The 50905-nt window shown below is 72.2% G+C and carries 45 protein-coding genes; 15 read left to right on the plus strand and 30 right to left on the minus strand.

The features are described from left to right. Positions 1 to 185: 185 nt before the first annotated feature. Together purU and ACWCPM_RS21965 are read right to left on the minus strand one after the other, a co-directional pair. Complete coding sequence (purU, locus tag ACWCPM_RS21960; RefSeq protein WP_450977919.1) at positions 186 to 1070, minus strand: formyltetrahydrofolate deformylase; 885 nt, start codon at positions 1068 to 1070, stop codon at positions 186 to 188. 107 nt (positions 1071 to 1177) lie between these two features. Continuing rightward, positions 1178 to 1624 carry an SCO4402 family protein gene (locus ACWCPM_RS21965; RefSeq protein ID WP_450978029.1) on the minus strand — a complete coding sequence of 149 codons (447 nt, stop codon included), beginning with the start codon at positions 1622 to 1624 and terminating at the stop codon, positions 1178 to 1180. A 189-nt stretch (positions 1625 to 1813) separates the two neighbouring features. Here ACWCPM_RS21965 and ACWCPM_RS21970 point away from each other — a divergent pair, with 189 nt between their 5' ends. Next, complete coding sequence (locus ACWCPM_RS21970) at positions 1814 to 3121, plus strand: ABC transporter substrate-binding protein (RefSeq protein ID WP_450977920.1); 1308 nt, start codon at positions 1814 to 1816, stop codon at positions 3119 to 3121. 25 nt (positions 3122 to 3146) lie between these two features. Here ACWCPM_RS21970 and ACWCPM_RS21975 read toward each other — a convergent pair whose 3' ends face one another. Together ACWCPM_RS21975 and ACWCPM_RS21980 are read right to left on the minus strand one after the other, a co-directional pair. Then, positions 3147 to 4808, minus strand: a complete 1662-nt coding sequence (locus ACWCPM_RS21975) for a hypothetical protein (RefSeq protein ID WP_450977921.1) — start codon at positions 4806 to 4808, stop codon at positions 3147 to 3149. A gap of 200 nt (positions 4809 to 5008) precedes the next feature. After that, entirely contained in the window at positions 5009 to 6394 is a 1386-nt protein-coding gene (locus ACWCPM_RS21980; RefSeq protein ID WP_450977922.1) for a transcriptional regulator, read from the minus strand. Positions 6395 to 6704: 310 nt separating this feature from the next. Here ACWCPM_RS21980 and ACWCPM_RS21985 point away from each other — a divergent pair, with 310 nt between their 5' ends. Continuing rightward, positions 6705 to 7367 (plus strand): bifunctional DNA primase/polymerase, encoded by a 663-nt coding sequence (locus tag ACWCPM_RS21985; protein ID WP_450977923.1) that lies wholly within the window; start codon positions 6705 to 6707, stop codon positions 7365 to 7367. A 209-nt stretch (positions 7368 to 7576) separates the two neighbouring features. Here ACWCPM_RS21985 and ACWCPM_RS21990 read toward each other — a convergent pair whose 3' ends face one another. Together ACWCPM_RS21990 and ACWCPM_RS21995 are read right to left on the minus strand one after the other, a co-directional pair. Continuing rightward, complete coding sequence (locus ACWCPM_RS21990) at positions 7577 to 8527, minus strand: alpha/beta fold hydrolase (protein WP_450977924.1); 951 nt, start codon at positions 8525 to 8527, stop codon at positions 7577 to 7579. Between the two features lie 576 nt (positions 8528 to 9103). Then, positions 9104 to 9796: a metal-dependent transcriptional regulator gene (locus ACWCPM_RS21995; protein WP_053760862.1), complete on the minus strand. Its 693-nt coding sequence runs from the start codon at positions 9794 to 9796 to the stop codon at positions 9104 to 9106. A gap of 254 nt (positions 9797 to 10050) precedes the next feature. Between ACWCPM_RS21995 and ACWCPM_RS22000 the strand changes: the two genes are divergently transcribed. Next, positions 10051 to 10806 carry an SIS domain-containing protein gene (locus ACWCPM_RS22000; protein ID WP_450977925.1) on the plus strand — a complete coding sequence of 252 codons (756 nt, stop codon included), beginning with the start codon at positions 10051 to 10053 and terminating at the stop codon, positions 10804 to 10806. 122 nt (positions 10807 to 10928) lie between these two features. Here the strand turns inward: ACWCPM_RS22000 and ACWCPM_RS22005 are convergent, their stop codons facing one another. The 3 genes from ACWCPM_RS22005 to ACWCPM_RS22015 all read right to left on the minus strand — a co-directional run bounded on the left by ACWCPM_RS22005 (position 10929) and on the right by ACWCPM_RS22015 (position 14848). Then, the gene (locus tag ACWCPM_RS22005) at positions 10929 to 12413 is read right to left on the minus strand and encodes a PAS domain-containing protein (RefSeq protein WP_450977926.1); all 1485 of its coding nucleotides are present in this window, start codon (positions 12411 to 12413) and stop codon (positions 10929 to 10931) included. Between the two features lie 158 nt (positions 12414 to 12571). Next, positions 12572 to 13408, minus strand: a complete 837-nt coding sequence (locus ACWCPM_RS22010; RefSeq protein ID WP_450977927.1) for a GNAT family N-acetyltransferase — start codon at positions 13406 to 13408, stop codon at positions 12572 to 12574. A gap of 339 nt (positions 13409 to 13747) precedes the next feature. Further along, a complete protein-coding gene (locus ACWCPM_RS22015) occupies positions 13748 to 14848 on the minus strand; it encodes a citrate synthase 2 (RefSeq protein ID WP_450977928.1) in 1101 nt (366 codons plus the stop codon). A 380-nt stretch (positions 14849 to 15228) separates the two neighbouring features. On the opposite strand from ACWCPM_RS22015, the gene pdxH reads away from it, so the two are divergent. Then, positions 15229 to 15894 (plus strand): pyridoxamine 5'-phosphate oxidase, encoded by a 666-nt coding sequence (gene pdxH / locus ACWCPM_RS22020; RefSeq protein ID WP_450977929.1) that lies wholly within the window; start codon positions 15229 to 15231, stop codon positions 15892 to 15894. Positions 15895 to 15927: 33 nt separating this feature from the next. On the opposite strand, the gene ACWCPM_RS22025 is transcribed toward pdxH, so the two are convergent. The 8 genes from ACWCPM_RS22025 to ACWCPM_RS22060 form a co-directional block, all read right to left on the minus strand. Beyond that, a complete protein-coding gene (locus tag ACWCPM_RS22025) occupies positions 15928 to 16584 on the minus strand; it encodes a TetR/AcrR family transcriptional regulator (RefSeq protein WP_450977930.1) in 657 nt (218 codons plus the stop codon). Next, positions 16572 to 17306, minus strand: coding sequence for an enoyl-CoA hydratase family protein (locus tag ACWCPM_RS22030; protein ID WP_450977931.1), 735 nt, complete (start codon positions 17304 to 17306; stop codon positions 16572 to 16574). The genes ACWCPM_RS22025 and ACWCPM_RS22030 overlap by 13 nt, the downstream gene beginning before the upstream one ends. Further along, positions 17303 to 18871, minus strand: a complete 1569-nt coding sequence (locus ACWCPM_RS22035; RefSeq protein WP_450977932.1) for a 4-coumarate--CoA ligase family protein — start codon at positions 18869 to 18871, stop codon at positions 17303 to 17305. The genes ACWCPM_RS22030 and ACWCPM_RS22035 overlap by 4 nt, the downstream gene beginning before the upstream one ends. A gap of 51 nt (positions 18872 to 18922) precedes the next feature. Continuing rightward, positions 18923 to 20083 carry an acyl-CoA dehydrogenase family protein gene (locus ACWCPM_RS22040; protein ID WP_450977933.1) on the minus strand — a complete coding sequence of 387 codons (1161 nt, stop codon included), beginning with the start codon at positions 20081 to 20083 and terminating at the stop codon, positions 18923 to 18925. Positions 20084 to 20163: 80 nt separating this feature from the next. Beyond that, entirely contained in the window at positions 20164 to 22008 is a 1845-nt protein-coding gene (locus ACWCPM_RS22045; RefSeq protein WP_450977934.1) for an acetyl/propionyl/methylcrotonyl-CoA carboxylase subunit alpha, read from the minus strand. A gap of 6 nt (positions 22009 to 22014) precedes the next feature. Further along, entirely contained in the window at positions 22015 to 23613 is a 1599-nt protein-coding gene (locus ACWCPM_RS22050; protein WP_450977935.1) for an acyl-CoA carboxylase subunit beta, read from the minus strand. After that, positions 23610 to 25289 (minus strand): acyclic terpene utilization AtuA family protein, encoded by a 1680-nt coding sequence (locus tag ACWCPM_RS22055; protein ID WP_450977936.1) that lies wholly within the window; start codon positions 25287 to 25289, stop codon positions 23610 to 23612. The genes ACWCPM_RS22050 and ACWCPM_RS22055 overlap by 4 nt, the downstream gene beginning before the upstream one ends. Next, positions 25286 to 26080, minus strand: a complete 795-nt coding sequence (locus ACWCPM_RS22060; RefSeq protein ID WP_450977937.1) for a TIGR03084 family metal-binding protein — start codon at positions 26078 to 26080, stop codon at positions 25286 to 25288. Before ACWCPM_RS22060 ends, ACWCPM_RS22055 begins: the two co-directional genes overlap by 4 nt. A gap of 156 nt (positions 26081 to 26236) precedes the next feature. Between ACWCPM_RS22060 and ACWCPM_RS22065 the strand changes: the two genes are divergently transcribed. Both ACWCPM_RS22065 and ACWCPM_RS22070 read left to right on the plus strand, forming a co-directional pair. Beyond that, positions 26237 to 27046 carry a helix-turn-helix domain-containing protein gene (locus ACWCPM_RS22065; RefSeq protein WP_450977938.1) on the plus strand — a complete coding sequence of 270 codons (810 nt, stop codon included), beginning with the start codon at positions 26237 to 26239 and terminating at the stop codon, positions 27044 to 27046. Then, on the plus strand, positions 27024 to 27224 hold the full coding sequence (locus ACWCPM_RS22070; RefSeq protein WP_450977939.1) for a DUF397 domain-containing protein: 201 nt from the start codon (positions 27024 to 27026) through the stop codon (positions 27222 to 27224). Before ACWCPM_RS22065 ends, ACWCPM_RS22070 begins: the two co-directional genes overlap by 23 nt. Here the strand turns inward: ACWCPM_RS22070 and ACWCPM_RS22075 are convergent. The 3 genes from ACWCPM_RS22075 to ACWCPM_RS22085 all read right to left on the minus strand — a co-directional run bounded on the left by ACWCPM_RS22075 (position 27205) and on the right by ACWCPM_RS22085 (position 28889). Then, positions 27205 to 27459 (minus strand): hypothetical protein, encoded by a 255-nt coding sequence (locus ACWCPM_RS22075; RefSeq protein WP_450977940.1) that lies wholly within the window; start codon positions 27457 to 27459, stop codon positions 27205 to 27207. The two genes, ACWCPM_RS22070 and ACWCPM_RS22075, sit on opposite strands and share 20 nt — an antisense overlap. After that, the gene (locus ACWCPM_RS22080; RefSeq protein WP_450977941.1) at positions 27456 to 27818 is read right to left on the minus strand and encodes a DUF6247 family protein; all 363 of its coding nucleotides are present in this window, start codon (positions 27816 to 27818) and stop codon (positions 27456 to 27458) included. Before ACWCPM_RS22080 ends, ACWCPM_RS22075 begins: the two co-directional genes overlap by 4 nt. Positions 27819 to 27902: 84 nt before the next feature. Beyond that, the gene (locus tag ACWCPM_RS22085) at positions 27903 to 28889 is read right to left on the minus strand and encodes an EamA family transporter (protein ID WP_450977942.1); all 987 of its coding nucleotides are present in this window, start codon (positions 28887 to 28889) and stop codon (positions 27903 to 27905) included. A gap of 197 nt (positions 28890 to 29086) precedes the next feature. On the opposite strand from ACWCPM_RS22085, the gene serC reads away from it, so the two are divergent. Beyond that, on the plus strand, positions 29087 to 30205 hold the full coding sequence (gene serC / locus ACWCPM_RS22090) for a phosphoserine transaminase (RefSeq protein ID WP_450977943.1): 1119 nt from the start codon (positions 29087 to 29089) through the stop codon (positions 30203 to 30205). Between the two features lie 72 nt (positions 30206 to 30277). Here the strand turns inward: serC and ACWCPM_RS22095 are convergent, their stop codons facing one another. Then, positions 30278 to 31099, minus strand: a complete 822-nt coding sequence (locus ACWCPM_RS22095) for an ABC transporter permease (RefSeq protein ID WP_450977944.1) — start codon at positions 31097 to 31099, stop codon at positions 30278 to 30280. Beyond that, positions 31096 to 32061, minus strand: coding sequence for an ATP-binding cassette domain-containing protein (locus ACWCPM_RS22100; RefSeq protein WP_450977945.1), 966 nt, complete (start codon positions 32059 to 32061; stop codon positions 31096 to 31098). Before ACWCPM_RS22100 ends, ACWCPM_RS22095 begins: the two co-directional genes overlap by 4 nt. Positions 32062 to 32151: 90 nt before the next feature. Here ACWCPM_RS22100 and ACWCPM_RS22105 point away from each other — a divergent pair, with 90 nt between their 5' ends. Beyond that, positions 32152 to 33024, plus strand: a complete 873-nt coding sequence (locus ACWCPM_RS22105; protein WP_450977946.1) for a TetR/AcrR family transcriptional regulator — start codon at positions 32152 to 32154, stop codon at positions 33022 to 33024. Here ACWCPM_RS22105 and ACWCPM_RS22110 read toward each other — a convergent pair. Then, on the minus strand, positions 33021 to 34004 hold the full coding sequence (locus ACWCPM_RS22110; protein WP_450977947.1) for a WD40 repeat domain-containing protein: 984 nt from the start codon (positions 34002 to 34004) through the stop codon (positions 33021 to 33023). The two genes, ACWCPM_RS22105 and ACWCPM_RS22110, sit on opposite strands and share 4 nt — an antisense overlap. An 87-nt stretch (positions 34005 to 34091) precedes the next feature. Here ACWCPM_RS22110 and ACWCPM_RS22115 point away from each other — a divergent pair, with 87 nt between their 5' ends. The 3 genes from ACWCPM_RS22115 to ACWCPM_RS22125 all read left to right on the plus strand — a co-directional run bounded on the left by ACWCPM_RS22115 (position 34092) and on the right by ACWCPM_RS22125 (position 36349). Further along, entirely contained in the window at positions 34092 to 34766 is a 675-nt protein-coding gene (locus ACWCPM_RS22115) for an SGNH/GDSL hydrolase family protein (RefSeq protein ID WP_450977948.1), read from the plus strand. 231 nt (positions 34767 to 34997) lie between these two features. Further along, positions 34998 to 35315, plus strand: a complete 318-nt coding sequence (locus ACWCPM_RS22120; RefSeq protein ID WP_450977949.1) for a hypothetical protein — start codon at positions 34998 to 35000, stop codon at positions 35313 to 35315. A 44-nt stretch (positions 35316 to 35359) separates the two neighbouring features. Beyond that, complete coding sequence (locus tag ACWCPM_RS22125) at positions 35360 to 36349, plus strand: aldo/keto reductase (RefSeq protein WP_450977950.1); 990 nt, start codon at positions 35360 to 35362, stop codon at positions 36347 to 36349. A 479-nt stretch (positions 36350 to 36828) separates the two neighbouring features. On the opposite strand, the gene thpR is transcribed toward ACWCPM_RS22125, so the two are convergent. The 3 genes from thpR to ACWCPM_RS22140 all read right to left on the minus strand — a co-directional run bounded on the left by thpR (position 36829) and on the right by ACWCPM_RS22140 (position 39451). After that, positions 36829 to 37401 (minus strand): RNA 2',3'-cyclic phosphodiesterase, encoded by a 573-nt coding sequence (gene thpR, locus ACWCPM_RS22130; RefSeq protein WP_450977951.1) that lies wholly within the window; start codon positions 37399 to 37401, stop codon positions 36829 to 36831. Positions 37402 to 37601: 200 nt separating this feature from the next. After that, the gene (locus ACWCPM_RS22135; protein WP_450977952.1) at positions 37602 to 38987 is read right to left on the minus strand and encodes an MFS transporter; all 1386 of its coding nucleotides are present in this window, start codon (positions 38985 to 38987) and stop codon (positions 37602 to 37604) included. 26 nt (positions 38988 to 39013) lie between these two features. Beyond that, positions 39014 to 39451: a MarR family winged helix-turn-helix transcriptional regulator gene (locus ACWCPM_RS22140; RefSeq protein WP_450977953.1), complete on the minus strand. Its 438-nt coding sequence runs from the start codon at positions 39449 to 39451 to the stop codon at positions 39014 to 39016. 148 nt (positions 39452 to 39599) lie between these two features. On the opposite strand from ACWCPM_RS22140, the gene ACWCPM_RS22145 reads away from it, so the two are divergent. Continuing rightward, positions 39600 to 39788 carry a ribbon-helix-helix protein, CopG family gene (locus ACWCPM_RS22145; protein WP_450978030.1) on the plus strand — a complete coding sequence of 63 codons (189 nt, stop codon included), beginning with the start codon at positions 39600 to 39602 and terminating at the stop codon, positions 39786 to 39788. Here the strand turns inward: ACWCPM_RS22145 and ACWCPM_RS22150 are convergent. Continuing rightward, entirely contained in the window at positions 39781 to 41232 is a 1452-nt protein-coding gene (locus ACWCPM_RS22150) for an NCS2 family permease (RefSeq protein WP_450977954.1), read from the minus strand. The genes ACWCPM_RS22145 and ACWCPM_RS22150 overlap by 8 nt on opposite strands. Positions 41233 to 41395: 163 nt before the next feature. On the opposite strand from ACWCPM_RS22150, the gene ACWCPM_RS22155 reads away from it, so the two are divergent. The 3 genes from ACWCPM_RS22155 (at position 41396) to ACWCPM_RS22165 (ending at position 45414) form a co-directional block, all read left to right on the plus strand. Beyond that, positions 41396 to 41686, plus strand: coding sequence for a DUF2530 domain-containing protein (locus ACWCPM_RS22155; RefSeq protein ID WP_450977955.1), 291 nt, complete (start codon positions 41396 to 41398; stop codon positions 41684 to 41686). A gap of 355 nt (positions 41687 to 42041) precedes the next feature. Continuing rightward, positions 42042 to 42899, plus strand: a complete 858-nt coding sequence (locus ACWCPM_RS22160) for a class I SAM-dependent methyltransferase (protein ID WP_450977956.1) — start codon at positions 42042 to 42044, stop codon at positions 42897 to 42899. A gap of 121 nt (positions 42900 to 43020) precedes the next feature. Beyond that, entirely contained in the window at positions 43021 to 45414 is a 2394-nt protein-coding gene (locus ACWCPM_RS22165; protein ID WP_450977957.1) for an HAD-IC family P-type ATPase, read from the plus strand. Between the two features lie 2 nt (positions 45415 to 45416). On the opposite strand, the gene ACWCPM_RS22170 is transcribed toward ACWCPM_RS22165, so the two are convergent. The 3 genes from ACWCPM_RS22170 to ACWCPM_RS22180 all read right to left on the minus strand — a co-directional run bounded on the left by ACWCPM_RS22170 (position 45417) and on the right by ACWCPM_RS22180 (position 50656). Then, positions 45417 to 46319 carry a hypothetical protein gene (locus ACWCPM_RS22170; protein WP_450977958.1) on the minus strand — a complete coding sequence of 301 codons (903 nt, stop codon included), beginning with the start codon at positions 46317 to 46319 and terminating at the stop codon, positions 45417 to 45419. A gap of 165 nt (positions 46320 to 46484) precedes the next feature. Further along, positions 46485 to 47357, minus strand: a complete 873-nt coding sequence (locus tag ACWCPM_RS22175) for a calcium-binding protein (protein WP_450977959.1) — start codon at positions 47355 to 47357, stop codon at positions 46485 to 46487. Positions 47358 to 47530: 173 nt separating this feature from the next. Further along, the gene (locus ACWCPM_RS22180; RefSeq protein ID WP_450977960.1) at positions 47531 to 50656 is read right to left on the minus strand and encodes a sacsin N-terminal ATP-binding-like domain-containing protein; all 3126 of its coding nucleotides are present in this window, start codon (positions 50654 to 50656) and stop codon (positions 47531 to 47533) included. Positions 50657 to 50905 lie beyond the last annotated feature (249 nt).

The raw sequence follows: 50905 nt of genomic DNA on the forward strand, positions 1-50905 counted from the left end.
GGGGGTGTCCGCCCGCAGCGGTTGGCGCGTCAACCCGGGTAAGTCGGTGAGAGACCGATTCCGCGCCGTTCCGAGGACGGACACCCCCCGGCCCGGCCCCGACGCACCCACCACCCGAGGCGCGACAGCAACCCCCCACCGGACAACCACAGGCGCCGCAGGCAACACCCGGCACCCGCCCGCGCCTAGGCGAACACGACGGTCCGACGCCCGTTCAGCAGGATGCGCCGCTCCGCGTGCCACTTCACGGCCCGCGCCAGCGCCTGGCACTCCACGTCACGCCCGATCCCGACCAGCTGATCCGGAGTGACGTCGTGCCGCACCCGCTCGACCTCCTGCTCGATGATCGGCCCCTCGTCCAGATCCGCCGTGACATAGTGCGCCGTCGCGCCGATCAGCTTCACACCCCGCGCATGCGCCTGGTGGTACGGCTTGGCACCCTTGAAGCTGGGCAGGAACGAGTGGTGGATGTTGATGATCCGCCCGCTCAGCTGCTTGCACAGGTCGTCGGAGAGCACCTGCATGTAGCGGGCCAGGACGACCAGCTCCACGCCCTCCTCCCGCACGATCTCCAACAGCCGGGCCTCCGCCTGGGACTTGTTGTCCTTCGTGACCGGGATGTGGTGGAACGGAATCCCGTAAGTACCCACCAGCTCGGCGAACTCGGTGTGGTTGGACACCACCCCGGCGATCTCCACGGGCAGCGCACCCGTCCGCGCCCGGAACAGCAGATCGTTCAGGCAGTGCCCGAACCTGCTCACCATCAACAGAACGCGCATCTTGTCGTCGGCCCGGTTGATCTGCCACTCCATCTGGAACGAGTCACCGATCGCCGCGAAGCTGGCCCGCAGTTTCTCCACCGTCACCGGCGCCTCCGCCGAGAAGTGGACCCGCATGAAGAACAGCCCCGTGTCGTGGTCGCCGAACTGCTGGCTGTCCTCGATGTTGCAGCCGGTCATGAACAGATAGCTCGACACGGCGTGCACGATGCCCTTTTTGTCCGGGCACGACAGGGTGATGACGTACTGGTCGGCCGCCTCGGCCGGGGCTCGGTTGGGCTGCTCGTTCATGCACCACAGGGTCCCACACGGACCTGAGCGAGCAGAAACGAAACCGGCGACCCCGACCGCGTACGGCCCCGGCCACCTACGACCCCGGCCGCTACGGCCCTGGCCGCCTACGCCGACCGCGTCACGATCCGCAGCACCTCGAGCGTCCGCGGCGCCCCCTCGGGGTCGTCGCCGTCACTCACCGCCATCCGCACATGCGCGTCCCGAGCCGCCCGCACCGCTTCCGGCCAGGCCGGATGCTCCATGTACGAGGAGACCGGCGCGTCCGGGCCGACCTGGTGCATGATCCGCAGCACCCGCAGTACCGCGGTGTCGACCAGCGCGGCCTCCTGCGAGTCGCGGAATATCGTCCCGACGTATTTCTCTGCGGACCAGTGATCGAGCCAGGTGTCCTCGACCAGGCGGTACACGGCGTCGGTGACGTCCCCGTACCCCTCGACGCCCGCGAGCCAGACGTCCCGCTGGAACACCGGATCGGAAAGCATGTGCAGCGCGGAGCGCACATTGCTGCGCCAGCGCCACCACGGCATGTCGTTCAGTGGCATGCCACCCATCGTGGATGAGCGATGCCCGCGACGGGAAGGGTTCACCGAACCTTGCACTCCTTGCACACCTTGCACGGTCATCGATCGTACGTTCCTCGAAACGCGCTGTTCACAGGACCCCGCAATTCACCTGGATGTCACCTCTCATTGAACAAGGGTCACTCAGAGGTTAGTGATGTGGCGGAATCGTGTGGGTCCATGACCGGCAGGCGACACATCCGCAGCACGCTCCTCCCCGCACTCACCGGGCCCGCCAGAACCCTGCGCGCGGTGGGTGCCCTCGTGGCGTGCGCCTCACTCACCGTCGGATGCGGGGTCGTCCCGGGCCTGCCCGGCGGGGCCGGGGACGACCCGATCACGGTCATGACCTGGGCGCCGCAGGAGACCAACACCACGAACAAGCCCGGCATGCCGGCCCTGGCGCTCGCCTACGCCCGCCACGTCAACGCCAACGGCGGGATCGACGGGCGCAAGCTCAAGGTCGTGATGTGCAACGACCGCAACGACAGCGTGCACGCCGCGAAGTGCGCACGCCGCGCGGTCGAGGAGAAGGTCGCCGCGGTCGTCGGCTCCTACAGCCAGTTCGCCGACACGTTCTTCCCGATCCTGGAGGGAGCGGGCATACCGTACATAGGTGGCTACGGCATCACGAACGCCGAGTTCACCAGCCCGCTGTCCTACCCGGTCAACGGCGGCCAGCCCGCCCTCCTGGCCGGTCTCGGCACGCAGCTCGCGAGCGACTGCGGCCCCGTCACACTGGTCAGGCCCGACACCATCGCGGGTGACGAACTTCCCAATCTGCTCAACTCGGGCCTGGAGGCGGGCGGTCACACGGACGTGACGGACCTCCGGGCGGCCGAGGACGCCACCGAGTTCTCCACGCAGTCCCAGCAGTCCCTGGCCCGGGCCACCGAGGACCCGGGGAAGCGGGGCTGTGTGGTGCCGGCGCTCGGCGACCGCACCAACACCTTCATGGACTCCTTCCGGCGCGACCGCGAGGAATACCCCGACGTGCGCACGGGCACCGTCCTCGGCAGCGTCGACCAGACGGTCATCGACGCCACCGGTGGCGCGTCGAGCCCGTACGAGGGGGCGTACATCACCGGCTGGTACCCGGTGGAGACCGACAAGCGCTGGAACGGCATGAAGAGGGTCATCCGCGAACAGGCCTTCACCGACACCCGGATCGACCCCGCGGACGCGGGCGTGCAGACCACCTGGATCGCGTACACCGTCCTGGAGGCCGTCGTGAAGTCGCTCGGCGAGAGCGAGGTCACCGCCGACACGCTACGGCGCACCCTCGACGACGGCTTCAAGGTCACCACGGGCGGGCTCACGCCGACCCTGCGCTGGCAGTTCCAGGACGTGCTGGCCTCCGTGGGCCTGCCGCGCCTGGTCAACACCGACGTGACCCTCCAGAAGGTCAAGGAGGGCCAGCTGGTGGCGGACCGCCAGGGCTCCATCGACGTGACGGAGACCCTTCAGGGCACCGGGAACCAGGACTGACCTCCCGGCGCCCCGGCCCGTCACCTCACAGCTGGGTCGGCTGGCGCTCGGTCAGACCGTAGGTCCGGGCGATCGTGTTCCACAGCCTCGCCGCCTCGGCCTTCTGCGCCGTGGCGATGCCGCTCTCCCGGTTGCCGGCGGCGGTCTGGCCGGTGCTGCGGGCCTGCCCCTTCTTGCAGAGCTTGCCCTTCTGCCCGGCGACCTGGTCGGCCCACGCCGCGTAGTGGTTGTCGGCCGACTCGGAGGCCTTCCACGCCTTGTTGAGCGCGTCTGTCAGCGTGGCGTGGTCGGGCAGCTTGTCGACGGAGAGCCCGGCCAGGCTGGTGACCAGGCCCTTGCGCTGCTCGGCGGCTCCACGCAGGTCCTTGGCGGCCTGGGCGAGGTTGTCGCAGGACTTCACTTGAGCGACGGCGCTGATCACCGTGGCCCTGCTGTCACCGCTGTCGGCGAGCAGCTTGTCCAGGGCGACGGCCTGCTCCTTCGCCGGGTCGGCGGCGGGCGGGCCGGAGGTCTGCGGCGTCGTGGCCGGGGCCGAGGCGGCGACGGGCTTGGGATCGTCGCCGTCCTGCTCACCGCCGCCCCCCGCGAGCAACGCGCCGGCCCCGATGCCGACCACGGCGATGGCGACGCCGCAGGCCGCGATGAGCGGCACCTTGGAGCCGGTGCGGCCGCCGCCGCGGGAGTCCCGCGAAGCCCGCCGCCCCTGCGACGGACCGGGAGTGTCGTAGGACGGCTGCGGGGCGGCGCGGCCGGTGCTCGGCGGCCCCTGGTAGCGGGGCATGTGCTGGGTGGCGCCGGCCTGGCCGCCGTCGGGCCCGCCGCGGAAGAGGTTGTCGAACTCGGCGGGCGGCTGACGCTCCCCGTACATCCCCTGCCCGGGCACCGGCGGGATGTACTGCGTGGCGTCGGCGTCGGATCCGGACGGCACGGGTCCGGCCGCTCCGACGCCCTCCTGGGACCGGCCGAGGTAGGCCGTCGTCCCGGCGGGCCGGTCCGTCCGTCCGACGGACGGCATCTCGGGCGGCAGGGCTCCGGGCCCGACCGGCGGTATGTACTGCGTGGCGCCCTCGTCCACGGGGGCCGGGCCGGAGGCCATGGGCGGCAGGTAGTGGCCGGCGTCGGCCGGGACGGGCGGGATGTACTGGGTGGCACCGTCGTCGCCGGGCCCGCCCGGGACGGGGTACTGACCGCCGACCGGCGGGATGTACTGCGTTGCCCCCTCATCGGCGGGCATGGCCGGGACCGGCGGTATGTACTGGGTCGCCCCGTCGTCGGCCGGCGGCAGCGGCATCCCGTAGGCCCCGTAGGACGCCTGCGCGGCGTCGCCGTACGACGGACCGGGCACCCCCTCCTGCGGGAGCGCGCCCGGCTGGTCCTGCGCCGCCCACGGGGCCGGCTGCTGCGCCTGCCACGCGTCGGCGGGCGGGCTCTGCCAGTCCTGGCCCTGCGGCGGCGCCGGGGCCTGGTGCTGCTCGGGACCCCACGGCTGGCCCCATGCCTGGCCGCCGGGCGGCGCCGAGGCCGGGGCGGGACCACCCTGAGCGGCCCCGTGCCGCGGCCCGGCGGGCCCGTCGGCGAGACCGCCCGTCATACCCGGCAGCAGCGGTTCGCCACCGTCGGAGGGCAGCACGATGCCTTCGCGCGCGGGCCGCGCCGAGGGCTCCTCGCCCTGTCCACTCTGCGTCACCGGGACTCCTACGAAAGGGGGACCATCGGAATCGTCGGCTCACGCTACCGGGTCCCCCGAGCGGGTTGCCACGCAGCACGGGACCTGACCTCCCGCCCTGTGACCGCTGTAACAGAACCGGCCCGCGCCACGCTGCTTATGTCACCCCCGGCTCCCGGGCTCCTCGTTCTGCGCGCGGTCACGCCCGCGCGAGGCATTCTTCACGCGGCCGCCTGGAGATCCAGCCGGGCCCCGAACTCCCTTACCACGGACTCCTCCTGGAACGGCTCCAGCCGCTGCTGGAAGTCCTCCAGGTACTCGGCGCCCCGGTTGGAGCGGAGGGTCTCCAGCAGTTCGACCGCCTTCAGCCCCGTGTGGCAGGCCTGCTCGATCTCGCGCTGCTGCACCTGTGCCGTGGCGAGCAGCACATAGCCGATCGCCCGTCTGCGCGCCCGGGACTCGGGGTGGCCGTCGAGGGACTCCTGCGCGCAGCGGGCCGCCGCCTCGGCCTGGCCGAGGTCGCGGTGGCAGTGGGCCAGTTCGTCGGCGAGGTACGCCTCGTCGAAGTGCGCGATCCAGACGGGGTCGTCGCCGGAGGTGCCGTCCGCCTGGTCCATGGCGGTCACCGCCCGCCCGGCGGCCGCCTGGGCGGCGCGCGCGTCGCCGAGCAGGGCGTGGCCGCGTGCCTCGGCGGCGAGGAACATGGCCTCCGCACGCGGGGTCACGCGCCCTCGCGCCCCCTCCTGCGCCGCTCTCGCCAACTGGGCGATCTCCCGCGGGTTTCCGAGCTGCGCGGCCAGGTGGCTCATGGACGCGGCGAGCACATAGCCGCCGTAACCGCGGTCACCGGCGGCCTGCGCGAGCCGCAGCGCCTGGATGTAGTACCGCTGGGCCAGGCCCGGCTGCCCTGTGTCGACCGCCATGTACCCGGCGAGCTCGGTCAACCGGGCGACGGCGGCGAAGAGTTCGCGTCCGACGGTCTCCCGGTAGGAGCCGGCGAGCAGCCCGGAGACGACGCTGTTGAGGTAGTGCACGACGACGGGGCGCACATGCCCGCTGCCGTACTGGTGGTCCAGGTCGACCAGCGCCTGCGTCATCGCCCGCACGGCCGCGACGTCCGACTCGCCCACGCGCGGGCCGGCCGAGCGCGCCACCTGCGCGTCGGGCGCGGAGATCAGCCAGTCGCGGCTCGGCTCGACCAGCGCGGAGGCGGCGACGGACGAACCGGACAGGAAGTCCCGGCGCCCGACGTCGCTGCGCCACAGCTCGCAGACCTGCTCGATGGCTCCCAGTACCGTCGGCGAGAACTGGAGGCCGACCCCCGAGGCGAGGTTCTTGCCGTTGGCCATGCCGATCTCGTCGATCGTGACCGTACGGCCGAGTTTGCGGCCGAGTGCCTCGGCGATGATCGCCGGCGCACGGCCCCGCGGCTGCTGTCCACGCAGCCAGCGGGCCACGGACGTCTTGTCGTAGCGCAGGTCGAGACCGTGCTCGGCGCCGCACATGTTGACCCGCCGGGCGAGTCCGGCGTTCGAGCAACCCGCTTCCTGGATGAGCGCTTGCAGCCGTTCGTTCGGCTGCCGTGCGACGAGAGGCCTTGCGGCCATGGCGTACCCCCTGAGGCTGCGGTGCCTGCCCGCACACCGAGTTGTCGTGTCTTCCACGACCCGAGCCCTCCGCCCTGCGGGAGCGGGGAGTTCCGGCCGTGAAGATCAATGCCCCGCGGACATAACGAAAATGCGAGGCATGCGAGGATTGCCGGGGTACAGGCGGTTGCCGACCCCACACCTGGCTACCCAGCTCCCGCCGCCGTTCCTCCTGCGCGCCCCCGGACATGCACCCATGCGCCCCGAATGCCGAATCGATGCTCCTCCCCCGCGCGCGGTCCGGCCGTAACCCGGGGTGGGGCTGGGAGTTGTGTTCAGCGTGGAAGAGACGATCCCGGCCACCGAAGCCGCACAGATTCCGAAGCAGCGCGGGGAATCGCTGCTGGAGACCGCCGTTCGCTACGCCGAGGAGCGCCACTGGGACGTGTGCCCCGGCACCTGGCTGGAGAACGTCGGTGGAGTGCAGCGCTGCTCCTGCGGCGACGCCGCGTGCGGTGCGCCGGGGGCGCACCCCGCACGGCCGGACTGGGAGACGCAGGCCACCGGCAGCGCGACGGTCGCGCGGCGGATGTGGCAGAAGCAGCCGAACGCGTCGATCCTGCTGCCCACGGGCCGGACCTTCGACGCGATCTCCGTGCCGGAGACCGCCGGGTTCCTGGCCCTCGCCCGCATGGAGCGGATGGAGCTGACGCTGGGACCGGTGACGCTGGCGCCGGACCGGCGGATGCAGTTCTTCGTGCTGCCGGGCGCGTCGGTGAAGGTTCCCGATCTGGTCCGGAAGCTGGGCTGGTCGATCGGTTCGCTCGACCTGACCGCCCTCGGCGAGGGCGGGTTCGTGGCCGCGCCGCCGACCCGTTACGGCTCCCGCGGCGCCGTCCAGTGGGCCTGCCGCCCCACGCCCGCCAACCGCTGGCTGCCGGACGCCGAGGAGTTGGTCTCCCCGCTCTCGTACGCCTGCGGACGGGACCGCTGACCGGGTCCACGGAACGGGGCTCCGCTCAGGGTTCTCCGCTCAGGGCCCGGCCAGGGGACGCCCCTCGTGCACGGGCGAGCCGCGCGGTCTGCCCGGCTCCGAGGCGGACGAGCGGGCCACCGGGCTGTGGCGTCCTCGACCTGGCCGACGCGCGGCACTGAACGGGCGCGGGGAGGCGCCCCCGGGGGGCGCGTGGGCCGGGGCGCCGGTCAGGCGTCGAACGCCGACTCCAGGAACGGCTCGATCGCGGCGCGCCACGCCTCCGGCTGGTCGTAGTGGACGAGATGGCCGGCGTCGGCGACCTCGGCGTACTCCCCGCGGGGCAGGACGCGGACCATCTCCTGGGCCTCGGCCCGGCCCAGCTCGCCGTCGAGGCCACGGACGACCAGGGCGGGGCAGCGCACCTGCGCCAGCTCGTCCCAGTGGGCGTCGTACACCCAGGTCTCGCGGGATCGCAGCATCTGCCCGATGTCGAAGACCGGACGCCAGCCGTCCGGCGACTCGTGCATCACCTCGGCGTAGAACGTGCCACGGGCGGGATTCGGCCGCTCCACCCAGGGGTCGTCCTCGCCGAACCACTTGCGGACGTCGGCCAGGGTGGTGAAGGGGACGGGCCAGGAGGCGAACCAGTCGGCCCACTCGCGCTGCGAGGCCGCGCCGAGCGCTGAGGCCCGCATGTCGCAGATGATCACTCCACCGACCAGGTCGGGGCGTTTGGCGGCGAGCTGCCAGGCGGTGAGCGCGCCCATGGCATGGCCGATCAGGACGGCGGGGGCGAGGCCGAGCTGTTCGAGGGCGGCCTCGGCGTCGTCGACGTACGCCTCGCGGGTGTACTCGGCCTGCGGGGGCTTCTCGCTCTGGCCGTGACCGCGCTGGTCGAGCGCCACGGCGCGGTGACGTCCGGACAGCCAGCGGGCGGTGGAGGCCCAGTGCGAGGCGCGGCCCATCAGGCCGTGCAGTAACAGCACGCCGGGCGACGGGTGGGGACCGGCCGGCGCGGGGGCGGTGCCGGGGCCGGACTCCGCCGGAACGGGGTCGGGGAGCGCTTCCCGGCCGGGGCCGGACTCCACCGGGTCGGGGCCGGATTTGGGCGGGTCGCCGAACTCCCAGGCCGCGAGTCGTACCCCGCCCGCCCCGGTCACGTCGATGCGTCGCGCCATTGGTGCCGGCACCCCCCAAGCTCCGCTCGGACCCGCTCGTACCTGCGCTGGTCGTGGTCGTGCTGTTCGCCCTACGGCTGTACTACCCCTGCCGGCGCCACCGGCTCCACTTGTCGTACTGGTCGTACCGCGCACCCCTCGCGACCGGTTCTGTCACGGCAGACTATCGAATGGGCATTCGAGAATGGGCTTTCTGCGGCCAACACCCCTCGTTTGAGTGACGCCGCTCCAGGAATGATCCCGGCGCCCCAGGGGAGATCTTCAGCGGGAGGCGGACCGCTCGGGGAAAAACGGTCCGAAGGGGCCGACCCTGGGAGCTCGGGGCTCCGGGTCGGAACAGGGGAGGACAGGCCCCGGCGCCGCACGGCGCCGGGGCCCTCCACACGACTCGGCACATCCCCACCCCGCCCCCTCAGGCCCTCCGCTCAGGCGACAGCCTGGCACGCCCGACGGCCCGGCGCTGCGATTCGGCATACCGAGTCCAGGATTCGACGAGATCGACCAGAGGCCGCGGCCCACCCCCGCGGAGGTCGACCGGGACACACAACTGCCCTTCGCCTCCGGCGAGTTGAGAGCTCAGCGCTTGGCGACGAAGACGTGGGACGCCACGTCCGACTCCAGTTCGGCCGCCTCGCCGCCGCTGCCGACCAGGACGCCACCCGCCGACTCCGTCACGCTCACCACCGAACCGGGCTGCACACCCGCCCGGCGCAGCGTGTACATCAGCTGCGCGTCCGTCTGGATCGGCTCACCGATACGGCGTACGACCACGGTCTTGCCCTCCAGTCCCGGGTCGAGGTCGGCCAGCGAGACCATGCCCTCGTCCAGGAACGGATCGGCACCGTCCTTCTCGCCCAGCTCCTCCAGACCCGGGATCGGGTTGCCGTACGGCGACTCGGTGGGGTGACGCAGCAGCTCCAGGACCCGGCGCTCCACCGCCTCGCTCATCACGTGCTCCCAGCGGCAGGCCTCGGCGTGCACCTGCTCCCACTCCAGGCCGATCACGTCGACCAGCAGGCACTCCGCGAGGCGGTGCTTGCGCATCACCCGTGTGGCCAGCCGGCGGCCCTCGTCCGTGAACTCCAGGTGCCGGTCGCTGGCCACGGACACCAGGCCGTCGCGCTCCATGCGCGCCACCGTCTGGCTCACCGTCGGCCCGCTCTGGTCCAGCCGCTCGGCGATGCGGGCACGCATGGGGACCACACCTTCCTCCTCCAGCTCGAGGATGGTGCGGAGATACATCTCCGTGGTGTCGATCAGTCCGGACATACGTGCCCCTCGATTAGCTCTTCCGGAGGCTCGACCGCTCTCCGGCGCGTGCGCTGGCCCTGGCATCAATTCTGCCGGATAGCACCGACAACCGTGCCGCGCCGCCGAAACCCGGGGGCTTCATGCTGGTGCACGACCCCCACTGCGCACGCACGAGCGCCGCCCCCACTCCCGTATTGACATCTCACTGGTCCAGACCGCACGGTGATCCGCGACACAGTGCGACAGCGCGAAAGCGGAGCGAAGGAGCTCATATGGGCGACAGCACGCCGGCCGACCGGTACCTCGACGCCGCGATCGGTCTGCTGCAGCGCGTCCGCGCGGAGGAGACCGAGACGGTCGCCGCCGCCGGGGCGCTCCTGGCCGACACCGTCGCCTCCGGCGGCCGGCTCTTCGCCTTCGGCGCCGGGCACTCCTCGCTCGCCGCCCAGGACGTCGTCTACCGCGCCGGCGGGCTCGCGCTGATGAACCTGCTCGTCGTACCCGGCGTCGTCGGCGTGGACGTCATGCCCGCCACGCTCGGCTCCGCCCTGGAGCGCGTGGACGGCCTCGCCACCGCCGTCCTGGACTCCTCGCCTCTGCGCGCGGGCGACGCCCTCGTGATCATCTCGCTGTCCGGCCGCAACGCCCTCCCCGTGGAGATGGCGCTCGGCGCCCGCGCGCTCGGCGTCCGGGTGATCGGCGTGACCTCCGTCGCCTACGCCGGCGAGACCTCGTCGCGGCACTCCTCCGGCACGTACCTCAGGGACCACTGCGACATCGTCCTCGACTCGAAGATCGCGGTCGGCGACGCGGAGCTCACCCACGACGCCGTCCCCGCCCCCTTCGCCCCCGCCTCCACCGTGGTGACCTCCGCCCTCCTCCAGGCCGTCATGGCCACGGCGGCCGTCGACCTCGCCGAACGCGGCATCGAGCCCCCGCTGCTGCGCTCGGGCAACGTCGACGGAGGCCACGAGTGGAACCGGCGGGTGCTGGAGGAGTACGGGGACCGGATCTTCTACCGCCACTGAGCCCCTCGGGGCGCTGATCGAAACGGCCTCGACCGAACCTGCCCGGGACCGGACCGGCCTGATCGAACCTGCCCGGGACCAGGACCGGCCTGATCGAACCTGCCCGACCGGGACCGGGCCCCTCAGTCCCGGCGCTCCTCCAGGAGTCCCGCCAGGTCCAGCGCCGCCCCGATACGCACGGCGACATCCTCGGCGTACACCGTGTCCGAACGCTCGAACGCGCTCCGCCCGCTGCCCCGCAGGAACGTCACGACACCGAGCGTCCGACCCCTGCTGCGCAGCACCGCGCACAACGCGTGCACGGAGTCCGCCGGCCACTGCCGGGACACCGCCCACGCCCGCGCCTGCTCGGCCGACACACTGCCGACACTCGCCCGGACGGTGCCGGCCCGCTCCACGCACTGCACCGCCGGATGCCCCCCGCCGTACCGCGCGGGCAGCCCCGCGCGGCCCGAGAGCAGAGCCGGCCCCGGCGCGCCCGAGGGCGTACCCGCCACCCGGACCAGCCGCACCGGACCGACCGGCTCCGCCTCCGACCACGCACCGCCGGCCACCCGGTCGATCAGCGCGTGGTCCGCGAAACCGGCCAGCGCGAAGTCCAGATGGACCGTCGCCGCCTCCGCCGGGTCCTCGCAGTCGGCGGCCGTACGCGCCGCACGGTGCAGCTGATTGCTCCGGAACCGCAGCAGCGCCGCCTCCTGCTCGCCCTGCTTCGCCTCCGTCACGTCCTGGAACAGCCAGCCCACCCCGAGCGGAACCGGCTCCTCGGCCAGCGGCGAGGCCAGCCGCAGAAAGCCGCTCCGCCAGCATCGCCGCTTCTCGCCCTCCGGCGTGCGCACACTCACCCAGATCTCGGCCGGGGCAGGCGGCGCGCCCTCGCCCAGCACATGCGTCAGCGCGCCCTCCAGCTCCTCCACACCCTGCGCCAGCAGCTCACCCAGCGGCCGGCCCAGCGCGGACGTGCGCCCGATGCCCAGCGCGCGGGCCGCGTGCGCGTTCACCACGGCGGGCCGCAGATCCGCGTCGACCAGGACGACACCCCAGCCCGCGTCCTCGAACAACGCCTCGCTCAGCGCGATGGACCGCTCCAGATCGATCTGCGCGTGCACCTCGCTGAACGCGCAGTACAACCCCGCGGGCTTGCCCTCCGGCCCCCGCACCGCCGCCGACTGCGTCCGCACGAGCACCCGCCCGCCGTCCTTCGTCAGCAACGCGAACTCGTGCACCTGACGGCCCGGCGCGTTCATGGCGGACAGCAGCCGCCCCTCGACCTCCTCGGCGTCGGCGCTGCGCACCGCCCATCCGGCGAAGCCGTGCCGGCCCACCGCCTCCTGCGCCGTCCAGCCGAGAATGCGCTCCGCCTCGCGGTTCCAGTGCGTCACGACGCCGTCGGCGTCGAAGGCGCACAGCGCCGCGTCCATGCCGTCCAGCAGGGCGGTGAGCAGCTCCGAACCGCCCGAACTCCCCGGACCGTCCGGACCGCCCGCGCCCTCAGGCCCGTCCGGACCCTCAGGCCCCTCGGGACCCTCCGGGCCGTCCGGACCTCCGGGACCGGGCTCGTCCGGTCCCAGTTCGTCCGTGGTCCCACTACGCCGGGAAGCACTCACCTGGACCCCCTGCAGGCTGCGTCAGCACGAGCGGCGCGTCGGTTCGTGCACTTGCCATCATTCAACTCGAACGTGACGCAGCCCACACATGGTTCCCACAAGATTGCGGGAATCGTTGCGCGGCGAAAACCGCACACCAACCGAGGGACAACCGCCCACTAACTCTCGATGACCGAAAGCCGCAGGTCAACCCACTCGTGCCGGTCCCCCGGGAGCACATACCGGTCAACCTCGACGAACCCACGCGACTCGGCGAACCGCAGCCCGTCCCGGTTGGCCGCCGACACACAGGTCTCCACCACCTCGGCGCCCAGCACGCGCGCGTGCCCGAGCCCGTTGTCGTAGAGCAGGCGCCCGGCCCCCCGCCCCCGCCACTCCGGGAGCACCCGGGCGATCACGGTCACCGCCCCGCCCTCCTGCCCCGCCGGCCGCACGGTCGAGCACCCCACGAGCACGTCCCCGACGTACGCGTTCTCCAGCCGGTACCGCCCGCCCCGCTCCCGCACCTCGTCCAGGGACAGCGCGCCCGGCGGCACCACGGTGTTGTGCACATGCCGCCACTCCTGAAGCATCCGCTCCCCGTCGACGACCTCGATCCGCAGCCCGTCGACGGGCCCGCGCCGCGCGTCGACCTCGATCTCGATCCTCATCCGCGCGTCCGCCAGCCCGCACACCATCATCGTCGCGGCCGGCCGCACCTCCCCGAACACCCGGCGCAGCGCCGGCCAGCACGGCTCGAAGTCCGCGCGCTCCGGCAGGAGGTACCGCACCCGCACGACATCCGCGAACGTACAGCCGGCCGCCGCCAGTGCCGCGCCCACGTTCCGCAGGCACTGCTCGGCCTGCTCCACGACGTCGTCCGAGATCTCCATGGTCGCGTAGTCGAACCCCGTCGTCCCCGACACATGGACCCGGTCCCCGTCGACGACGGCCCGCGCGTACCCGATCGACTCCTCGAACCCCGACCCACCCAGCACAGCCCACCTCTTCGCCATGCCCAGAAAGCTAGCGCGGAGCCCGGAGACCAGCGGGAACCGGAGTCCGTCAGCTTCTCGGAAAAAACGGTTGAAGGCCGCCGGATCGCTTCTTAAAGTGGCGCGTACACGGAAGGGAGGTGGTTCGGCGAATGTATGAATACCGGACGCGTGAGGTGGCTGCGGGCTAGCGGCCCGTCACCACGCTCTGTGCGGTGCCGGACCCGCACGTGAAAGGCGCGTGCAGCCGGCCCAATCCCAGCAGTCACCCGACCCGCGAGTCGCCGGTACGTCCGGCCGGCCCCTCCTCGGAGGAACCGGACTCGCGGGTCGTCTGCGTTCGAAGGGCCTTCCGCGGGGTCAGCGGGCGATGTCGTCGAAGCCCTCGATGGAACGGGGGTCGCGGGGGCCCGGGCCGATGTAGCGGGCCGAGGGGCGGACCAGGCGGCCCGTGCGCTTCTGTTCGAGGATGTGGGCGGACCACCCGGCCGTGCGGGCGCAGGTGAACATGGACGTGAACATGTGGGCGGGGACCTCGGCGAAGTCGAGCATGATGGCCGCCCAGAACTCGACGTTGGTGGCCAGGACCCGGTCCGGGCGGCGGTTGTGGAGCTCCTCCAGGGCCGCCTTCTCCAGGGCCTCGGCGACCTCGAAGCGGGGTGCGCCGAGTTCGCGGGCGGTGCGGCGCAGGACGCGGGCGCGGGGGTCCTCGGCGCGGTAGACGCGGTGGCCGAAGCCCATGAGGCGCTCGCCCCTGTCGAGGGCCTGCTTGACGTAGGCCTCGGCGTCGCCGGTGCGTTCGATCTCCTCGATCATGCCGAGGACGCGGGAGGGGGCGCCGCCGTGGAGGGGGCCGCTCATGGCTCCCACCGCGCCGGAGAGGGCCGCCGCGACGTCGGCGCCGGTGGAGGCGATGACCCTGGCGGTGAAGGTGGAGGCGTTCATGCCGTGTTCGGCGGCGCTGGTCCAGTAGGCGTCGACGGCGGCGACGTGCTTGGGGTCGGGCTCGCCGCGCCAGCGGATCATGAAGCGCTCGACGACGGTCCCGGCCTTGTCGATCTCGCTCTGGGGAACCATCGGGCGGCCCTGGCCGCGGGCGGACTGGGCGACGTAGGACAGGGCCATGACGGCGGCACGGGCGAGGTCCTCGCGGGCCTGTTCGGCATCGATGTCGAGGAGGGGTTTGAGGCCCCAGACCGGGGCGAGCATGGCGAGGGCGGACTGGACGTCGACGCGGATGTCCCCGGAGTGGACGGGGATGGGGAAGGGCTCGGCGGGCGGCAGTCCGGGGTTGAAGGCGCCGTCGACGAGCAGCCCCCAGACGTTCCCGAACGAGACGTGACCGACCAGGTCCTCGACGTCGACACCCCGGTACCGGAGGGCGCCGCCCTCCTTGTCCGGTTCGGCGATCTCCGTCTCGAACGCGACGACTCCCTCGAGTCCGGGTACGAAGTCGGACATCAGGCGGCTCCTCGGATGTGTACGACAGATGGTTGCGGGCCACGGGAGTGGTGCGGCACCCCGTGTACGTGTGCGTGCGGTTGGGGACCGGAGGGGCGGTGGGGGCCGGTGAGGTGGTGGGGACCGGTTGTGCGGTAGTGGTGACCGTGTTTCGGGCGGGAAAACGGGTGATCGCCCAAAGGATCCACGGTCGGCTACGGACTCGCGGTCCCGGGCGGTCATGAGGGTGATGCCCCGTGAGGCGGGCGGTCACCCAACCGGATCGGCATCTGCACGATATCCCCGGGTGACATCCTTGGGGAGCTGTGGCGGCACTCGGTGCCGCCACGTGAGGAACGCCCCGTACCGACGGTCCGCCGTGTATACGGCAGGATGACCGGGTGACCGACGAACACGGTGTGCCCGATCCCGCCGCGATGCGCAAGCACTACCGGGAGGCGGGGCTGTCGGAGCCCGACCTGGCCGCGACGCCGTGGGAGCAGTTCGCGCGCTGGTTCAAGCAGGCCGCGACGGAGGGCCGGCTGTTCGAGCCGAACGCCATGGTGGTCTCGACGGCGGACGCGCAGGGCCGGCCGAGTTCGCGCACGGTGCTGCTGAAGCACTTCGACGAGGCGGGCTTCGTCTTCTACACGAACTACGACTCCCGCAAGGCGGGCGACCTCGCCGAGAATCCGCATGTCTCGCTGCTGTTCCCGTGGTACACGATGGCCCGTCAGGTGATCGTGAACGGTGTGGCGCGGCGCACCGGCCGGGACGAGACGGCCGCGTACTTCCGCACCCGCCCGCACGGTTCGCAGCTCGGCGCGTGGGCGAGCGCCCAGTCGTCGGTGATCGGCTCGCGCGCGGAGCTGGAGGCCTCGTACGCGGAGCTCGCGGCCCGTCATCCGGAGGGGGAGCGGGTGCCGGTGCCCGCGCACTGGGGTGGTTTCCGGGTGGCGCCGCGGACGGTGGAGTTCTGGCAGGGCCGTGAGAACCGGCTCCACGACCGTCTCCGGTACACCTCGGAGCCGGACGGCGGCTGGCGGGTGGAGCGGCTCAGTCCGTGAGGTGGCCGGGGCCGTCGCGGCCCGGGCCCGGGTTCAGTCCAGCGCCTCGTCCAGCAGCGCGGCCCACTGCGCCACCACCCGTTCACGGCGTCCGGCGTCGTCGGTGAGGAGGTTGGCGAGGCCGAGGCCGCGGGCCATGTCGAGGAGTCCCTGGACGGTCTCGCGGACGCCGGGGCGGGTCTCGTCGGCGGCGAGGAGGTCGACGGCGATGCGGTGGGACTCGCGGCCGACGCGGGCTTCGAGTTCGGTGACGCGGGGCCGGAGCTGTTCCTCGTCGGAGGCGGCGACCCACAGGTGGAGGGCGGCGCGGAAGAGCGGGCCGGTGTAGAGGCCGACGAGTGCGGAGACCACCGCGTGGCGGTCGCCGGTCGCGCCCTGCGGGAAGAGCGCGCGCAGGGCTCCGGAGCGTTCCTCGGCGACGTATTCGACGGCGGCGGTGAAGAGGTCCTCGCGGGTGGGGAAGTGGTGCTGGGCGGCGCCGCGGGAGACGCCGGCGCGTTCGGCGACGACGGTGACGGTGGAGCCCGCCCAGCCGTGTTCGGCGAGGCAGGCCACGGCGGCTTCGAGGAGCCGTTGCCGGGTGGCGCGGCTGCGGTCCTGCTTGGGCACGCGGTCGGCCCGGTCGGCGCGGTCCCCGGCGGTCGCCGTCGTGACCGTGCCGGCAGGGCCGGCCGGGTTCACAGCACCCATGGGGGATCCCGTCGTTCGAGGAAGGCTGTCATGCCCTCGCGGGCGTCGGCGGAGGCGAACATCCGGGCCGAGAGGGCGGTCAGCCGGGCGGCGTCCCGGTCGAATGCCTGGAGCACCTTAGCCGTGAGCAGCCGTTTCGTCTCGGCCAGGGCCTGTGGTGAGGATCGCCGCAGGCCGTCGAGGATCGGTTCGAGTACGGCGTCGGCGTCCTCGCCCGCCGCGGTGAGCAGGCCGACACGGGCGGCCTCGGCGGCGTCGAAGCGTTCGCCGGTGAGGTAGTAGCGGGAGAGTGCGCGCGGGTCGGTGCGGGGCAGCAGCGGGAGCGAGATGACGGCGGGGGCGACGCCGATGCGTACCTCGGTGAAGGCGAAGGTGGCGGTGGTGGACGCGACGGCGATGTCGCAGGCGCCGAGCAGGCCGAGGCCGCCGGCGCGGACGTGGCCGGTGACGCGGGCGACGACGGGCCGGGGCAGTTCGGTGATCTGCCGGAGCAGGTTCACGAGGGCGTCCGGGTCGGGTGGGTCGCGCAGGTCGGCGCCGGCGCAGAAGGTGTTGCCGGTGTGGGTCAGCAGGACGGCGCGGACGTCGCCGTCCTTCGCGCAGTCGGTGAGGGCGTCGGCGAGTTCGCCGACGAGCGCGGCGGAGAGGGCGTTGCGGTTGGCCGGGGAGTCGAGGGTGAGGGTCTCGACTCCCCGGGTGCGGGTGCGGCCGATCAGGGTCACGCGTTCTCCCGTAGTTGGCGGCGCAGTATCTTGCCGGAGGCGGCGCGGGGGACGCCGACGATGAAGCTGACCTGGCGGACGCGCTTGTAGGGGGCGACGCGTTCGGCGACGTGCAGCATGACCTCGTTCTCGGTGAGGTCGGGGGCGGTGGGCTGGCGGACGACGTAGGCGCGCGGTATCTCGTTGCCGTCGTCGTCGTACACGCCGATGACGGCGGCGTCGGCGATGCCGGGGTGGGTGAGGAGCAGGGCCTCCAGTTCGGCGGGGGCCACCTGGAAGCCCTTGTACTTGATCAGTTCCTTGACGCGGTCGACGACGAAGAGCCAGCCGTCGGCGTCGACGTGTCCGACGTCGCCGGTGTGCAGCCAGCCGTCTGTGTCGATCATCGCGGCGGTGTCGTCGGGGCGGCCGAGGTAGCCCTTCATGACCTGGGGGCCGCGGATGAGGATCTCGCCGGGGTCGCCGGGGTCGAGGTCCTTGCCGGGGTCGTCGAGGGAGACGATGCGCATCTCGGTGCCGGCGATGAGCCGGCCGACGGTGCCGGGCGGGGCGTCGGCCATGGCGTCGAGGGGGACGACGTGGGTGCCCGGGGAGAGTTCGGTCATGCCGTAGGCCTGGCCGACCGGGGGCAGTCCGAGCCGCTGGGAACAGGCGGCGGCGAGCCGCGCGTCGAGGGGGGCGGCGGCGCTGATGACGTACTTGAGGGACGAGAGGTCGTACTGCGCGACCGCGGGGTGCTTGGCGAGGGCGAGGACGATGGGCGGGGCGACGTAGAGGCCGGTGATGCGGTGGTTCTGGATGGCGGCGAGGAACTGCTCCAGGTCGAAGCGTGGCAGTACCACGACGGTGGCGCCGACTCTCAGGGGCGCGTTCATGAGGGCGGTGAGGCCGTAGATGTGGAAGAAGGGCAGGACGGCGAGGATGCGGTCGCCGGGGCCCGCGGAGATCGCCGGGTGGAGCTGGGCGAGGTTGGTGGCGATCTGGCGGTGGGTGAGCATCACGCCTTTGGGGACGCCGGTGGTGCCGGAGGAGTAGGGGAGGGCCGCCACGTCCTCGGTGGGGTCGATGGCGACGCCCGGCTCGGGGGCCGTGGAGGCGAGCATGTCGATCAGGGAGCGGTGGCCGGGGGCGCTGTCGCAGACGAAGATCTCGCGGACGCCGCCCGCGAGTTCGGCGGCCCGGCGGGCGGTCTCCAGCAGCGGTGAGACGGTGACGATCCAGCGGGCGGCCGAGTCGCGCAGCTGTTTGGCGAACTCGTCGGCGGTGGCGAGCGGGTGCACGGTGGTGACGGCGGCACCCGCGCGCGTGGCGGCGTAGAACGCGGTGGGGAAGGCGATCGTGTTCGGGCTGTGCAGGGCGAGGACGTCGCCCTTGCGGACGCCGGCCTCGGCGAGCGCGGCGGCGATCCGCCGGTGGAAGCGGTCCACCTGTTCGTAGGTGAGGGTGGTGCCGTCGGTGCCGTCGACGAGGGCGGGCAGGTCGCCGAAGCCGGCGGCGTGGCCCAGGACGGCGTCGTGGATGGGGAGTTCTACGGGTGGGACGTCGGCGTACGCGCTGCGGAACACGGTTCCTCCAAGCGGTGCGGCTCAGTGCGGTGCGGCTCGATGCGGTGCGGCTCAGTACGACTTGGGCAGACCGAGGGTCTGGTGGGACACGTAGTTGAGAATCATCTCGCGGCTCACCGGTGCGATACGAGCCACGCGCGCGGCCGTTATCAGTGAGGCGAGGCCGAACTCGCGGGTGAGGCCGTTGCCACCGAGAGTGTGCACTGACTGGTCGACGGCTTTCACGCAGGCCTCGCCGGCGGCGTACTTGGCCATGTTGGCGGCCTCGCCGGCGCCGATGTCGTCGCCCGCGTCGTAGAGGTGGGCCGCCTTCTGCGTCATCAGGCGGGCGAGTTCGAGGTCGATGTGGGCCTGCGCCAGGGGGTGGGCGATGGCCTGGTGGGCGCCGATGGGCGTCTTCCAGACGGTGCGTTCGCGGGCGTAGTCGAGGGCCTTGGCGAGCGCGTAGCGGCCCATGCCGATGGCGAAGGCGGCGGTCATGATGCGTTCGGGGTTGAGGCCGGCGAAGAGCTGGAGCAGGCCCGCGTCCTCGTCGCCGACGAGGGCGTCGGCGGGCAGGCGCACGTCGTCCAGGGTGAGCTCGAACTGCTTCTCGGCGGCGTTGAGCTCCATGTCGATGGGGCGCTTGTGGAAGCCCTCGGCGTCGGTGGGGACGATGAACAGGCAGGGCTTGAGGTTGCCGGTGCGGGCGTCCTCGGTGCGGCCGACGATCAGGACGGCGTCGGCGATGTCGACGCCGGAGATGAACACCTTGCGGCCGGTCAGGAGCCAGTCGGCGCCGTCCCGGCGGGCGGTGGTGGTGATGCGGTGGCTGTTGGAGCCGGCGTCGGGTTCGGTGATGCCGAAGGCCATGATGCGGGTGCCGTCGGCGAGTCCCGGGAGCCAGTCGCGCTTCTGTTCCTCGGTGCCGAAACGGGCGATCACGGTGCCGCAGATCGCCGGGGAGACGACGAGCATCAGCAGGGGGCTGCCGGCCGCGCCGAGTTCCTCGAGGACGATCGCGAGTTCGGATATGCCGCCGCCCCCGCCGCCGTACTCCTCGGGGAGGTTGACGCCGAGGTAGCCGAGCTTTCCGGCGTCTGCCCAGAGTTCGGCGAGGGGTTTGCCCTCGGCGACGGTGCGGGTGAGGTAGTCGCGGCCGTAGCGCTTGCCGAGGGCGGCGACGGCGGCGCGCAGGGCCTTGTGCTCCGCGGGTTCGATGAGGGTGGTCATGGGGTTCCTCCGGGTGCGGGTGGTGGGTGGTTGCTCGCGCTCACGCGGCGGAGCCGCATGTTCTGTGCAGTCCCGCGCCCCTAGTGCGTTTCCGTCACGACCGCCAGCAAGGTGCCGACCTGCACCTGCTGGCCCGGGGCGGCGTTCAGGTCCGTCAGGGTGCCCGTGGCCGGTGCCGAGATCTGGTGCTGCATCTTCATCGCCTCCAGCCAGATCAGGGGCTGTCCGGCCGTCACGGCGGCGCCCTCGGTGAGTCCCTCGGCGACGCGTACTACGGTTCCCGGCATGGGGGCGAGGAGGGAGCCCGGGGCGTGCTGGGCGGTGGGGTCCGGGAAACGGGGCAGGGCGGTGAGGCGGACGGCGTCGACGTGGACCTCGTCGCCGTAGCGTGCGACGGCGAACTTCCGCCGCACCCCGTCCACTTCGAGGACGACCTCGTCGGCGGCGGCGCGGACGACGTGGACGCCGTCCGCGGTGAGGCCCTCGCGGGTGTGCCGGTAGCGGGCCTCGTGCTCCTCGCCGGCCATGGTGTAGCGCTTGGTCTGGGGCTGGGAGGGGACGTTGCGCCAGGCGCCGGGGCGGCCGCGACCGGCTGCGTCGGCCAGGGCGGCGGCGAGCGGGGCGAGGGGGTCGGGAGCGGGTTCGGTGAGTTCCTGGAGGTGGCGGGCGTAGAAGCCCGTGTCCATGCGTCCGGTCGTGAACTCCTTGTGCCGCAGGGAGCGGACCAGGAGGTCGCGGTTGGTGGCCGGGCCGTGGATCGTGGCGCGTTCCAGGGCGCCGGCGAGCTTGCGGAGGGCCTCCTCGCGCGTGGGGGCGTGGGCGACGGCCTTGGCGAGCATGGGGTCGTAGTGGACGCCGATCTCGTCGCCGCCCGTGTACCCGGTGTCCAGGCGGATGCCGTCGGGGACGTCCAGGCGGTGCAGGGTGCCGGTCTGCGGGGCCCAGTCCCGCGCCGGGTCCTCGGCGTAGAGGCGGGCCTCGACGGCGTGGCCGCTGGGCTGCGGGGGTTCGGCCTCCAGGGGGTGCCCCTCCACGATCCGGAGCTGGAGGGCCACCAGGTCGATGCCGAAGACGGCCTCGGTGACGGGGTGTTCGACCTGGAGGCGGGTGTTCATCTCCAGGAAGTGCGCGGTGTCGTCGGCGACCAGGAACTCGACCGTCCCGGCGCCCGTGTAGCCGACGGAGCGGGCGGCGCGTACGGCCGTCTCGTGGAGGGACTCGGTGAGTTCGCGGGTCAGGCCGGGGGCGGGTGCCTCCTCGACGACCTTCTGGTGGCGGCGCTGGAGGGAGCAGTCGCGGGTGCCCAGCGCCCACACCGTGCCGTGGGTGTCGGCGAGGATCTGCACCTCGACGTGCCGGCCGTCCTCGACGTACGGCTCGACGAAGACCTCGTCGTCACCGAAGGCTCCGAGGGCCTCCGCGCGGGCGGCGGTCAGCTCCGCGTCCAGGTCCGCCAGGCGCCGTACGACGCGCATCCCGCGTCCGCCGCCGCCCGCGGCCGCCTTGACGAGCACGGGGAGGTCGGCCTCGGTGACCTTCTCCAGGGGTGCGAGCCCGAGCAGTTCCTTGGCGCGGGTCTTGGACGCCATCGCCTCGATGGCGGCCGGGGGCGGTCCGATCCACAGCAGCCCCGCGTCGAGCACGGCGCGCGCGAAGCCGGCGTTCTCGGAGAGGAAGCCGTAGCCGGGGTGCACGGCGTCGGCGCCGGACGCGAGGGCGGCCCTGACGATCAGGTCGCCCCGCAGATACGTCTCGGCGGGGGTCGCCCCGGGCAGCCGTACGGCGGCGTCGGCCTCGCGTGTGTGCAGGGCGTCCGCGTCCGCGTCCGAGTGCACGGCGACGGTGCGGATGCCCAGCTCACGGCAGGTGCGGAAGATCCGGCAGGCGATCTCGCCCCGGTTGGCGACAAGAACGGTGGTGATCACTTTGCCTCACATCCGGAAGACGCCGAAGCCGCCGCGCACGCCCTCGTAGGGGGCGGTGTGGATCGCGGACAGGCACAGGCCGAGGACGGTTCGGGTGTCGCGCGGGTCGATGACGCCGTCGTCGTACAGGCGCCCGGAGAGGAACTTCGGCAGGGACTCGGACTCGATCTGCTGCTCGACCATCGCGCGCAGGGCGGCGTCCGCCTCGTCGTCGTAGGGCTGCCCCTTCGCGGCGGCGGACTGGCGGGCGACGATGGACAGCACGCCCGCGAGCTGCTGCGGGCCCATGACGGCGGACTTGGCGCTGGGCCAGGCGAACAGGAAGCGCGGGTCGTAGGCGCGGCCGCACATGCCGTAGTGCCCGGCGCCGTAGGAGGCGCCCATCAGGACGGAGAGGTGCGGCACCTTGGAGTTGCTCACCGCGTTGATCATCATCGCGCCGTGCTTGATGATGCCGCCCTGCTCGTACTCCCTGCCGACCATGTAGCCGGTGGTGTTGTGCAGGAAGAGCAGGGGGATGTCGCGCTGGTTGGCGAGCTGGATGAACTGGGCGGCCTTCTGCGACTCCTCGCTGAACAGCACGCCCTGCGCGTTGGCGAGGATGCCGACCGGGTAGCCGTGCAGGGTCGCCCAGCCGGTGGCCAGACTGGTCCCGTACAGCGGCTTGAACTCGTCGAAGTCGGAGGCGTCGACGATCCGGGCGACGACCTCGCGCGGGTCGAAGGGCACCTTCAGGTCGCCGGGGACGATGCCGAGCAGTTCGTCCTGGTCGTACTTGGGCGGCTCGGCCGGGCCCGGAGTCCCGTACGCCTTGCGGTGGTTGAGGCGGGCGACGACGCGCCGTGCCTGCCGGAGCGCGTCGGGTTCGTCCACGGCGAAGTAGTCGGCGAGGCCCGACACGCGCGCGTGCATGTCCGCGCCGCCCAGGGACTCGTCGTCGCTCTCCTCGCCGGTGGCCATCTTCACCAGGGGCGGGCCGCCGAGGAACACCTTGGCGCGCTCCTTGACCATGATCACGTGGTCGGACATGCCGGGGATGTACGCGCCGCCCGCCGTGGAGTTGCCGAACACGACGGCGACGGTGGGGATACCGGCCGCCGACAGCCGCGTCAGGTCCCGGAAGATCGCCCCGCCGGGGATGAAGATCTCCTTCTGGGAGGGCAGGTCCGCGCCGCCGGACTCCACGAGGCTGATGCAGGGCAGCCGGTTGGCGAGGGCGATGTCGTTGGCGCGCAGCGCCTTCCTCAGGCTCCACGGGTTGCTCGCGCCGCCCCGGACGGTCGGGTCGTTGGCGGTGATCAGGCACTCGACGCCCTCGACGACCCCGATGCCGGTGACCAGGGAGGCGCCGACGGTGTGGTCGCTGCCCCAGGCCGCGAGCGGGGACAGCTCCAGGAACGGCGTGTCGGGGTCGAGGAGCAGCTCGATGCGCTCGCGGGCGAGGAGCTTGCCGCGCGCCCGGTGCCGGGCGACGTACTTCTCGCCGCCGCCCGCGAGGGCCTTGGCGTGCTCGGCGTCCAGGTCGGCGAGCTTGGCGAGCATCGCCTCGCGGTTCGCCCCGTACTCGGGGCTCGTGGTGTCGAGGGCGGAGGACAGGACGGTCACAGCAGGGCCTCCGGGATGTCCAGGTGGCGGGAGCGGAGCCATTCGCCGAGGGCCTTGGCCTGCGGGTCGAAGCGGGCCTGGGCCGCGACGCCCTCGCCGAGGATGCCCTCGACGACGAAGTTGAGGGCGCGCAGGTGCGGCAGGACGTGGCGGGTGACGGGCAGCGGACGGGTCTCGGGGAGCAGTTCCTGGAAACGCCCGGCGGTCAGCTCATGGGCCAGCCACCGCCAGGCCTCGTCGGTACGGGCCCATACGCCGACGTTGGCGTTCCCGCCCTTGTCGCCGCTGCGGGCGCCGGCGACGAGACCGAAGGGGGCGCGACGGGTGGGGCCGGCCGGGAGGGGCACGGGCAGCGGAGGGTCCTCGACCGGTCCCGGTGCGAGGGTGTCCTGCGGTGGGTCCACGGGGACACGGCGTCCGTCGTGCAGGACCGCGGTGTGCGGGACGTCGCCCTGCGGGACGTACCTGTCCTCGAAGACCCCGTAGGGCGCGCCCTTCCCGGGAGGTGCGAGCACATGGAAGCCGGGGTAGCTGGCGAGGGCCAGTTCGACGGCGGCGGCACCGAGGGCCCGGCCGACGGCGGTCTGGTCCTGGTCGCGCACGACGAGCCGGAGCAGGGCGCTGGCGGTCTCCTCGGTGCCGGCGTCGGGCCGGTCGGTCCGCACGAGGTCCCAACGGATCTCTGCCGGCGGTGACTTGGTGAGGGCGTCCGTCATCTGCTGCCGCACGAGGGCGGCCTTGGCCTCGATGTCGAGGCCGGTCAGCACAAAGGTGACCTCGTTGCGGAAGCCGCCGAGGCTGTTGAGGCCGACCTTGAGGGTGGGCGGCGGGGCCTCACCGCGGACGCCCTCGATCCGGACGCGGTCGGGGGCCTCCTGGGTCACACGGACGGTGTCGAGGCGGGCGGTGACGTCGGGGCCGGCGTAGCGGGCGGCGCCGGTCTCGTAGAGGAGCTGGGCGGTGACCGTGCCGACGTCGACGAAGCCGCCGGTGCCGGGGTGCTTGGTGATGACGGAGCTGCCGTCGGCGTGCACCTCGGCGAGAGGGAAGCCGGGCCGGCGCAGGTCGCCCTGCCGTTCACCGAAAAAGGCGTAGTTGCCGCCGGTGGCCTGGGTGCCGCACTCCAGGACGTGACCGGCGACGACGGCGCCCGCGAGCCGGTCGTGGTCGCCCGGCCCCCAGCCGAAGTGCGCGGCGGCGGGCCCGGTGACCAGGGCCGCGTCGGTCACCCGGCCGGTGACGACGACGTCGACGCCCTCCTTCAGACAGGCGGCGATGCCGAAGCCGCCGAGGTAGGCGTGGGCGGCGAGGCTGCCGGGGTAGGCGGCGGTCAGGTCGTCGCCCTCGACGTGCGCGACCCGCACGGGTATGCCGAGGCGGTCGGCGAGCTGCCTTACGGCGTCGGCGAGTCCGGCGGGGTTCAGGCCGCCCGCGTTGGTGACGATCCGCACGCCCCGGTCGTGGGCGAGGCCGAGGCACTCCTCCAGCTGGCGCAGGAAGGTGCGGGCGTACCCGGCGGAGGGGTCCTTCAGCCGGTCCCGGGCCAGGATCAGCATGGTCAGCTCGGCGAGGTAGTCGCCGGTGAGGACGTCGAGCTCGCCACCGGTGAGCATCTCGCGCAGGGCGTCGAAGCGGTCTCCGTAGAAGCCGGAGGCGTTGCCGATGCGCAGCGTCACCGGACGTCCCCCTTCGGCGGGCGGCCGTCACCGGGCGGGCCCGCGAAGGCCTGGGCGATGCCGAGCCAGCGGTCGGCGTCCGCGCCCTCGGCACGTACGTCCACGTCGTCGCGATGAGCGCGCTGGGTGACCAGGAGCGCGAAGTCGTAGGCGGTTCCCGTGACGCGCTGGGCGGCGCCCTCGGGGCCGTACGTCAACACCTCGCCCGAGGGGGCGACCAGCTCGACCCGGAACTCCTCGCCGGGCGCGGGCAGACCGTTCGCCGCGTAGGCGAAGTCGCGGGCGCGGACGCCGATGCGGACGACGTGCCTCAGCCGGTCCGTGGGGGTGCGCTCGATTCCCAGGGTGTCGGCGATGTCCTGGCCGTGGGCCCAGGTCTCCATGATCCGTCCGGTGGCCATGGAGGCGGCGGACATGGGCGGGCCGTACCAGGGGAAGCGCGCGCCGGGCGGGGCCGCGCGCAGCGCCGCGTCGAGGGTGGCGCGCCCTTCCCTCCACCTCGCGAGCAGTTCGGCGGGCGAAAGTCGCGCCCCCTCGTCGGCGCCGTCGTCCACGAACGACTCCGGCGCGGCGAAGGCCTTCTCGACGAGGTTCCGGAACGCGTCCTCGTCGGTGACGGCGAGCAGGGCGGAGCGGTCGGTCCAGGCGAGATGGGCGATCTGGTGGGCGACGCTCCAGCGGGGCGCGGGGGTGGGGAGCGTCCAGCGCTCGGGTTCCAAGTCGGCGACGACTCGGTCGAGTTCGTCGCTCTCCGCACGCAGGTCGTCGAAGACGGGGGTGGGGTCGGCCATGGGCAGGAGCGTGGCAGCGGCGCCGGAACAAATCAAGCATGCTTGCATGATTTTGTTTCACCGAACCTCGACGCCGGTACGTGTCGGTATGGCTACTCTCAGCTATGGGAGGTGGTCGGCTTGCGGAGTCGCGAACTGGACGCGGGTGCGTCGCCGTTGGACTACTACGGCTACGAGCTGCGCCGCTGCCGGGAGGCGGCGGGGCTGACGCTGGCGCAGCTCGGGTCGGTCGTGTTCTGCACGGGATCACTGATCGGCCAGATCGAGACGGCGGCGAGGGTCCCCCAACGGGACTTCTCGGAACGGGTGGACGCCGCGCTGGGGACGGACGGGTTGTTCTCGCGGCTGGTGGGGTTGGTGCTGCGCAGCCAGCTGCCGGGGTGGTTCCAGCCGTATGCGGAGATGGAGGGGAGGGCGGCGTATATCTCGACCTATCAGTGCCAGTTGGTCTACGGGTTGTTGCAGACGAAGGCCTATGCGCGAGCCGTGTTGGCCGTCGAGCACGGGAAGCGGCTCGATGAGATGGTGGCGGCACGGTTGGACCGGCAGCGCGCTCTGGAACGTGAGCATCCGCCCGTGCTGTGGGTCGTGCTGGACGAGGCGGTACTCCATCGCGAGATCGGCGGTCCCATGGTGATGCGAGACCAGCTCGGTCACTTGTTGGACCTCTTCGGCCAGCCATGGCTGGAGATCCAGGTGCTGCCCTTCTCCGCGGGCGAGCACACCGGCATGATGGGCTCGTTCAATCTCCTCCGGTTCGACAGCGATCCGGACCTGTACTACAGCGAGAGCTACGACCAAGGGCACATGACGGCCAATCCGCAAGTGATCAGGGAGCGTTCGGTCGGTTACGCTCGTTTGCAGGCCGAAGCGCTCTCACCGAGAGACTCAGCCACTCTGATCGCCCGCGTAATGGAGGAACGCTATGGGGAGCAGCCTGAACGTGACGCGAGCACGGTGGCGTAAGTCGTCCTACAGCGGCAGCAGCGGCGGCGACTGCGTCGAGGTCGCCGAACTGGCCGCCCACATAGCCGTCCGCGACTCCAAGAACCCCGCCCACGGCACCCTCACCTTCAGCGCGGGCGCATTCAGCGCCTTTGTCGCGGCGGCCTCGCAAGGAGGCATCACAGCGGATCGGGCGTGACCTGCCAGATGGTGACGGCTTCCGAGCGCGGCGTGATCATGTAGACGAAGAAGCCGCCGACGAACGCATGCCTCGTCCCTTCATCCGTACCCTGCCACGTAGCGCCGTGCAGGTGGAGCGCCTCGGCTGCGCGAACCAGTTCGTCGGCCTTCTTCTCGACCTCCGCCAGGAAGCCCGGCGGCGCACCGGCCGCGACGGTCTCCTCGTCGGGGACGTATTCCCAGCTCCAGCTCACTCCCCCGACACCGCCGCCGCGGCGTCCCGGTAGATCTCGGCTGCTACAGCCAGGTGTTCGCGGGCCTCCTCCAGCGAGGCGGCGAGCTGCGCGAGATACTCGGCGCGGTGATAGTCCTTCGCCGTCCGAGGATGGCGCTCGATCTCGATCAGAGCCGACCAGTGGCGGAGGCAGGCGTGGACGGGGGCGAGTGAACCGTGTTGCACCGCTTCCGTGAGAGCCGAGTCCTTCGCCTGGTCGTACGCGGGCAGAAGCTGTGGGGCCACCACGGCGCACGCCGCCCGCAGGGCATCCGGCGTCCGCTCCGGGCGGGGGATCAGTGGCCCGTCACCGGCTGCCTCGGTGTGCCGCACGCTCATGCTGACGTTCCCTTCGCGTCCCCGGCGCATCGCCGGTCACGAATCCGACTCTAGCCCCCGAGGTCCCCGACGCGACCCCGTTCCTCACGAAGGCGTCGCCGTGACCGGACGCTTGCGGCGGCCGACCTGGGTGCGTACCGCGCCCATGCTCGCCGCGATGACCAGGGCGATGGCCGCGGCCTCCATGGCGGTCAGGGCCTGGTTCAGGACCAGGAAGCCGGCCGTCGCGGCGATGGCGGGCTCCAGGCTCATGAGGATGGCGAACGTCGGGGCGGGCAGGCGGCGCAGGGCGAGGAGTTCGAGGGTGTAGGGCAGGACGGAGGACAGCAGGGCGACGGCCGCGCCGAGGGCGAGGATCTCCGGGTCCAGCAGCTTCGTGCCCGACTCGGCGATGCCCAGCGGCAGGAACAGCACCGCCGCCACCACCATGGCCAGTGCCAGCCCGTCGGCCTGCGGGAAGCGGCGGCCCGTACGCGCGCTGAAGAGGATGTACGCCGCCCACATCGCGCCCGCGCCCAGCGCGAACGCCACGCCGACCGGGTCGAGGGTGTCGAAGGTCCCGCCTCCGAGCAGGAAGACACCGGCCAGGGCGAGACCCGCCCAGACGAGGTTGACCGCGCGGCGGGAGGCGATCACGGAGAGGGCCAGCGGGCCGAGCACCTCAAGGGTGACCGCCGGGCCGAGCGGGATGCGGTCCACGGCCTGGTAGAAGAGGCCGTTCATCGCGCCCATGGTGATACCGAAGACGACGACCGTGCCCCAGTCGGTGCGGGAGTGCCCGCGCAGCCTCGGCCGGCACACCAGCATCAGCACGATCGCCGCCACCGCGAGCCGCAGCGTCACGATGCCGAGCGCCCCGGCCCGCGGCATCAGGCTGACCGCGAGGGCGCCGCCGAACTGCACGGAGAGCCCGCCCGCCAGCACCAGGCCGACGGGACCGAGGGAGCCGAGGGAACCGGGAGAGCCACCGAAGCGGCCGCCCCGCCGCCCCTGGACCGGCGAGGGCGCACCCGGCGCGGTCGGAGCGGACGGCGATGTCGCCGGGGAGGAGGTGGTGCTGGGGGTACTCACGGCGACCTTCCAAGGGACGAGCGAATCCAGGGGCGGTCATCTTGCTGTACTTACCGGTCCAGGGTAAGGGACCGAGTCAGGCGTCTGAACCCGCTTTGCTGCTGTCCACTGTGCCCTCCTTCACCGGCCGCGCGAAACGCCGTCTCATCCGACGGACGACGCTTCGGACAGGTTTCCCCAGCGGCTAGTCTCGCCTCGTGGCTGAGATCCGGATTCCCTCTGACATCAAGCCCGCGGACGGTCGTTTCGGCGCGGGCCCCTCCAAGGTGCGGACGGAGGCGCTGGACGCCCTCGCCGCGACCGGCACGTCCCTCCTCGGCACCTCCCACCGGCAGGCACCGGTCAAGAACCTGGTCGGCTCGGTGCGTGAGGGCATCCGCGAGCTGTTCCAGCTCCCCGACGGCTACGAGGTGGTCCTCGGCAACGGCGGCTCCACCGCGTTCTGGGACATCGCGACGCACGGACTGATCGAGAACAGGTCGCAGCACCTGTCCTTCGGCGAGTTCAGCTCCAAGTTCGCCAAGGCGGCCAAGCTCGCCCCCTGGCTGGCCGAGCCGGACGTCATCTCCGCCGACCCGGGCACGCATCCCGAGCCGAAGGCCGCCGCGGGTGTGGACGTCTACGCGTTCACCCACAACGAGACCTCGACCGGCGTCGCCATGCCCATCAGGCGGGTGGCCGGCGCCGACGAGGGCGCGCTCGTCCTCGTGGACGCGACGAGCGGCGCGGGCGGCCTCCCCGTCGACATCTCCGAGACGGACGTCTACTACTTCGCCCCGCAGAAGTCCTTCGCCTCCGACGGCGGCCTGTGGATCGGCGTCTTCTCCCCCGCCGCCATCGAGCGCGCCGAGCGGGTCCACGCGTCCGGACGGCACGTGCCGGAGTTCTTCAGCCTGCCCACCGCGATCGACAACTCCCGCAAGAACCAGACGTACAACACCCCGGCGCTCGCCACCCTCTTCCTGCTGAACCAGCAGCTGGAGTGGCTCAACGGGCAGGGCGGTCTGGACTGGGCGGTGCGGCGGACGGCGACCTCCGCGCGCACGCTGTACGGCTGGGCCGAGGACATCAAGTACGCCAACCCGTTCGTCGCCGACCCGGCCAAGCGCTCGCAGGTCATCGGCACGATCGACTTCACCGACGAGGTGGACGCGGCGGCCGTCGCCAAGGTGCTGCGCGCCAACGGCGTCGTCGACACCGAGCCGTACCGCAAGCTCGGCCGCAACCAGCTCCGGGTCGCGATGTTCCCGGCGATCGACCCGGCGGACGTCGAGGCACTGACGAAGTGCGTCGACTACGTGATCGAGCAGCTTTAGCCGCTCGACGGCGGCGGACGGAGGAAGGGCCCGGAGCGTCGGTCGCTCCGGGCCCTTCCCGTGTCCGGCGGCCTAACGGCTCAGCTTCCGGAAGCGGCGCACCGCGAGCGGCAGGAAGATCAGGGTCAGCACCGCCGGCCATACGCCCGCCATGAGCAGCGCGTGCTGCTCGATCCAGGAGTCGCCCCCGCCGACCGGCGTCCCGAACAGCTCACGGGTCGCCGCGGCCGTCGAGGAGATGGGGTTCCACGCGGCCACCCAGCCCAGCCAGTCGGGCATCAGCTGCGGGGCGACGAAGATGCTGGAGATCATCGTCAGCGGGAAGGCCACCGCGAACAGCCCGCCCGCGGCCTCCGGGTTGGGCACGAGCAGGCCGAGCCACACGCCGATCCAGATCAGCGCGAACCGCAGCCACAGCAGCAGTCCGAACGCGGCGAGGAAGCCCAGGCCGCCGTCCGGCCGCCAGCCCATGGCGAGCGCGGTCAGCATCATGATGGCCAACTCCGCGCAGGCCACCAGCAGATCGGTCACCCCGCGCCCGGCGACCACGGCCGAGGAGGCCATCGGCATCGAGCGGAACCGGTCGATGACGCCCTTGGTCGCGTCGTACACCACGACCGTGGCGGTGTTGATGAAGCCGAACGCCATCGTCATCACGAACATGCCCGGCATCAGGAAGTCCTTGTAGTCCCCGCCGCCGGGGACCTGCATGGCGCTGCCGAAGACGTAGCCGTAGAGCAGGACGGAGAGGATCGGGAAGCCGAGCTGCCAGGCGATGTTGACGGGCTGGCGCCGGTAGTGCGTCAGGCCGCGGCGGACGATGTTCCAGCAGTCGGCGAGCAGCCAGTACGTCCGCCCGTGGGTGGCCGGGCCGGTCAGGTCGACGGCGCTCATGCGGCGGGCTCCTTCGTCTCCGTGCGGTGTCCGGTCAGGCGCAGGAACACGTCGTCGAGGCTCGGCCTGCGCAGCCCGATGTCCTCGACCCGGATGCCCTCGTCCTGGAGCGTGCGGGCGACCTCCGTCAGAGCGGTGACCCGGTCGGCGACAGCCGCGTGGACCCGCAGCTCGCTCTCGTCCGTCTCCGGTTCGCCGTCGGAGACCCGGGCGACCACCTTCACCGCCCGCGCGATGTTGGAGCGCTCGGCGACCACGACCTCGATCCGGTCGCCGCCGATCCGGTTCTTCAGCCCGTCCGGGGTGTCGTCGGCGATGGCGCGCCCCTGGTCGATGACGGTGACACGGGAGGCCAGTTTGTCGGCCTCCTCCAGGTACTGGGTGGTCAGCAGCACGGTCGTGCCTCCCGCGACCAGCTCGCGCACCGACTCCCAGACCTCGCCGCGGCTGCGCGGGTCCAGTCCCGTCGTCGGCTCGTCGAGGAAGAGGACCGCCGGGGCCAGGATCATCGACGCGGCGAGGTCGAGGCGGCGCCGCATGCCGCCGCTGTAGTCGCCGACGCCCTTGTCCCCGGCGTCGGTCAGGTCGAACTGCTCCAGCAGCTCGACGGCGCGCAGCCTGGCCCGCTTCCCGCCCAGATGGAACAGCCGGCCGAACATCTCCAGGTTCTGGCGGCCGGTGAGCACCTCGTCCACCGCCGCGTACTGCCCGGTGAGCCCGATCCGGGCCCGCACCTGGCGCGCCTGCCGCGCCACGTCGAGTCCGGCCACGGTGGCACGTCCGCCGTCCGGCCGCAGCAGCGTGGACAGGATGCGGACGGCGGTGGTCTTGCCCGCGCCGTTCGGGCCGAGCAGGCCGTGCACGCTGCCCTCACGCACGGTCAGGTCGAAGCCGTCCAGGGCGCGCTTCTCGCCGTAGCGCTTCTCCAGGCCCTCGGCCCGTACGGCGTACCCGTCACTCATGGGTCCCCCTTCTCCTTTTAACTGGGTACAGCGTACCCGATTGCGCGTACAGCGTACCCAGTTTTGTTCCCGGCACCTAGACTGAGCCCCATGACGAGCGGCAAGGGCGGCACCGATACCAGCGGCAGCGGCGACATCCAGCGGACCCTGGAACTGCTGTGGGACACCGGCCGGCGGCCCAGTCGCGGACCCAAGCCGGGTCTGACGCTCGACCGGATCGTGGAAGCCGCCGTCCGGGTCGCGGACGCGGAGGGCCTGGAGGCCGTGTCGATGAGGCGCGTCGCCGCCGAGCTGGGCACCGGCGCGATGTCGCTGTACCGCTACGTCCCCGGCAAGGGCGAGCTGCTCGATCTGATGCTGGACCGCGTGCAGCGCCCCTCCGACGACCCGGCCGGCCCCGGCGACGGCGGCTGGCGCGGCGCCCTGGCGGCACTGGGCCGCGCCACCCTCGACCTCTACCGCCGCCACCCCTGGCTGCTGCAGGTCAACCAGTCACGCCCGATCCTCGGCCCCGCCGCCATCGACGGCATGGAGAAGGTCCTCACCCGCATCCGCCCGATGGGCCTGCCGGACCGCGAACTGGTCTCGGTGATCATCCTCGTCGACTCCTACGTCATCGGCGCCGCGCGCACCCAGGTGCACCACCAGGAGGCCGAGCGCCGGACGGGCCTGACGGACACCGAGTTCTGGGAGGCGCAGGTGCCGGTCCTGGAGAAGGTCATGGCCAGCGGCCGCTACCCGGTCATGGCGTCCCTGGACGAGAACACCTGGAGCCCCGACTTCGACCACTTCGAGTTCGGGCTGCAGCGGATTCTGGACGGCCTGGAAGCGGTCGTCGCCGAGCGCCGGGCCTCGACAGACTCGACGGACACGGCGGGCTCCCCGGACGCGACGGACTCCCCGGACACGGCGCGCTCCCCAGACGCGACAGACTCCCCGGACGCGGCGGGCTCCCCGGGCTAGCGTCGGCGCCGCAGTCGGCCCAGGCCGAGGATCAGGGCGCAGGCCACGGCCACCGCGAGGGCCCCGCCGCCCACCGAGAGACCGCCGTCCTCACTCTCCCCGGCGGCCGAACCGCCGCCCTTCGAAGGGGACTTGCCGGCTCCGTCCGACGCGGGCGCACCGGGCGCGTCCATGGGCTCCACCGTGCTGTCGGCGCCCTCGTTGCCGAACATGACCTTCGTCCCGTCGGCGGTGTACGTCACCGACTCGCCCTGCCCCAGCGACGGCACGCCGAGCCGCCCGGTGCGCTTGATGCGGCCGCCGTTCCAGTCGTAGGCGAGCGAACCGAAGTAGCTGCGGACGACGAGCCGTTCGCCGTCCGGGGAGAGCGCCGCGTCGGTGGCCTCCAGGTCGGGGACGGCGGCGACGGGCTCGAAGACGTTGGTACCGGACGAGGACAGCTTCGCCGGCCCCTCGTACAGGTGCCCGCCCGCCTCGTTCTTGTCGATGATGTAGGCCCGCCCGGTCCTCGGGTGCACGACGAGGGACTCGGCGTCGCGCGCCCCGTCGGAGTACGTGACGACGTACTGCGTGGCCCGCACCGTCAGGTCCTTCAGCTCCTTGGGCTCGGGGAGCCGGTAGATCCACACGTGGTCCCAGGCGCCGCCGAGGTTGTCGCCGATGTCGCCCACGAAGATCTGGTCGTCGGGCCCGATGGAGACGGCCTCGACGTCACGGGGGCGGCCGACACCGGTCAGGGTGAGGGTGGCGACGGTCTCGCCGGTCGCGCCGTCCACGGCGTACAGGTAGGCGCCGTCGTCGCTGTCGTTGTGCGTCCAGTAGACGCCGGGGTGCTGACGGGACGCGGCGAGGCCGCTGGACTCGGTGATGCGGGGGTCCTTGATCGTGAACCCCTCGTCCCCGTCGGCCGCGGAGGCGGTCGGCACGGCGAGGGCGCCCACGAGGAGGGCAGCGGCGAGGGGGGCGAGGGATCGGCGCATGCGCCAAGAGTGCCATCCCGCAAGGCATTTCACCGGGGTGGTGGGCCTCACACCCCGCCCGCGTCGCCGATCGTCCATCATGAGCGGATGCTCAGGTTCATGCCCGTAGGCGATTCCATGACCATCGGCAGCACGGGCGAACACACCTGGCGCCACCGGATGTGGCGACACCTGTGCGAGACGTACGGCGGCCCCTTCGCCCTCGTCGGCCCGCGCGAGACGCTGTACGACAAGACCGCCGAGGCTCCGGAGTCGTACGCCTACGCCGATCCCGACTTCCCCCGGGGCCACCTGGCCGGCTGGGGCGAGGGCTGGCTGCACATGGCCCCGCTGATCGGCCCGGCGGTGCGCGAGTGCCGCGCCGACGTGCTGCTGATCTCGCTGGGCCTGATCGACCTGGGCTTCTACACCGACGCCGGGCAGACGGCCGAGAACGTCCACGCCTTCGTCGCCGCCGCGCGCGAGGCGAACCCGCGCGTCCGCATGGTCGTCCTCCCCGTGATCCCGAACGTGCGCTGCGCCTCGGACGCCCCCTTCGCCGAGCAGGTCGCCGCCTTCAACGAGCTCCTCGCGAAAGCGGTCGCCGACCTCGACGAGCCGCGCTCGCCGCTGCTGCTGGCGACGCCACCGGCGTCGTACGACATCCACACCGACACCTACGACGGCACCCACCCGAACGAGAGCGGCGAGCACAAGATCGCCGCGGCGTTCGCGGAGGCGCTGTACCAGGGCTGGGGGCTGGGCGCCGACTACGAGGGCTGACCGGCGACGGAGATTGCGGGCAACTCCCGCACCGTTTCCTCGCGTTGGACGTGCGTCGCCGACCCGTCCACGACGGTGAGCACATCGACGCCGCCGTGCGGACGCGGGCCCCCGAGGACGGCCGAACCGCGCGGAAGTCGTACCAGGATGTCGGTCGGCGCGGCAGGAACGCGATGTTCCTCCGTCGTCCGCTCACGTCAGGCAGCCGTCTCCCGGTACGCTTGCCTGCCCATGAGCGCGATACGACTGTGGAAAGGCGTCCGCCGGGCGGACGGGCCGCTCGCGGTCGCCGTCGGGGTGGTGAACCCGCTGCTGTGCTGCGGGTTCCTGCTGATGATGCTCGGTGGTGCGCTGGGGTCCGAGATCACCACCGGCGAACAGGAGAACGCGGCCGAGGCGCTCACCTTCCGGTTCTTCGGCTGGTGGCTGGCGGGCGGCCTGCTGCTGTTCGCCGTCCTCGCCCTGTGGCGCACCCTGCTCACCCACCTCGCCACGCTGGCGCTCACCCCGACCGTCGTGCTCGGCCTCGCGGTGCTCGTCTCGCGCTGACAGGTGCTTGCCTGGAGCGCACTTCACGTCGTTGGCTGGGCACCATGAAGTACACGCAGCTCGGACGCACCGGACTCAAGGTCAGCCGTCTCGTTCTCGGCACGATGAACTTCGGTCCGCAGACGGACGAACCGACCAGCCACGGCATCATGGACGCCGCTCTCGACGCGGGTCTCAACTTTCTGGACACGGCCAACGTCTACGGGTGGGGTGAGAACAAGGGCCGCACCGAGGAGATCGTCGGCAGCTGGTTCGCCCAGGGTGGCGGGCGGCGCGACAGGACGGTCCTCGCCACCAAGGTGTACGGGAACATGGCGGCCGACGGGGACGCCTGGCCCAACCACGACAAGCTCTCCGCGGTGAACATCCGCCGGGCCGTCGACGCCTCCCTCAGGCGGCTGGGGACCGACTACATCGACCTCTACCAGTTCCATCACATCGACCGGTCGACGCCGTTCGAGGAGATCTGGCAGGCCGTCGACGTCCTGGTGCGACAGGGCAAGATCCTCTACGCGGGGTCGAGCAACTTCCCCGGCTACAAGATCGCCCAGGCCAACGAGACCGCCGCCCGGCACGGCCGCGTGGGCCTGGTCAGCGAGCAGTGCCTCTACAACCTCGCCGAGCGCCGCGCCGAGATGGAGGTCATCCCGGCGGCGCAGGACTACGGCCTCGGTGTCATCCCCTGGTCCCCGCTGCACGGAGGACTGCTGGGCGGCGTCCTCAAGAAGGAGGCCACACAGGGGCGCCGCGCGGGTGGCCGCGCCGCCGACGCGCTCAAGGACACCAGGACGCGCGAGCAGGTCCAGGCGTACGAGGACCTCCTCGACAAGCACGGCCTGGAGCCCGGTGAAGTGGCGCTCGCCTGGCTGCTGAGCCGTCCCGGCGTCACCGGCCCGATCGTCGGCCCGCGCACCCCCGAGCAGCTCGACTCCGCCCTGCGGGCCGTCGACCTGGACCTGCCGGAGGACCTGCTGACCGGCCTCGACGACATCTTCCCGGGCCCGGGCCCGTCCCCGGAGGCCTTCGCCTGGTAACCCATGAAGAGCCCCACCAGCGACCCTCGCCCCGACCACGCCTCAGGGGCGCGGGTCGCTGCGCGGGAAGCCACGACCACCTCACCCCCGACGGGACGACCACCCCCAGGGGCGCGGGAAACCGCGGGACCAGCCACCCACAGCAGACAGCACCTGACACCCGACGGGACGACCACCCCTCAGGGACGCGGGAAACTGCGCGACCAGCCACCCACAGCCCGCAGCCGCCCCACAGCAGACAGCACCCCACACCCGACGGGACGACCACCCCTCAGGGACGCGGGAAACTGCGCGACCAGCCACCCACGCACCCGCACCCGCCCCACAGCCCGCACCCCCAGCCCCCTGGGCGCCCTGGCGCCCGCGCCAACCGCCGCGCGCGCCTATCTGACGGCCGAGGCCAAGGCAACCACCGCGAACATCAGTACAAGCGCGCCGGCCATGATCCGGTTCCGGGTTTTCGGGTCCACGTACCGAGACTAACCGGCCGCGCCGAGCGCCCGGCGGGCGACCACCTCGTAGCGCGGCTCCTCACCCCGCACCCCGGACCGCGGCAGATTGCTCCGCACCAGGACCAGCTCGTCCACCGTCCACGTCCGGCTCGTGAACCCGTCCAGCGCCTCCAGGCACGCCCGCACGTCCGTGGCCTCCCGGCTGCGCGCCAACGTGAGATGGGGCTTGTACCGCCGGTGCTCCCCCATCTCCACCCCCGCCCTGCGCGCCGCGGCCTCCGTCCGCTCGGCCAGCAGCCGCAGCGTCGCGAGGTCCCCCTCCGCCCCGGCCCACAGCGCCCGCCCCTGCCCGAACTGCCCCCCGCCCCGCACGGCCAGCGCGAACGCCGGCGTGCGCCGCGCCGCCCGCCCGAGCCGCTCCGTCAGTTCCGGCAGCAGGTCCTCGTGGACCTCGCCGTAGAAGGCGAGGGTGAAGTGCCATCCGGGGCGGCCGGTCCAGCGCAGCCCGTCCGCACCGGGCAACCCCTTCAGGCCGGCGACCTCGGAGGCCAGTTCCTCGGCGACGTCCACGGGCGGCAGCAGGGCGGCGAAGAGTCTCATGGGGCCAGTGTGCGGGTACGCCTCCACACGTCCGGACGTGTCCCGGTCACCGTGCGTATCGTTGTACCGCGCGGCTGCGCTCGGGTGAGCGGCGGCCGAGGAGGAGCGCCACGACGAGATCGACCTGACCGGCACGGTCGTCGACCTCGTCCTCAAGACCGGCGAGTTCCCCCGCGACTGACCTCGCGCCCCGCCTCCGCTCACGCCACCGCGGCCAGTTCCTCCCGCCGCTCACGAGGGACGAAACGAACCCTCGGATGGCCCTGGTGCCAGCCCACCGACAGCCGCAGTCCGCCCACGCGGGCCAGGACCAGCCCGATGGCCGTGGCGGCCAGGGCCGCGACCGCGCCGCCGGCGGCCAGGCCGACCCGCGCGCCGTAGGTGTCCGTGATCCAGCCGACGAGCGGGGCGCCGACCGGCGAACCCCCCAGGAAGACCATCATGTAGAGGGCCATGACGCGGCCCCGCATCGCCGGGTCGGTGGCCATCTGGATGCCGGTGTTGGCGGTGACGTTGACCGTCATGCCGAAGACCCCGATCGGGATCATCAGCAGGGCGAAGAGCCACAGCGACGGCGTCACGGCGGCCACGATCTCCACCGCGCCGAAGGCCAGCGCCGCCACCGCCAGCAGCCGCATCCGGGCCGTGCCCCGGCGCGCCGCGAGCAGCGCTCCGGTCACCGAGCCGACCGCCATCAAGGTGTTGAACAGGCTGTACGTGCCCGCGCCCGCGTGGAAGACCTCGTCCGCGAAGGCCGAGAGGTAGACCGGGAAGTTGAAGGCGAACGTCCCGATGAAGCCGACCAGGACGATCGGCCAGACCAGCTCGGGGCGCCCCGCGACGTACTTCAGTCCCTCCCGCAGCTGTCCCTTGCCGCGCGGTGCGCGCCGCACGGGGTGCAGTTCGCGTCCGCGCATCAGCATCAGGCCGGCGAGCGGGGCGACGTAGGACAGGCCGTTGAAGAGGAACGCCCAGCCGGTGCCCACCCCGGTGATCAGCAGGCCGGCGACGGCGGGGCCGACCATGCGGGCGGACTGGAAGTTCGCGGAGTTGAGGCTGACGGCGTTCTGGAGCTGGTCGGGGCCGACCATCTCGCTCACGAAGGACTGGCGGGCCGGGTTGTCGAGGACGGCGGCGAGACCGACCGCGAAGGCGGCGACGTACACGTGCCAGACCTCGACCCGGCCGGTCAGGGTCAGGGCGGCGAGAGCCAGGCCGGTCAACGCCATCGCCGTCTGGGTGGCCATCAGCGTGGGGCGCTTGGGGAGCCGGTCGACGAGGACGCCGCCGTAGAGGCCGAAGAACAGCATCGGCAGGAACTGGAGCGCCGTCGTGAAGCCGACGGCGGTCGCGGAGCCGGTGAGGCTGAGGACCAGCCAGTCCTGTGCGATGCGCTGCATCCAGGTGCCGGTGTTGGAGACGACCTGGCCGAGGAAGTAGAGGCGGTAGTTGCGGACCTTGAGCGAGCTGAACATCGAGGACCTACGGGTGTCCCCGGTCGCGAGGTCCGGCGGACCGGGGACGGGCCGGGTGTCGTGGGTGGTCGTCGGTGCGGGGGCGGAATCTGCTCCGGATCCCGTACTCAAAGGGTTCGCCTCCTCCGGCGGTGCGGTCAAAGATGCGCGAGCTTCTCCAGCACGGGGGCGGCGGCGCGCAGTTTCGCCCACTCGTCCTCGTCGAGGCCCTCGGCCAGCGTCGCCAGGAACGCGTTCCGCTTGCGGCGGCTCTCCTCGAGCATGGCCTCGGCCCGCTCCGTCTGCGTGACGACCTTCTGGCGCCGGTCCTCGGGGTGCGGCTCCAGCCTGACCAGTCCCTTGGCCTCCAGCAGCGCCACGATGCGGGTCATGGAAGGCGGCTGCACATGCTCCTTCCGGGCGAGTTCGCCCGGCGTGGCGGTGCCACAGCGTGCCAGGGTGCCCAGGACCGACATCTCGGTCGGGCTCAGCGACTCGTCGACCCGTTGGTGCTTGAGCCGACGGGACAGTCGCATCACGGCGGAGCGCAGGGAGTTCACGGCGGCTACGTCGTCGCCATGGGTAAGGTCCGGCATGTTCCTTAGCCTAACTCATTACCCTCGCTAAGAAAAACTCGGGACACGCGGGGTAGCGCGTGAGGCGCGCCACGAAACCCCAGCTTCACCCATAAGAGTGATCCGGCCGCGGAACATGACACACCGCCCGGCGGCGCCCCCGACCCTCATGCACATGGGGACCAGTGTGCTCAGCCTGCGAATAGACGGTGAGCTGCTCGAACGTCTGCGGCACCGGGCGGCGAAACGCGGAATGAGCGTCCAGGACTATGTCGTCCGGACGCTCATTCGCGATGACTTCGACGAGCGGTTCCAGGCCGCCGTCGAGGAGACGGAGAGGTTCTACGGGGTCACGTGAGGCCCAGCGCCGGCATCAGGTAGTAGAAGGCGAAGACCGCCGCCACGGCGTACATCGCCACCGGGACCTCCCGGCCCCGGCCCGCCGCCAGACGCAGCACCACGAAGGTGATGAAGCCCATCCCGATGCCGTTGGTGATCGAGTAGGTGAACGGCATCATCAGCATCGTCACGAAGGCCGGGACGGCGATCGTGTAGTCCGCCCAGTCGATCTCCTGGATCGAGCCGGCCAGGATCAGGAAGCCGACCGCGACCAGCGCGGGCGTGGCCGCCTGCGACGGGACCATGGTGGCGACGGGCGTCAGGAACAGCGCGACGGCGAACAGCCCACCCGTCACCAGGTTCGCGAAGCCGGTACGGGCGCCCTCGCCGACGCCCGCCGTCGACTCCACGAAGCAGGTGTTGGCCGAGGAGGAGCCGGCGCCGCCCGCGGCGACGGCGATGCCGTCGACGAACAGGACCTTGTTGATGCCCGGCATCTGGCCCTCGGCGTCGGTCAGCTTGGCCTCGTCGCTGACGGCCATGATCGTGCCCATCGCGTCGAAGAAGCACGAGAGCAGGACCGTGAAGACGAACAGGGTGCCGGTCAGCACCCCGACCTTGCCGAAGCCGCCGAACAGGCTGACCTGGCCGAGCAGGCCGAAGTCGGGGGTGGCCAGGGGGTTGCCGGGCCAGGTGGGCGTGGTCAGGCCCCAGGACGGGATGTCGGCGATCGCGTTGACGATCACAGCGAGCACGGTCATCGCCACGATGGAGATCAGGATCGCGCCCGAGACCTTCCGCACGATCAGCGCCAGCGTCAGCAGCACCCCGAGCACGAAGATCAGCACCGGCCAGCCGTCGAGGTGACCGGTGGCACCGAGCTGGAGCGGGACGACGGTCTGGGCGGCGTCCGGGATACGGGCGACGAAGCCCGCGTCGACGAGACCGATCAGCATGATGAAGAGGCCGATACCGATCGCGATGGCCTTGCGCAGTCCATAGGGGACCGCGTTCATCACGCGCTCACGCAGACCGGTCGCGACCAGCAGCATCACCACGAAACCGGCCAGGACCACCATGCCCATGGCGTCCGGCCAGGACATCCGCGGGGCGAGCTGGAGGGCGACGACGGAGTTCACCCCGAGTCCCGCGGCCAGCGCGATCGGCACGTTGCCGATGACACCCATGAGCAGAGTGGTGAACGCAGCGGTCACCGCGGTGGCGGTCACCAGCTGGGCGTTGTCGAGCTGGTTGCCGTACATGTCCTTCGCGCTGCCCAGGATGATCGGGTTCAGCACGACGATGTAGGCCATCGCGAAGAAGGTGGCGAAACCGCCCCGGACCTCACGGGCGAGCGTGCTGCCGCGTTCCGAGATCCTGAAGTAGCGGTCGAGGGCGCCGTACGCGGGCGCGCCGCCCGGCTGCTCGGGCGCGGGTGCCTTGGGGGAGGCCGAGGTGGGCATTTGTACTTTCCTACGAACAGAACCGGGCAAAGGTAAACGGTTTCAGTATGAACATATGAAGGTCGAAGTGCCATCTCCGCGCGTAGACCGATGCGCCGCCGCCGGTCGGCCCCCACGCCCCCGCCCCGCCCGGCCCCGCCCGGGAGCCTCGTAAGCTGTCCCCATGGCGAAGTGGACCCCCAAGCACGAGGCGCCGGAGCCCCTGGAGGGCCCCGTGGTCGGCACGATCATCGGCGGCACGATCGTCTGGTTCGCCCTCTTCCTCGTCCAGCTGCCCTTCTACGGCTGGTTCGACGAGCACGGCCACACCTGGTGGCTGTGGACCTGCCTGGCCGGCGGCGGCCTGGGCTTCCTCGGCATCTGGTACGTCCGCCGACGTGACGCGGCCATCAAGCGGGCCCAGGCCCCCGAGCCGGCGCAGGCCGACCACTCCCGGGCGACCCCGACGGACTGAAGCCCCCGCCGGACTCCACCCCTGCGGCCCGCCGGACCGAGCCCCCGGCGGACCTCCACCCCGCGCCCCTGCCGGACCGAGCCCCCGCCCGACCCGACGCCCCGCGGCCCCGACGGACTGAAGCCCCCGGCAGACCTCCACCCCGCGCCTGCGCCCGACCACCGCCCAGCGCCCTCGCCCGACCCGACGCCCTGCGGCCCGGCGGACCGAGCCCCCGTCCGACCCGACGCCCGGTGCGAGCCCGGCCAGGGCTCCAGCGGTCGTCGCGGCGCCCTCCTCGTGCCACGCTGAGGGGCGTGGGCCGAACGTCGCGGCGACGCGCAGTGCCGTGGCCGAACCGGTGAGGAGCACAGCCATGGCGCAGCAGACCGGCACCGCCGAGGCCGACCGGGCACTGAAGGCCAAGCACCGCGCGATCTGGGCCTCGGGCGACTATCCCTCCGTCGCCGCCGAGCTCATCCCGGAACTGGGACCGCTGCTGGTCGAGGCGTGCGGGGTGCGGCCCGGCGACCGGGTCCTGGACGTCGGCGCGGGCACCGGCAACGCGGCGATCCCGGCGGCGCTGGCCGGCGCGGACGTGGTGGCCGCCGATCTGACGCCCGAACTGCTGGAGACCGGACGCCGGAAGGCCGCCGGGGCCGGCGTCGACCTGAGGTGGCGGGAGGCCGACGCCGAGGCACTGCCCTTCGCCGACGCCGACTTCGACACCGTGCTGTCCTGCGTCGGCGTCATGTTCGCCCCGCACCACCAGGCCGCCGCCGACGAACTGGTCCGGGTCTGCCGCCCCGGCGGCACCATCGGTCTGCTGAGCTGGACACCCGAGGGCTTCCTGGGACGGATGCTCACCGCGCTGAAGCCGTACGCCCCGCCGCCACCGCCCGGTGCGCGACCGGCCCCGCTGTGGGGAGACCCCGATCATGTGCGGGCCCTCCTCGGTGACCGGGTGACGGACGTGACCGCCGTCCGCCGGACGGTCGTGGTCGACCGCTTCGAGACCCCCGAGGGCTTCCGGGACTACTTCAAGGAGCGCTACGGCCCCGTCATCGCCGTCTACCGGGCCAACGCGGAGCGACCGGAACGCGTCGCCGCCCTCGACCGCGACCTGGCGGAGCTCGCCCGGCGGCACGACCGGGCGGCGGCCGGCGCACCCACCGCCATGGAGTGGGAGTACCTGCTGTTCACCGCACGGCGAAGCGCGGACACATCCCCGTAGGACCCCCGTAGGGCCCCGGTACGACCGCCGTACGACCACGGCACCATGACGGTCCTCCGCAGGTCGGATCTTCCGCGCACTCGGCGGGTGAAGCCGTAGCTCCGCACGTACTGTCGGATGCATGACGCACATCGACGCGGGCGCCGGTCTCGACCCCGTGCACCCCTTGCGCGTGCCCGCCCGCACGGGCGGACTGACCGCCGCCGAGGTCGCCGAGCGGGTCGCGCGCGGGCAGGTCAACGACGTGCCGGTGCGCAGCAGCCGGTCGATGGCCGACATCGTCCGCGCCAACGTCCTCACCCGGTTCAACGCCATCATCGGCGTGCTCTGGGCGATCATGCTGGTCGTCGCGCCGATCCAGGACAGCCTGTTCGGCTTCGTCATCCTCGCCAACACCGGCATCGGCATCCTCCAGGAGTGGCGCGCGAAGAAGACCCTGGACTCCCTGGCCCTGATCGGCGAGGTGCGGCCGACCGTGCGGCGGGGCGGGGTGGCGGGCGAGGTCGGCACGGCGGAGATCGTGCTGGACGACCTGATCGAGATCGGGCCGGGCGACAAGGTGGTGGTCGACGGGGCGTGCGTCGAGGCCGACGGGCTGGAGATCGACGAGTCGCTCCTCACCGGCGAGGCCGACCCGGTCGTCAAGCGGCCCGGGGACGAGGTCATGTCGGGCAGTTTCGTGGTCGCCGGGACCGGGGCGTTCCAGGCGACCAAGGTCGGGCGGGAGGCGTACGCGGCGCAGCTCGCCGAGGAGGCGTCCCGGTTCACCCTCGTCCAGTCCGAGCTGCGCTCGGGCATCTCCACGATCCTCAAGTACGTGACGTGGATGATGGTGCCGACCGCCATCGGCCTGATCATCAGCCAGCTGGTGGTGAAGGAGACCGACTTCAAGGACTCCGTCGCCCGCACGGTCGGCGGGATCGTGCCCATGGTCCCCGAGGGACTGGTGCTGCTCACCTCCGTCGCCTTCGCGATCGGCGTGATCCGGCTCGGCCGCAAGCACTGCCTGGTCCAGGAACTGCCCGCGATCGAGGGGCTCGCCCGCGTCGACACGGTCTGCCTCGACAAGACCGGCACCCTCACCGAGGGCGGCATGGACGTCACCGAGCTGCGCACCCTGGGCGGCAACGACGAGGCCTACGTACGGCAGGTGCTCGGTGCGCTGGGCGAGTCCGACCCGCGCCCCAACTCCTCCCTCCAGGCGATCATCGACGCCTATCCCGACAGCGTGGACTGGCGATGCGTCGAGGCGCTGCCGTTCTCCTCCGCCCGCAAGTACAGCGGCGCCGCCTTCAGCGAGGGCGACGGCGAGTCCAGCTCGTGGCTCCTCGGCGCCCCCGACGTCCTGCTCGGCGAGGACGACGCCACCCTCGCCGAGACCGACCGGCTCAACGAACGGGGCCTGCGGGTGCTGCTGCTGGCCCGTGTCTCGGGCGAGCTGGACTCCCCCGAGATCGCCCGGGACGCCAGGCCCGCCGCCCTCGTCGTGCTCGAACAGCGGCTGCGTCCCGACGCCGCCGACACCCTGCGCTACTTCGCCGACCAGGACGTCGCCGCCAAGGTCATCTCCGGCGACAACGCGGTCTCGGTCGGGGCGGTCGCCGGCAAGCTGGGGCTGACCGGTGCGACGGTGGACGCGCGCCGGCTGCCCGCCGGCCGGGAGGAGATGGCCGGAGCACTGGACGAGGGCACGGTGTTCGGGCGGGTCACCCCGCAGCAGAAGCGGGACATGGTCGGGGCGCTCCAGTCCCGCGGGCACACGGTCGCGATGACCGGCGACGGTGTGAACGACGTGCTCGCCCTGAAGGACGCCGACATCGGGGTCGCGATGGGCTCGGGCTCGGAGGCGACGCGGGCGGTCGCGCAGATCGTGCTGCTGAACAACAGCTTCGCCACGCTGCCGTCGGTGGTGGCGGAGGGCCGCCGCGTCATCGGCAACATCACGCGCGTGGCGACCCTGTTCCTGGTCAAGACGGTGTACTCGGTGCTGCTGGCGATCCTGGTGGTGTGCTGGCAGGTCGAGTACCCGTTCCTGCCGCGCCATCTGACGCTGCTGTCCACGCTGACGATCGGTGTCCCGGCCTTCTTCCTGGCCCTCGCGCCCAACAAGGAACGCGCGAGGGCGAACTTCGTGCGGCGGGTGATGCGGTACGCGATCCCGGGCGGGGTGCTGGCAGCGGTGGCGACGTTCGCGACGTATCTGATCGCCCAGCGGTACTACACCGGGCCGGACGCGCTGGCCGCCGAGACCAGCGCCGCGACGCTGACGCTGTTCCTGATCGCGATGTGGGTGCTCGCGATCGTCGCCCGGCCGTACACGTGGTGGCGGGTCGCCCTGGTGGCCACGATGGGCGCGCTGTTCGTGGTGGTGCTGGTGGTGCCCTGGTTGCAGGACTTCTTCGCGCTGCGGCTGGTGGGCCAGACGGTGCCGTGGATCGCGGTGGGGATGGCCGCGGGTGCGGCGGTCGCCCTGGAGGTTCTCTGGAGGTGGGTCGACCGCCGCTTCCCCGCTTAGCGCTACTGCACGTCGACGTAGTCGCCGCTCGCGTTGACCGCCGGGACGGACGTCTTGCCCTTGAACGTGAAGCGGTAGTAGCCGTCCGCGGACGCCGTGACCGTCGTCCGCAGCTCGCCCTTGCTGTTGGTCTTGACGCCCTTGACGTTGGAGTACGTCGTGACGTCCTTCTTGCGGTACTGCAGGGCCACCGACTGGTTCACGTAGCCGAGGTACTTGCCGGTCTCCCAGTTGGCGATGCTGAGCTTGCCGGTGACGGTGAGGGGCTTGCCCTTCTTCACCGGCTCGGGGGTGGCGTCGACGGTGAGGGTGGAGGCACGCTGGATCAGTGTGGTCCCGAGGTCGCCCTTCTCGGCGTAGCCGACCTTGGTGACGTCGAAGTCGAAGCCCTCCGGGTCCTGGCCGTTGTACGCGATCGCCGCGGCCGCGCCCTTCCAGGTGCCCGCGTCGGAGTTGAGCAGGTCCGCGCGCGGATAGAAATCGACCTTGCCGGTGCAGATGGCGGTCGTCGCGGTGTCGACCGCGCAGGTGGCCGGCTTGACGCCGGCGAGGACGACGCTCGTCGGGGCGGTCAGCGAGCCTCGGTAGAGGAGCGGGCCGGTGACGAAGTCGGCAGCCCTGACGTCGATGTCCGCGGCGTGGGTCATCTTGTAGGTGACCGTGGTGGAGTAGTGCGTCCCCGAGCCGAGCTTGACCGCCTTGGCGATCTTGAAGTCCGAGAAGGTGACGTCCATGTCGTACGGCTGGCCGGGGGCGCGGTCGCCCTTGTGCGCGGCCTGGCTGATCTTCGCGAACGCCTCGCGGTGGTCGAGGCCGTCACCCCCGGCGGCGTGCACGGCCGGCACGGCGAGGGTGGAGAGGGCCAGGGCGCCGGTGACTGCGGCGACAGTGGCTCGTATGCGCATGCGTTCCCCAGTGGTCGCAAGTGATCTCGGAGCCTGTTGGCTCTCCTGATCAGATAGACGACCGGGGCGAACGGTTGCCCTCGTGGGGGAAGTTGGGGGATTTCGTGGAGAAACGAGTCCGCGCCCGGCCCCGGACGGCTTCCGGGGCCGGGCGCGGACCGTCGCTCACTTCACGTCGACGTAGTCACCCGCGACGCTGGCGGGCGCGGTGCTCGCGATGCCCGAGTAGTTGTAGCGCCAGTAACCGTCGTAGGACGCCTTGTAGGTGGTCTTCAGCGCGCCGCCGGTGGCGGACGTGATGCCCTTCACGTTGGCGTACGACGTGGGGCCGGACTTGCGGAACTGGAGGGCCACCTTCTGGCCGCTGAAGCCCACGTACTTACGGGTCGCCCAGTCCGCACGGGTCAGCTTGCCGGTGACGGTGAGGGTGCCGCCCTTCTTCACGGGCTCCGGCGCGGCGTTGACCGTGAGCACCGAGGCGCGCTGGACCTTGTGGGTCTTGTAGAAGTCGGTGTAGAAGACCTCGCCGTCGTTGGACGCCACACCGACGGAGACATGCCAGGTGCCGGCCAGGATGTTGGCGTACAGCTTGCCCACCGGGTCGCCCTCGGACCCGGGCGTGGCGGTGATGGTGAGCTTGCAGGTCGACGTCGTGGCGCTGCTGGCCGTGCAGGAGGCGAACTCCTCGTTCGGCGGGAGATAGCCGTCGATGTCGAACTCGGGGTCGGTGCCGTGCCACAGGTCCATGTAGGCGTCCGCGATGCCGGTCGGGTGGCTGGCCGTCACGGACACGTCGAACTTCTTGGCGCTGGTGCCGACGACCAGGTTCTTGGCGGAGTTCACCGTCACCGCGGTGATGGTCGGCGCCGCCAGCACGCCGGTGCGGTCGGTCGACTTGGCGGGAGACACACCGAAGCGCTCGGCGACGCTGGGCCGGTCCAGCTCGGTCTGGTGAGAATCGGCCTGCGCGATCGGCGCGGCCAGGGCGGACAGGGCCAGGGCGCCGGTGACGGCGGCCACGGTGGCTCGTATACGCATGCGTTCCCCATGGAGGAGAGGGGCCTCGCTGCCCTTCGTTCCGTACGGCTCGTGAGCGCGGCGAGGCCCAAGTGATCGTGGAGTCTGTTGACTCACGCGATCAGACCCGCCATGGGGGCGGATGGTTGTACGACGGGTGAGGAAAATGCGAGGCGATCTTCACGGGGCGCGATTCAGTCGAACCACCGGTCCCGGGCGAGTTCCTCCGTGCGGGTCGGGTCCTCCAGGAGGGCCGCCACCTCGAAGCGGCGCGGCCACTGGCCCGCCGCCCAGGACAGGCCCGCCGCGACACCCTCCAGGGTCGCCGCGTGCAGGACGCCGTCGGTGGTGACGCGCCAGTCGATCTCCACGCCGTCGACCACGAGTTCGTCGTGCTCGACGTAGGAGGACGGGGTCCGCGGGCCGAGGAGCACCCGAACCGGTTCGGGTACGTCGTGCTCCGTGCCCTGCGAGTCGGCCTCACCGGTGACGGACTCGCTCAGCCGCCGCACCTGGAACAGCTCCGCCAGCTCGGCCGCCCGCACCGGCGGCACCGGCAGCAGGGGCACGCCCTCGGTGAAGGGCAGCAGATCGGGCGAGTCCACGACGACCGCGCGGGTCGCTTCCACGACCTCGACCCGCCCGTCGACGACGGCGCGCAGATCGTCCGGCAGGGTCACCTGCTCGGGGTCCAGCTCGGCCAGCGCCCCGTACAGGGCGTGCAGTTGGGCTCCGGTGACCGTCCGCTCGGGGTCGGCGAGCCGGTCCAGCAGCTCGGCGCCGCCGCCGGGTTCCTCCAGGAGGGCCGCCACCGAGGTGCGCACGCCCAGCGCCCGGAGCACCTGCTCGTCGTCGAACCCGGTCGCGTCGGCCTCGTCGTACAGGCCGCGCAGCAGCGGGTCGCCGCCCGAGGCGAGCAGGCCCGCCGGACGGCGCCCGTCGAGCACCGGGTGCCCCCGCAACCACCAGGCCGTGTAGGGCCGTACGACCTCATGGGTGCCGTCGGGCAGCAGGATCCGCACCGGCTGGGTGAGCGCGTCCCGCAGCGGCGGCTGCGCGAGCAGCGCCAGGGCCTGCGGCCACTTGTCGTCGTCCACGAGGTCCAGGTCCCGCACCGCGACCAGCTCGGTGGCGACCGGCGGCACCGGGGAGTCGGGGAAGCGGTCGAGGATGTCCTCGCACCAGACGTCCACCGCGTCCAGCAGCCCGGCGTCGTCCGGCTCGGCGTACTCCCCCTCGCGGGGCTCCAGTTCGTCCGGGTCGAGGACGACGTCCGTGCTGCGTACGAGGGTGAAGTTGACCAGCACCCCGCACGCGGCCAGCGGCTGCTCACCGAAACGCTCGGCGAACTCCGCGTCCACGTAGGCGAGTTCCTCCTCGCGCATGACCTGCGCGAAGGGGCTGCCCGGGAAGACCAGCTCACCGGCCGGCACCGGCTCCCCCTCCTCGTCGGGGAGGGCGAGGGCGCCGAGCCACGGCTCGTCGCCCGGTTCGAGACCGGCGTCGCGGACCAGCGTGAGGACGGTCTCCGCCAGTTCCTCGGCGTCCGGCGCGTCCTCCTCCCAGGAGAGCGCGCCCTCGTCGTCGAGCGAGGCCGCGACGGCGGCACGCACCTGCGGGGTGGTGAGGACCGCGCGGGGTGTCGCGGGCAGCGCGCCGAGCTTCTCCAGAAGCGGGTGCGCGGCGTCCGGGTGGGCGACCTTGAGGCCGAGCCGGGTGAGGGTCTCGGGTTCGACGCTGACCGCGCCGGGGGTGGGCAGCAGCACCTGCCGGGGCCCGATGGTCGTCCGGCCGTCGGCCAGCGGCACGGGCAGGCCGGTGAGCCGGTCGGGGTCGACGCCCGCGAGGCTGTCGTACAGCCGCCGCCACCAGCCGGGCTCCTTCTCCAGCCCGGCCAGCCGGTCGACGGCGTCGGTCAGCCGGACCCGGGCGACCCCCAGCGTCCGCAGCTCCACCCGGCGTTCCAGACCGGCGGGCAGCAGGGTGGGCAGCACCTCGGCCAGCACCCGCACGGTGTCGGCGCCCGCGCCCTCGACGACCTCGGCGTCGCGCGGCCGGAGCGACTCGGGCAGGTCCTCGTCGGGCTCCGCGGCGGCCGGGGTCAGCGCCGGGGGGAGGAACGACGTACGCGGCAGCCGCTCCAGGACGGCCTGGCGCAGGGCCCCGTCCAGCTCGCCCTTGCCCAGCGGCCCGGGCACGAGGTCGATGATCCCCTCGCTCACCGGCCGCCACGCGGCGAGCAGTTCGGCGTAGACCTCGGCGGCCCTCCCGACCAGGAAGTCGGTCAGCGGACCGGGGGCGGCGTGCCGCCGGGTGGTGTCCAGCGGGAACGAGGCGATGAGCAGCGCGGGCACACCGAGGGGCTCGTCGCTGGGGGTGGGGGCGTGCACGACGGGGCTCGTGCGCGGACGGGCGGGGGTGCCGTCGTCGTCCACGGGCACGGCCCAGGTGACCGACCAGTGCGGGCGCAGCCGCTCCTCGACCGGACGGTCGGCGAGCAGTTCGGGCGTGAGCGGGCCGTGCGCGGCGGCCGTGCGCCACCGGCTGGTGCCGTCCCGCGAGTCCTCCACGACGGTCAGGGCGCCCTCCGCGCGGCGGCGCAGGGTGCGGGGCGCGTCGTCGCCGGTCTCGACGACGACCTCCTCCAGACCCGGCAGGGAGAGCAGCAGGGAGTCGTCGACGGCGTGCAGGAGGCGCTCGGCGAGACCGGCGGCGGCCGTGTCACGCAACGGGAGGATGACCACGGTGTCGTACGGGTCGGGGGCGGTGCCCTCGGCGGCGAACGGCAGCCGGAGCAGCGGCACGTGACCGTCCCGGCGCCGGATCTCGTCGCCCAGTCCGGGGCTGTGCCGGGCCGTCTCGGCGGCGAGGTCGCGGGCCTCGGCGAGGGACCAGCGCACCCCGCCGTGCCGGCCGACGACCGCGGGCTCGTCGGTGACCGCGAGGACGGCCGCGAAACCGACGCCGAACCGGCCGATCGAGGGGGTGTCCCGCTTGGCGGAGGCCCTCAGGGTGGACAGCGACTCGACTCCCGCCGCGTCCAGCGGGGCGCCGGTGTTGGCGGCGACGAGGACGCCGTCCCGCAGCGTGAGACGGAGCTTGCCCGGAACGCCGGCGCGGGCCGCCGCGTCGGCGGCGTTCTGCGCCAGCTCGACGACGAGCCGGTCCCGGTAGCCGCCGAGGACGAGGTCCTCCTCGGCGTTGGCGTCCTCCCGGAAACGGGCCGGGCTGGTGGCCCACGCGTCCAGCACTCCGCGCCGCAGCCGGGCGGTCCCGAACGGGTCGGCACCCTCGGCAGCCGGCCGCACGAACTTGCTCACGTTGACTCTCCTCATCGCCGTGAGGAGAAGGTATCGCGCCCGACCGACACCGCAGACCGGCACGACCACCGGCCGGACTCCCGGCCCGTCCGACGCTCGACGCCCAAGGCCGAGGACTGAGCGGGCGCAGGCCGAGAGGCGACGGGGCGCAGCTCCTGGACCGAGCGGGCGCAGGCCGAGAGGCGACCGGGCTCCGGGGGCGCGGCCCTCGTCCGGCTCCGACGCTCGACACCGAAAGCCGACGGCGAC

It is taken from the genome of Streptomyces sp. NPDC002309 (genome assembly GCF_053593375.1).

What these genes read in the sequence shown, in the direction of transcription:
- ACWCPM_RS21970 (WP_450977920.1), top strand. Translation starts at nt 1,814, where the DNA reads ATGACCGGCAGGCGACACATCCGCAGCACGCTCCTCCCCGCACTCACC.
- ACWCPM_RS22110 (WP_450977947.1), bottom strand. Translation starts at nt 34,004, where the DNA reads ATGCGCCGATCCCTCGCCCCCCTCGCCGCTGCCCTCCTCGTGGGCGCC.
- ACWCPM_RS22000 (WP_450977925.1), top strand. Translation starts at nt 10,051, where the DNA reads ATGGGCGACAGCACGCCGGCCGACCGGTACCTCGACGCCGCGATCGGT.
- ACWCPM_RS22160 (WP_450977956.1), top strand. Translation starts at nt 42,042, where the DNA reads ATGGCGCAGCAGACCGGCACCGCCGAGGCCGACCGGGCACTGAAGGCC.
- ACWCPM_RS22060 (WP_450977937.1), bottom strand. Translation starts at nt 26,080, where the DNA reads ATGGCCGACCCCACCCCCGTCTTCGACGACCTGCGTGCGGAGAGCGAC.
- ACWCPM_RS22010 (WP_450977927.1), bottom strand. Translation starts at nt 13,408, where the DNA reads ATGGCGAAGAGGTGGGCTGTGCTGGGTGGGTCGGGGTTCGAGGAGTCG.
- ACWCPM_RS22175 (WP_450977959.1), bottom strand. Translation starts at nt 47,357, where the DNA reads ATGCGTATACGAGCCACCGTGGCCGCCGTCACCGGCGCCCTGGCCCTG.
- ACWCPM_RS22100 (WP_450977945.1), bottom strand. Translation starts at nt 32,061, where the DNA reads ATGAGTGACGGGTACGCCGTACGGGCCGAGGGCCTGGAGAAGCGCTAC.
- ACWCPM_RS22140 (WP_450977953.1), bottom strand. Translation starts at nt 39,451, where the DNA reads ATGCCGGACCTTACCCATGGCGACGACGTAGCCGCCGTGAACTCCCTG.
- thpR (WP_450977951.1), bottom strand. Translation starts at nt 37,401, where the DNA reads ATGAGACTCTTCGCCGCCCTGCTGCCGCCCGTGGACGTCGCCGAGGAA.
- ACWCPM_RS21965 (WP_450978029.1), bottom strand. Translation starts at nt 1,624, where the DNA reads ATGGGTGGCATGCCACTGAACGACATGCCGTGGTGGCGCTGGCGCAGC.
- ACWCPM_RS22165 (WP_450977957.1), top strand. Translation starts at nt 43,021, where the DNA reads ATGACGCACATCGACGCGGGCGCCGGTCTCGACCCCGTGCACCCCTTG.
- ACWCPM_RS21980 (WP_450977922.1), bottom strand. Translation starts at nt 6,394, where the DNA reads ATGGCCGCAAGGCCTCTCGTCGCACGGCAGCCGAACGAACGGCTGCAA.
- ACWCPM_RS22015 (WP_450977928.1), bottom strand. Translation starts at nt 14,848, where the DNA reads ATGTCCGACTTCGTACCCGGACTCGAGGGAGTCGTCGCGTTCGAGACG.
- ACWCPM_RS22170 (WP_450977958.1), bottom strand. Translation starts at nt 46,319, where the DNA reads ATGCGCATACGAGCCACTGTCGCCGCAGTCACCGGCGCCCTGGCCCTC.
- ACWCPM_RS21995 (WP_053760862.1), bottom strand. Translation starts at nt 9,796, where the DNA reads ATGTCCGGACTGATCGACACCACGGAGATGTATCTCCGCACCATCCTC.
- ACWCPM_RS22155 (WP_450977955.1), top strand. Translation starts at nt 41,396, where the DNA reads ATGGCGAAGTGGACCCCCAAGCACGAGGCGCCGGAGCCCCTGGAGGGC.
- ACWCPM_RS22080 (WP_450977941.1), bottom strand. Translation starts at nt 27,818, where the DNA reads ATGAGCGTGCGGCACACCGAGGCAGCCGGTGACGGGCCACTGATCCCC.
- purU (WP_450977919.1), bottom strand. Translation starts at nt 1,070, where the DNA reads ATGAACGAGCAGCCCAACCGAGCCCCGGCCGAGGCGGCCGACCAGTAC.
- ACWCPM_RS22120 (WP_450977949.1), top strand. Translation starts at nt 34,998, where the DNA reads ATGAGCGCGATACGACTGTGGAAAGGCGTCCGCCGGGCGGACGGGCCG.
- ACWCPM_RS22115 (WP_450977948.1), top strand. Translation starts at nt 34,092, where the DNA reads ATGCTCAGGTTCATGCCCGTAGGCGATTCCATGACCATCGGCAGCACG.
- ACWCPM_RS22145 (WP_450978030.1), top strand. Translation starts at nt 39,600, where the DNA reads ATGCACATGGGGACCAGTGTGCTCAGCCTGCGAATAGACGGTGAGCTG.
- ACWCPM_RS21990 (WP_450977924.1), bottom strand. Translation starts at nt 8,527, where the DNA reads ATGGCGCGACGCATCGACGTGACCGGGGCGGGCGGGGTACGACTCGCG.
- ACWCPM_RS22150 (WP_450977954.1), bottom strand. Translation starts at nt 41,232, where the DNA reads ATGCCCACCTCGGCCTCCCCCAAGGCACCCGCGCCCGAGCAGCCGGGC.
- ACWCPM_RS22095 (WP_450977944.1), bottom strand. Translation starts at nt 31,099, where the DNA reads ATGAGCGCCGTCGACCTGACCGGCCCGGCCACCCACGGGCGGACGTAC.
- ACWCPM_RS22025 (WP_450977930.1), bottom strand. Translation starts at nt 16,584, where the DNA reads ATGGGTGCTGTGAACCCGGCCGGCCCTGCCGGCACGGTCACGACGGCG.
- ACWCPM_RS22125 (WP_450977950.1), top strand. Translation starts at nt 35,360, where the DNA reads ATGAAGTACACGCAGCTCGGACGCACCGGACTCAAGGTCAGCCGTCTC.
- ACWCPM_RS22040 (WP_450977933.1), bottom strand. Translation starts at nt 20,083, where the DNA reads ATGACCACCCTCATCGAACCCGCGGAGCACAAGGCCCTGCGCGCCGCC.
- ACWCPM_RS22105 (WP_450977946.1), top strand. Translation starts at nt 32,152, where the DNA reads ATGACGAGCGGCAAGGGCGGCACCGATACCAGCGGCAGCGGCGACATC.